The 44474-nt window shown below is 42.6% G+C and carries 39 protein-coding genes and 1 other RNA gene (1 of these 40 only partly in view); 24 read left to right on the forward strand and 16 right to left on the reverse strand.

The annotated features are described in order from the left end of the window. Positions 1 to 524, reverse strand: the 5' portion of a protein-coding gene (locus H5993_RS00705; RefSeq protein ID WP_239457926.1) for a matrixin family metalloprotease. The gene continues 184 nt to the left of window position 1, outside the view; only the first 524 of its 708 coding nucleotides appear in the window; the start codon lies at positions 522 to 524; the stop codon falls past the left edge of the window. Between the two features lie 125 nt (positions 525 to 649). Here H5993_RS00705 and tpiA point away from each other — a divergent pair, with 125 nt between their 5' ends. Further along, entirely contained in the window at positions 650 to 1453 is an 804-nt protein-coding gene (gene tpiA / locus H5993_RS00710) for a triose-phosphate isomerase (RefSeq protein ID WP_204775832.1), read from the forward strand. Positions 1454 to 1481: 28 nt separating this feature from the next. Then, positions 1482 to 2603: a non-hydrolyzing UDP-N-acetylglucosamine 2-epimerase gene (gene wecB, locus H5993_RS00715; RefSeq protein ID WP_204775833.1), complete on the forward strand. Its 1122-nt coding sequence runs from the start codon at positions 1482 to 1484 to the stop codon at positions 2601 to 2603. A gap of 133 nt (positions 2604 to 2736) precedes the next feature. Here wecB and H5993_RS00720 read toward each other — a convergent pair whose 3' ends face one another. Both H5993_RS00720 and H5993_RS00725 read right to left on the reverse strand, forming a co-directional pair. Next, positions 2737 to 3171, reverse strand: a complete 435-nt coding sequence (locus H5993_RS00720) for a GtrA family protein (RefSeq protein ID WP_204775834.1) — start codon at positions 3169 to 3171, stop codon at positions 2737 to 2739. A 12-nt stretch (positions 3172 to 3183) separates the two neighbouring features. Then, a complete protein-coding gene (locus tag H5993_RS00725; RefSeq protein WP_180871589.1) occupies positions 3184 to 3633 on the reverse strand; it encodes a flavodoxin in 450 nt (149 codons plus the stop codon). A gap of 113 nt (positions 3634 to 3746) precedes the next feature. On the opposite strand from H5993_RS00725, the gene map reads away from it, so the two are divergent. The 4 genes from map to pnuC all read left to right on the forward strand — a co-directional run bounded on the left by map (position 3747) and on the right by pnuC (position 6920). Next, the gene (gene map, locus H5993_RS00730) at positions 3747 to 4604 is read left to right on the forward strand and encodes a type I methionyl aminopeptidase (protein WP_204775835.1); all 858 of its coding nucleotides are present in this window, start codon (positions 3747 to 3749) and stop codon (positions 4602 to 4604) included. A gap of 185 nt (positions 4605 to 4789) precedes the next feature. Beyond that, positions 4790 to 5458, forward strand: a complete 669-nt coding sequence (locus H5993_RS00735; protein WP_204775836.1) for a Crp/Fnr family transcriptional regulator — start codon at positions 4790 to 4792, stop codon at positions 5456 to 5458. After that, positions 5458 to 6192, forward strand: a complete 735-nt coding sequence (locus tag H5993_RS00740; protein WP_204775837.1) for a nucleoside phosphorylase — start codon at positions 5458 to 5460, stop codon at positions 6190 to 6192. The genes H5993_RS00735 and H5993_RS00740 overlap by 1 nt, the downstream gene beginning before the upstream one ends. Before the next feature lie 2 nt (positions 6193 to 6194). After that, positions 6195 to 6920, forward strand: a complete 726-nt coding sequence (gene pnuC, locus H5993_RS00745; RefSeq protein WP_204775838.1) for a nicotinamide riboside transporter PnuC — start codon at positions 6195 to 6197, stop codon at positions 6918 to 6920. 192 nt (positions 6921 to 7112) lie between these two features. Here pnuC and H5993_RS00750 read toward each other — a convergent pair whose 3' ends face one another. Both H5993_RS00750 and H5993_RS00755 read right to left on the reverse strand, forming a co-directional pair. Beyond that, a complete protein-coding gene (locus H5993_RS00750; RefSeq protein WP_204775839.1) occupies positions 7113 to 8018 on the reverse strand; it encodes a metal ABC transporter solute-binding protein, Zn/Mn family in 906 nt (301 codons plus the stop codon). A gap of 334 nt (positions 8019 to 8352) precedes the next feature. Continuing rightward, a complete protein-coding gene (locus tag H5993_RS00755) occupies positions 8353 to 9207 on the reverse strand; it encodes a hypothetical protein (protein WP_204775840.1) in 855 nt (284 codons plus the stop codon). A 164-nt stretch (positions 9208 to 9371) separates the two neighbouring features. On the opposite strand from H5993_RS00755, the gene trxB reads away from it, so the two are divergent. From trxB to H5993_RS00820, 13 genes are all read left to right on the forward strand, one after another. Then, entirely contained in the window at positions 9372 to 10304 is a 933-nt protein-coding gene (gene trxB, locus H5993_RS00760) for a thioredoxin-disulfide reductase (RefSeq protein WP_204775841.1), read from the forward strand. A 203-nt stretch (positions 10305 to 10507) separates the two neighbouring features. Further along, positions 10508 to 11278, forward strand: a complete 771-nt coding sequence (locus tag H5993_RS00765; RefSeq protein ID WP_204775842.1) for an HAD family hydrolase — start codon at positions 10508 to 10510, stop codon at positions 11276 to 11278. A gap of 86 nt (positions 11279 to 11364) precedes the next feature. Further along, a complete protein-coding gene (locus H5993_RS00770; RefSeq protein ID WP_204775843.1) occupies positions 11365 to 13077 on the forward strand; it encodes a phospho-sugar mutase in 1713 nt (570 codons plus the stop codon). Positions 13078 to 13163: 86 nt separating this feature from the next. Further along, complete coding sequence (locus H5993_RS00775; RefSeq protein ID WP_204775844.1) at positions 13164 to 13799, forward strand: YfbR-like 5'-deoxynucleotidase; 636 nt, start codon at positions 13164 to 13166, stop codon at positions 13797 to 13799. Positions 13800 to 13807: 8 nt separating this feature from the next. Beyond that, the gene (locus H5993_RS00780; protein WP_204775845.1) at positions 13808 to 14020 is read left to right on the forward strand and encodes a hypothetical protein; all 213 of its coding nucleotides are present in this window, start codon (positions 13808 to 13810) and stop codon (positions 14018 to 14020) included. Positions 14021 to 14498: 478 nt separating this feature from the next. Further along, complete coding sequence (locus H5993_RS00785; protein ID WP_204775846.1) at positions 14499 to 16028, forward strand: gluconokinase; 1530 nt, start codon at positions 14499 to 14501, stop codon at positions 16026 to 16028. A gap of 12 nt (positions 16029 to 16040) precedes the next feature. Then, positions 16041 to 17384, forward strand: a complete 1344-nt coding sequence (locus tag H5993_RS00790; RefSeq protein ID WP_204775847.1) for a gluconate:H+ symporter — start codon at positions 16041 to 16043, stop codon at positions 17382 to 17384. Between the two features lie 397 nt (positions 17385 to 17781). Continuing rightward, entirely contained in the window at positions 17782 to 18789 is a 1008-nt protein-coding gene (locus tag H5993_RS00795) for a LacI family DNA-binding transcriptional regulator (RefSeq protein WP_204775848.1), read from the forward strand. A gap of 306 nt (positions 18790 to 19095) precedes the next feature. Beyond that, entirely contained in the window at positions 19096 to 20589 is a 1494-nt protein-coding gene (locus H5993_RS00800; RefSeq protein WP_428980922.1) for an exopolyphosphatase, read from the forward strand. A gap of 1 nt (position 20590) precedes the next feature. After that, the gene (locus H5993_RS00805) at positions 20591 to 22843 is read left to right on the forward strand and encodes an RNA degradosome polyphosphate kinase (RefSeq protein WP_204775850.1); all 2253 of its coding nucleotides are present in this window, start codon (positions 20591 to 20593) and stop codon (positions 22841 to 22843) included. Next, positions 22836 to 23792, forward strand: coding sequence for a Ppx/GppA family phosphatase (locus H5993_RS00810; protein WP_204775851.1), 957 nt, complete (start codon positions 22836 to 22838; stop codon positions 23790 to 23792). The genes H5993_RS00805 and H5993_RS00810 overlap by 8 nt, the downstream gene beginning before the upstream one ends. A gap of 144 nt (positions 23793 to 23936) precedes the next feature. Beyond that, positions 23937 to 24947, forward strand: a complete 1011-nt coding sequence (gene galE / locus H5993_RS00815; protein WP_180871603.1) for a UDP-glucose 4-epimerase GalE — start codon at positions 23937 to 23939, stop codon at positions 24945 to 24947. Between the two features lie 181 nt (positions 24948 to 25128). After that, positions 25129 to 26082 (forward strand): L-lactate dehydrogenase, encoded by a 954-nt coding sequence (locus H5993_RS00820; RefSeq protein WP_180871604.1) that lies wholly within the window; start codon positions 25129 to 25131, stop codon positions 26080 to 26082. A gap of 503 nt (positions 26083 to 26585) precedes the next feature. Here H5993_RS00820 and tsaD read toward each other — a convergent pair. The 4 genes from tsaD to H5993_RS00840 form a co-directional block, all read right to left on the reverse strand. Next, the gene (gene tsaD, locus H5993_RS00825) at positions 26586 to 27623 is read right to left on the reverse strand and encodes a tRNA (adenosine(37)-N6)-threonylcarbamoyltransferase complex transferase subunit TsaD (RefSeq protein ID WP_204775852.1); all 1038 of its coding nucleotides are present in this window, start codon (positions 27621 to 27623) and stop codon (positions 26586 to 26588) included. 1 nt (position 27624) lies between these two features. Continuing rightward, complete coding sequence (rimI, locus tag H5993_RS00830; protein WP_204775853.1) at positions 27625 to 28185, reverse strand: ribosomal protein S18-alanine N-acetyltransferase; 561 nt, start codon at positions 28183 to 28185, stop codon at positions 27625 to 27627. Next, positions 28169 to 28888 (reverse strand): tRNA (adenosine(37)-N6)-threonylcarbamoyltransferase complex dimerization subunit type 1 TsaB, encoded by a 720-nt coding sequence (gene tsaB, locus H5993_RS00835; protein ID WP_204775854.1) that lies wholly within the window; start codon positions 28886 to 28888, stop codon positions 28169 to 28171. Before tsaB ends, rimI begins: the two co-directional genes overlap by 17 nt. A 446-nt stretch (positions 28889 to 29334) precedes the next feature. Continuing rightward, complete coding sequence (locus tag H5993_RS00840; RefSeq protein WP_204775855.1) at positions 29335 to 30771, reverse strand: amino acid permease; 1437 nt, start codon at positions 30769 to 30771, stop codon at positions 29335 to 29337. 336 nt (positions 30772 to 31107) lie between these two features. Between H5993_RS00840 and H5993_RS00845 the strand changes: the two genes are divergently transcribed. Further along, positions 31108 to 31557: an Rrf2 family transcriptional regulator gene (locus tag H5993_RS00845; RefSeq protein WP_204775856.1), complete on the forward strand. Its 450-nt coding sequence runs from the start codon at positions 31108 to 31110 to the stop codon at positions 31555 to 31557. A gap of 223 nt (positions 31558 to 31780) precedes the next feature. On the opposite strand, the gene H5993_RS00850 is transcribed toward H5993_RS00845, so the two are convergent. Together H5993_RS00850 and H5993_RS00855 are read right to left on the reverse strand one after the other, a co-directional pair. Further along, positions 31781 to 32494 (reverse strand): acyltransferase family protein, encoded by a 714-nt coding sequence (locus H5993_RS00850; RefSeq protein ID WP_338033114.1) that lies wholly within the window; start codon positions 32492 to 32494, stop codon positions 31781 to 31783. Between the two features lie 301 nt (positions 32495 to 32795). Further along, positions 32796 to 34373, reverse strand: a complete 1578-nt coding sequence (locus H5993_RS00855) for an amidohydrolase (RefSeq protein WP_204775858.1) — start codon at positions 34371 to 34373, stop codon at positions 32796 to 32798. 206 nt (positions 34374 to 34579) lie between these two features. On the opposite strand from H5993_RS00855, the gene ppsA reads away from it, so the two are divergent. Then, the gene (gene ppsA, locus H5993_RS00860; RefSeq protein WP_204775859.1) at positions 34580 to 36979 is read left to right on the forward strand and encodes a phosphoenolpyruvate synthase; all 2400 of its coding nucleotides are present in this window, start codon (positions 34580 to 34582) and stop codon (positions 36977 to 36979) included. A gap of 298 nt (positions 36980 to 37277) precedes the next feature. Here the strand turns inward: ppsA and H5993_RS00865 are convergent, their stop codons facing one another. The 5 genes from H5993_RS00865 to H5993_RS00885 all read right to left on the reverse strand — a co-directional run bounded on the left by H5993_RS00865 (position 37278) and on the right by H5993_RS00885 (position 40402). After that, complete coding sequence (locus tag H5993_RS00865) at positions 37278 to 37763, reverse strand: universal stress protein (RefSeq protein ID WP_180871613.1); 486 nt, start codon at positions 37761 to 37763, stop codon at positions 37278 to 37280. Between the two features lie 75 nt (positions 37764 to 37838). After that, complete coding sequence (locus H5993_RS00870) at positions 37839 to 38126, reverse strand: hypothetical protein (protein WP_204775860.1); 288 nt, start codon at positions 38124 to 38126, stop codon at positions 37839 to 37841. Between the two features lie 242 nt (positions 38127 to 38368). Further along, positions 38369 to 38556: non-coding RNA, 6S RNA (ssrS, locus tag H5993_RS00875), on the reverse strand. Positions 38557 to 38661: 105 nt separating this feature from the next. Then, positions 38662 to 39918, reverse strand: a complete 1257-nt coding sequence (locus H5993_RS00880; RefSeq protein WP_239457928.1) for a replication-associated recombination protein A — start codon at positions 39916 to 39918, stop codon at positions 38662 to 38664. 25 nt (positions 39919 to 39943) lie between these two features. Beyond that, entirely contained in the window at positions 39944 to 40402 is a 459-nt protein-coding gene (locus H5993_RS00885; RefSeq protein WP_204775861.1) for a YueI family protein, read from the reverse strand. A 129-nt stretch (positions 40403 to 40531) separates the two neighbouring features. Here H5993_RS00885 and H5993_RS00890 point away from each other — a divergent pair, with 129 nt between their 5' ends. From H5993_RS00890 to H5993_RS00900, 3 genes are all read left to right on the forward strand, one after another. Then, complete coding sequence (locus H5993_RS00890) at positions 40532 to 41542, forward strand: endonuclease/exonuclease/phosphatase family protein (protein ID WP_338033115.1); 1011 nt, start codon at positions 40532 to 40534, stop codon at positions 41540 to 41542. Positions 41543 to 41786: 244 nt separating this feature from the next. Next, entirely contained in the window at positions 41787 to 43283 is a 1497-nt protein-coding gene (locus H5993_RS00895; protein WP_204775862.1) for a glutamate--cysteine ligase, read from the forward strand. Positions 43284 to 43298: 15 nt separating this feature from the next. Beyond that, positions 43299 to 44189: a Rossmann-fold NAD(P)-binding domain-containing protein gene (locus H5993_RS00900; RefSeq protein ID WP_204775863.1), complete on the forward strand. Its 891-nt coding sequence runs from the start codon at positions 43299 to 43301 to the stop codon at positions 44187 to 44189. Positions 44190 to 44474: the final 285 nt, after the last annotated feature.

Genomic DNA, 44474 nt, shown 5'->3' on the forward strand with positions numbered 1-44474 from the left:
ATCCGTTCATGAGTATAACCGTACTCTGGGTTTAAAAGGTAAGCCGTGTTTAAATAAACGTGGCCATCCATGAAATAACCGGTAGCAGTGTTAATTGACATATCAGTTAAACCAGCCGCTTGATCTTGATTGTTTTGCATTGTTGTCGCAATTAGATTAGCAGCTTTTTTATTATTTACAATTTGAAAGGTAAATGCTCCCGTCGCGTTCCAAGCATTAATAGCTTCTCGCATCGCATCATCAAGGGTCTGGTTTTGAAAATCAAGGTAGATCGTTGCTTTAGGACTTGTCCACCGGCCGTTAGTATCGTTATCGGTCTTTATGGTAGCTTTAGTGGTTTGTTTAGTTGTTTTAGTGGTCGAAGGATCATCAAAACTTGCTTGAAAACGATTGATATAATCTTTAACGGCAGCAATTCCGATATTAACTCGAGTTTGAAAATTTAAATTAGTTTGATAAAAATGCATTCCGCCAACAAGTAAGATTAGGTAAAATAAGAGCGAAATTAGTCGTCGAAACCGCATCAAAGCCACTTCCTAACTTAGATATTTTCTGGAAACGATTGCAAAATTGATTCATAGATAGTAGTAATATGATACACTTAAGCTATGAAAATTAAAATCAATTTATCGAAAATGGAGGGTTTGAAATGCGAAAGCCTTTTATCGCAGCAAACTGGAAAATGCATAAGACGGTCGATGATGCACTACAATTTGTTGAGGAAGTTAAACGGCGGCTCCCAAGTGAAGAAATTTTAACTTGTGGGATTGCGGCACACTTCTTGGCCTTATACCCGATGGTCCAACAGACACAAGGGATTAATTTAGGGATTATTGCACAGAATTCTTATGATCAATTTTCTGGACCCTTCACGGGTGAAGTAAGCCCCCGTGCTTTGGCAGCGGCCGGGGTTAAGTATGTAATGTGTGGGCATATTGAGCGGCGAACGATTTTTCACGAAGATAATGACCTGGTGGCCAAAAAAGTTGCCGCTGTTTTGCAAGCGGGCATGACCCCGATTATTTGTACTGATGAAACGATGGTTCAAAAGGAATTTAACGGTGAAGTTCACTATGTTTTTGCCCAATTAATGAACGTTTTACATGGGGTTTCCTTCGACCAAGTTAAAAACGTGATTATTTCCTATGAACCTAGTTGGGCCGTGGGGGTTGGTCAACATGCTAATCCAACGCTTGCGGAAGAAGGCTGTCGGTTAATTCGCCAAAGTATCGCGGATACTTATTCCTATGAGGTGGCTGATAAGATCCGGATTTTATATGGGGGAAGTGTTAACCCTGATAATATCCAAAAGATAATGGACAAGCGGGACATTGATGGGGTTCTGATTGGCCGGGCAAGTTTGGATGCGGATAATTTCTTAACCATGGTAAAGCGAGTGGCTGAGTTATATGCCCCAAAGGCAGTTAAAGTGAGCGAAACCAAGAAGAAGTAGTTTAGTTTACCCTGAAAGGAGGGGGAAGATGGCAAATTTAAAAGTGATGATCCCCCTCAGTACGCGGGCGGGAGTAATTAAATTTGCCCCCGTAATTAAGGCAATGCAAGCTGATCAAGTTAACTTTGAACCGGTTATAGTGGTGGCTTCCCAAAAGTATCAGCAACTTCATGCCGTTTTGAATTACTTTGGGTTGAAACCGGATTTTGAGCTCAACGTTGATCCAGTAAATGAGCGGGGGAAGTTGGACGAATTAAGTCGCTTGTTGCATAATTTACAGACGGTAGTTAACGCGGCTCAACCTGATATTATGTTGACTTTGGGCGATACCATTGTGACTTTAGCAGCTAGTTTGAGTGCCTTTTATTGTCACTTACCAGTTGCCCATATTGAGGCCGGTTTACGAACTTTTGACAAACATGAACCTTTTCCCGACGAAATGCACCGCCAGCTAACAGATGCCTTGACCGATCTTTACTTTGCGCCAACTGAAGCCGCAAAAGAAAATTTATTGTTTGAGCATCAAGAAGAAACACAAATTGTAGTGACGGGGAATCCGATCGTTGACGTTGTTCAAGACGAATACGATCCGAAATACGCCAGTGCCTTATTAGCTGGGCTACCAGATCATTGCCGGATAATTTTGTTAACCATGGGACGGATTGAAAATACTGGTTTACCAATGGAAAGGGTTCTGCGAACGATGCGGGATATTGTCGAAACCAATCCTGATGTGGAGTTAATTTGTCCACTACCGCTTGATTCCCAAAGCTTTTCGCTAGCAGAACAACTATTGGCTAATCATCAGCGAATCCATTTAATGCCACTAATGACACTGGGGGATTTTATTAATACTGCGGCCCGGAGTTATTTGATTCTCACCGATTCAGCTGGAACGGTCGAAGAAGCCACTGTTTTCCACCGCCCAGTCTTATTACTGCGACAAAATACGGAACGACCAGAGGCCTTATTTGCCCAAACTACGAAAATAGTTGGGACCGACCCAACTAGTATTCAACAAGCCATGTTTGATTTGTTAAATGACAAACATTTATATCGGACCATGGTGAGTGAGAGTGCCGATATTTTTGGGGATGGACATGCGGCCGAACGGATTGTTGCGGAATTAAAGAAACGGTTCATTAAGTAGTGGTGGGAGAAATTTGCTCGAAGCAATAGGGCTTGGAATAACATTCGGAGATGACAAAGCGGCTAGGGAGAAACATGAGTTTCTTCCTAGCCGCTGACTTATCTATCAAGGCTGTTTTTGTCGACTTGAAGATTTATTTCTTCATCATTTTCTCATTGGACTTGAAAATCAGCCACTTTGAGAAGACATAGTTGGCAATGACGACGAGAATATTATCAATTATCTTAACGATAAATTGGCCGAGCGGTGATCGGAAACCTAACAAGGAAACCCCAATGTAGACGATCAACATGTCGAGGAGGAGAGTTAATCCCCGGTAGAAGAAAAACTGGATTAATTCAACAACGAAAGCTTTAACCGTCGTGTAATGGGAGCCAAAAACCCAGACCTTATTAGTAAAGTAGGCAACTAAAACTGAAAGGAACCATGCGATGACGGTTGCAACTTCAAAGTTCCAGTGTAAGCCAGTACTTAGCCATTGGTATGAGGCCAAATTAACAATGGTGGTAACCACACCCCAGAATAGATAGGCAAGGATTGATTTATACTTTTGCCACAGTGCTTGCATGAACGCCTCCGTTTAATTTTTAGCTTGCTTAACGAGTTCGGCAGCGAAAGCGTCAATCTTCTTAACATCGTCGGCTTCTGGGGCTAAGTCAATGTGGAGGTTTTCTGACCCTTTCGTGGCATTGGCATCTTCAAAGGCTTTACCAAAGTCGTCAACGGCCCGGCAGTAATCATCAGCATAGAAAGTATCACCGGAGCCAGCAACCCCGTAAATCTTACCCGTTAGGTCGGCTTCTCGCAAGTCATCGTAGAAATCTAAACCTTCTTCTGGTAAGGCCCCTTCGTCATAAGTATATGGACAAACCACACAGATGTCAGCGTCATTAAAATCAGCGACATCGGCCATTGTGATTTCTTTTTCGTCAACTTCGACGCCAAGGTTTTCTAATGCATCAGTTACTAAGTCAGCAACATCTTCGTTATTTCCAGTAATGGTTGCGTAAACTACAACTGCTTTTGTCATTTTTTTCACCTATTTCCTCAATAATAATCAAAATACAGTATATCACACTCTTAAGTTCCAAACTGGTGATATACTGGAGAGTGAGATTTTTTAATGTAAGGAGCATGAACGGAATGATTAGTTTAAAGTCACCTCGAGAAATCCGTGCGATGGAAAAATCCGGGGCCGTTTTAGCAGGGATGCATCTTGGAATTCGCCAAATTATTAAGCCCGGCGTTTCAAGTTGGGTCATTGAAGAATTTGCCCGGAAGTACTTTAAAGCTACTGGTGCTATCGCGGCACAAATTGGCTTTGAAGGCTACAAGTACGCTACTTGCGTAAGTGTGAACGATGAAATTTGTCACGGTTTTCCCCGGAAAAAGTTAATCTTAAAAGAAGGCGATTTGGTTAAGGTGGACACTGTCGTCAACCTTGATGGCGCTTTCTCTGATTCTTGTTGGTCCTATGTGGTTGGCAAGGCAACTCCAGAAGTTGCAAAGCTAATGGACGTTACCAAGAAGTCCCTTTTTATGGGAATTGATCAATGTAAAGTTGGCAACCGGGTTGGTGACATTGGTGCGGTTATCCAACACTATACAGAAGACGAAAATGGCTATGGTGATGTGCGCGAATTTGTTGGCCATGGAATCGGCCCCACGATGCACGAAGATCCAATGATTCCACACTATGGTGAAGCTGGTCACGGGATCCGGTTACGGAAGGGAATGACGATCACGGTTGAACCCATGATTAACACGGGAACTTGGAAGGCTGACACTTCTGATCCAAGTGGTTGGCTAGCTAAGACAGCTGATGGTGGGCTTTCTTGCCAATACGAACATACCTTAGTAATCACGGAAGACGGGCCAAAGATCTTGACTTCTCAAGACCCAGTAGCTGATAAAGATTATCTTTATGACGATGAATATGCTGGCTTCTTAGACCACTATGCTGAGGTTGCCGATGAAGTTGTAAAGGAACACTTTGCTTAATTAAGTAAAATGAGGTTCTCTTGATGGGTAAAACCGTCAGGAGAACTTTTTAAGTTTAAGGGACAATTGTCCGAAAAATACATGAATTTGTTCATCATTTGTATGAAAACGCTGACAATGCTAGGACCAATGACATGGTATTATAAATAATAAATCAGTATTATTTATAATGAAAGGTGATGAGAATGAATTTGAACTCCGTCTTTGAAGTTATTGATTCACAGTCACGGTTACATGATTTATTTCAGTCAGCACCATTGCGAGTTTTAGAACAAGTTGAAGTAGTAAGGTTTGAAGCTGGTAAGTTTGCACTCTATCAAAATGAGTCTTATGACGTTACCTATCTAGTTGTATCTGGTCAAGTTAAAGTTTATTTAGCTGCTCCAAGTGGGAAAAGTGTGGTTCTAGATGTCTATGGGCCAGGGATGTTTATTGGCGAGCAAGAGGCAATCATTCGTCGGCCATATAGTGCTTCAATCGTTAATATTACACCTGTAACCTTGTTAAAGATACCAAATCAGGCTTTTGTCACTTGGATAAGTTGCGATCATCGTTTCGCAGATAAGCTCCTCGTTAATCTTTCTGAACAAATTTACCATTTAACTAAACGAGTAGAACGTTATAGCTTGTATTCAGCCTTACAACAAGTATGTATTTATTGCTTGCAATGTTATGACCAACATAAGTCAATTACTCGTGAGCAAATCGCCTTCCATGTTGATACTTCGTACCGGAACATTAATCGGGTTGTTAAGCGGCTGAATGAGTTTGGAATGATTAAAATTCAACACTCAACAATCCAGATTCTTGATCCGCAGGGACTTAAAGAGTTGGTTCGACAGGAGGAATCATAATGGTAGAAGAAAAACAACCGCATACCCAATTGACTTCAGCAATCAAGACTGATTCAGCGGTAATTGTTGGTGATCCAGCGCGGGTTGATAAAGCTACTAAATTATTGACGAATGTTGAAGAATGGGCATTTAATCGAGAATACAAGTCAGTACTAGGTGATTATCAAGGGAAACGAATTTTGGTAATGTCGACCGGAATTGGCGCACCATCTGCCGCGATTGGGGTCGAAGAACTTAACAACGTTAACGTAAAAAAAGTAATTCGGGTTGGTTCAGCTGGAGCAATGCAAACTGGAATTAACCTTGGAGAGTTAATTATTGGTGAAGGAGTCGTCCGTGATGACGGCTTAACCAAGAAATACGTTCCGGCGATTTACCCAGCAGTTCCTGCCTTTGATCTCTTAGCCTTAGCACATAAGTATGCGCCAGAGGCTATTTACGGGATTATTAGGTCACATGATGGCTTTTATATGGATGATAATGCCGAGTACGAAGCTTTCTGGTCACAAAAAGGGATTGTAGGAGCAGATATGGAATCCGGTGCCATGATGGTTGTTGGCCGTCAACGAGGGATGAAGACCCTATCAATTTTGAATAACGTGGTTCTTTATGAAGGCGATTTAGCCGCCGGTGTCAATGATTTAGTTGATGGGGATGAATTAATGGCTAAAGGTGAAGTTGCATCCTTAGAATTGGCATTTAAGATTTTAAGTGATCAAAGTTTGGAGGGATAATAATGGAAAAGGCAGAACACGGTTGGTGGTATAACCAACTATTTACGAATTGGAAAAAATTTGAAATTATCTATGTCTTAATTCTAGTAGCCTTACAAATTGTGGTTTATCTTATTGCACCCGATAGTTGGATTGGGATGATATCAGGGGTTGCCGGAACTTTATGCTTGGTCTACGGGATGAAAGGACGGAAGATTTCCTTTATCTTTGGGATAATTCAATGTCTAGCGATGACTTATGTTGCTTGGATCAGCCATGCTTATGGATCGTTTGCAATGGATATTTTCTATGTAATTTCACAACCAATCGGCTGGTTCATGTGGGGACATGATGAAGCTACGAAACGCTTCTCAAAACAAACTAGAAATTTAATTTTCGCTGGAGCATTTGTTGCCTGGGCAATTGGGTGGTGGATTTTAGCGATGGTCCACGGACAACTACCATACTTTGATTCGATTAACTTTGTGGTTAGTTTTATTGCGCAAGTTCTTTACATTCTGAAGTACCAAGAAAACTGGTCGCTTTGGATTGTGGTTAACTTAGCAAATATCATCTACTGGGGAATTTTAGCAGTTCAAGTAGCAACTGGGACAACTCATATCGGGACTTTTGGCGCAGCTCTTTCACAAGTTGCCCTACAAGCGGCGTTACTTTTTAATTCCTTCTATGCAACGAAGGTTTGGGCAAGTGGAGAAGCCGATAATGAAGGTGGAGCTGGTCAGGGTTAACTAAATCGGTTGGTGCGACCGTTAGGGAAGCAACTGCTATTCAGCTACTGCTTTGACCTTAGTTACTGAGTAACATTTGGAGATGCAAGAGGGGCTGGGAAGAAACGCACGTTTCTTCCCAGCCCCCCCCTTTTTTGCTTCAAATGTCGGTCGAGACAGTAACTAAGTGGCCCCGATCTCCCTTATAGTTAGCTATTCCTTTTCCTGAATCTTTTCCAAATCTTGATATTGATCTAGCATCCATTGGACGTAAGTTTTACCATTAGGTTTGGTTTCCGTTATGTTGAGAACAGGAATGTTATTTTGCTTTGCAGTTTTAAGAAGGTTTTTAACAACAGGACTACTTTCTTGAGGATTATTAACAAAGAAAGCAATTCGATGGTTTTGCATATCGGCTTTCATTTCTTGGATATCCTTTGGGGAAGGATCGGTCCCATCTTCGACTGCTTTGGCAAAGTGAGAATTGTTGATTTGGTATCCAAGGTTAGCTAAGGCATAGTTGAAAACCGGTTCACTGACATCAACGCGATTGTTAGTTGCTTGCACACGTTGCTTGCTAGCTTGAATAGTTGCGTCCAACTTTTTGAACTTCTTTTGGTATGCTTGAGCATTTTGCTTAAATTCCGTTTTGTGGGTCGGGTCAAGTTGGCCAAAGCGTTGTGCTAGGACATTAGCAAGTTTAGCCATGGTTTGCGGTTGGTACCAGATATGTTCGTTGGCCCCCATTTGCTTGTGAGCTACTGTTGTGCCAACAACAATTTGTTGTTTTTCCTTACCAGCGGATTTAACCAGTTTAGTCAGCCAGCCATCGTAGCCAAGACCGTTGGTAATGATCACGTTCGCTTGACTAACTTCTTTCGCTTCTTTCGTCGTAACCTTGAAATCATGAGGGTCGGTTGCTTCACTTTTGATGATCGAAGTAACCTGCCCGTGTTTTCCAGCAACTGCTGTAGCAACTTCACCATAAAAATTCAGACTCGTAACAACCCGAATTGACGATGGTTTTGAATCATTGTTTGGCTGATGATGAAAGTAAAATACCGCTCCAAGGATAATAACCAAAAGGCTAATTACTCCAAGGATAACTTTTTTAGACATGGATAATTCCTCCTAAATTTTTTCTAAATAGTAATAATTACTATTAATCTAGAAAGAATATACATGGCTGTTTGAAAAAAAGCAAGCTAAAATTTGGAATTTGTTTGATATTCAGTTTAATTCGCGAAATAGTTTTATTAACAATGAGAAGAAGTGAAAAATGCAGTCCCGCTGAGCCGTAGTTAATCGTATTGGTAAATTAGTTTTCTTAGTTGGATACTGGCTGAACCATGTTGTTTACAATTAAGAAATTAAGATGCTGTGTATCAAAGTGCGAATATAGCAAACGAGGCTACGAAGAAGATAATCGCTCTTCTCCGTAGCCTCGCGTTGTTTAGTTTAATTTCATTAATTTATTATGTTGAAAGTTAATTTTGAAAACCCAAGAAATAGTTAGTAAGAGTAAGGCTCCGATGATAACTGGAATTATCTTTGAGTCACGAGCCAAAATATTTATTTGTCCCGGATCTAATTTAAGATGGGTTGCCAGTGATTTGGTTGGCTTGACTTGAACTGTTGGTAGTACCAGTGGATGATGATAAGGAAACACAAGGTGTTGTGTTTTCGTTGAATAGTCAGTTGGCATTGTTTCAGTTGGAGTCGTCTTCATGACTGTCATTTCCTGTTGGGAACCTTGGTTAGGTTGTGGTTGTGAATTAGCTAGTGGTTGACTAAGTTGGGGTTGGGACTCTTGGTTTACCTCTAAAATTGATGGCCTAGTCACAGGTATAGCATAGCCACTTTGCAGTTGGTCTACTGGAGCATGATACCACTGTTGGAAAGATTGTGGTGACGTAAAATGGTAATGATAACGTTTTGGTTTTTCTGGTGAAGCTTGTTCATTTAATGATCCTGAAGGGGAAGGTGAAGGGCTTACAACTTGTGATGATGCAATTTGATCAGTCAATGATGAAGAAGGCTGATCGTTAGGTATTGCTACTAAGCCAACCGTGGGAGAGACAGGATTAGCATCTGGGGAAACATCGGCTGACGCTTCATTTGGTGTAAATTGGGTGGTTGTTGCCGGTTGATAATTGGTCTGATTTGAATTTGTCTCATTGACGGCAGTATTAGTAATCAGTTCATTGGGAGTAATCGGATCCGCTTGCCCCACAAGCGGTAAAGACATTAAGCAACCGCTGATGGTAGCTGTTAAAATTAGTTTGCCAAATTGCCCTGGGGTAACCATCGCATCTTCTCCTTCCAAAATTTTAAATTTCTGTTAATAATTATAACATAGTGGGTCAAGGATAAAGTGATTTAGCTACTAAAAGTAAGCAAGATGATGGACAGAAAGGTAAAAAGCAAGTATCATTACGATAATACTTGGAGAAATTAAAGGAGCGCATCAGAATGAGTGAAGAAAAGAAAACCAACTATGATGTAATTGTGATTGGCGCTGGTCCTGGTGGGATGACGGCAGCTATGTATGCTTCCCGGGCTGATCTTTCCGTTTTAATGCTTGATCGGGGAATCTACGGTGGTAACCTAAATAATACCGCTGAAATTGAAAACTATACTGGCTTTAAATCCGTTCAAGGGCCAGATCTTGCTAAGCAAATGTATGAAGGGGCAACCCAATTTGGGGCTGACTATGCCTACGGTGCCGTTGAAAAGGTTGAATTGATTGGTGATGAAAAGCAAGTTACGACTGACATGGGGGAAACCTTTACGGCAAAGGCCTTAGTCATCGCAACTGGTTCTGACCAACGAAAGCTTGGCGTCCCCGGAGAAAGCGAATTTTCAGGTCGAGGTGTTTCCTACTGTGCGGTTTGTGATGGGGCGTTCTTTAAGGGAAAGAACCTAATTGTTGTCGGTGGGGGCGACTCTGCCGTTGAAGAAGGGGCCTTTTTAACCCAACTGGCTGCTAAAGTGACGGTCTTAGTGCGGAGTGACAAGCTACGGGCGCAACCGATTGTTCAAGATAAAGCCTTTAAGAATCCAAAGATGGAATTTGTTTATAACACGAGTGTTACAGAAATTGTTGGGGATGAAATGGCGGTAACCGGGGTCAAGACCGTGAATAACCAAACGGGTGAAACTGGTGAAATTGCTGCTGATGGGGTCTTCATCTACGTTGGCAATGTTCCAATGACTGAACCATTTAAGGATCTTGGTATTCTTAACGAAAAGGGCTGGGTTGAAACGGACGAAAAGATGGCGACAAAGGTACCAGGAATCTTTGCCGTTGGTGATGTTCGGAATACAGTCCTGCGCCAAGTCGCCACTGCTGTTGGTGATGGGGCTATCGCCGGCCAACAAGTGTATAAGTATTTAGAAGGTTAACAGACTTTGCTAAAAATTTTGCGATGATAAGCACACCGGCGTAGCGGCCGGAAGAAAGCAAGTCTGCGCCGACGCCACCGAAAATTGTGGCTACTTATCGAGATTGATTATTCTAAACATTAGTAACAAGAGAGTGGGATCTAAAGCTAATTGGGTATTGATTTCACTCTTTTCTTGTATTTTCTGCGATTAGGGTGAGAAAAATGCCATATTTGATTAGTGATTTAGACCATACGTTATTAAACGAAAAAGGCGAGATCTCGGAATTTACTAGAAAAGTAATTCGGCAAAGCGATTGGCAAGTTATGCTAGCCTCAGCCCGAATGCCTAGTCAGATGGTTGATTTAATTACGGAATTAAAGTTAACGGGACCGCAGTTAGCCTTAAATGGCGCGGTAATCTTTCAATATCAAAATGAACGGCTAGAAAGATTACAGCATCAGCCGGTCCCGGACAAATTAGCGCAACAATTATTTGAATTAGTCCATCAGCAATTGAAACTACCAATCCAGTGGGTCGCCAACAATAAATTCTGGTCAACCGAATGGACCCCACAAGTTCAAATGGAAATTGATTATACTGGCGTTAAAGTTCAATATGCTTCACAATTACCGACAATTACAATCGATGACTTTTTAATTCAAATTCCGGATCCAATAAAATTTAACCAAGTTCAAAACTTGATCCATGAACAGTTACCAAATTTGACCTTAGCAGATTCAGGCGATGGGTACCTAGTTATTACAGCTCCGGGGGTTAATAAAGCTCAAGCAGTTCATTATTTGCTAAATCAGAATATTCCCAGCCAGCAAATTGTGGCGGTTGGGGATGATTTGAATGATTTACCAATGCTAAAGGCAGCGGGAATACCAATGGCGGTTGCCAATGCTAAACCAGCCCTCAAAGCGGTAGCCAAAAAAATTCTTTTGGATAATGAAAGCGATGGGATTGCGCATTTTCTTCGACAATCTTAATTCCGTGTATTTTCACACAAATTGCCATGCGGTATACTAGGAATTGTGAGAATTGATAAATCGACTTTCAGATAGGAGATGTTTCTTTGAGTTGGAAGGAAACTTACCAAACTTGGGTAAATGAGCCACGTTTGGCTGCTGATTTAAAGCAGAAATTAACAACAATGACGGACGAAGAAAAGGAAGATGCTTTCTATGGTCCTCTTTCTTTCGGAACGGCCGGAATGCGGGGCTTGATGGGGCCCGGGACTAACCGGATGAACATTTATACGGTTCGTCAAGCAACGGCTGGTTTAGCTGCTTTGATGGAATCACTTGGGGATGAAACAAAGCAACGAGGGGTTGCCATCGGTTTTGATTCCCGGCACCATTCTGCCGAATTTGCGCATGATTGTGCGCGGGTTCTTGGGGCCCACCAAATTCCTGTCTTTATCTATGACAATGTGCGGCCAACACCAGAATTGTCCTTCGCCGTTCGTTACAATCACGCTTACGCCGGGATTATGATTACGGCTTCCCACAACCCTAAGGAATACAATGGCTACAAGATTTACGGGGAAGACGGGGGTCAATTACCACCAAAGGAATCTGACCAAATGACGGCTTATATTCGCCAAATTGACGATGTATTTGGCATCGAATTAGCTGACGAACAAGCGATGTTAAACAATGGCCTTGAAACTTTGATGGGGGAAGATATTGACCATGCTTACCTTGAAGAAGCCAAGGCAGTTACGATTAATAATGACCTTGCTAAGGAATACGGCCGGGATATGAAGTTTGTCTTCTCCCCACTTTGCGGGACGGGGCGGATGCTCGGGGAACGCGCTTTGCGGCAAGCTGGGTTTGTTAACTTTGTGATTGAACCAACCGAAGCACAACCAAATGGTGACTTCCCTGGTTTAAAGAATCCAAATCCTGAGTTTGCAGAAGCCTTTACCCGGTCAATTGCCCTTGGTAAGCAAGTAGATGCGGATGTTTTGATTGCGACTGACCCTGATGCTGACCGGTTAGGGTGTGCAGTTCGGCAACCAAACGGTGAATACCAACTTTTGACGGGTAACCAAATTGCTTCTTTGATGCTGGCTTACATCCTGGAAGCGCACAAGCAAGCTGGTACTTTGCCAGCAAACGCTGCGGCAGTTAAGTCGATTGTTTCAACTAACTTTGCCGCTAAGATTGCGGCAAGCTATGGGGTTAAGATGATCAATGTCTTAACTGGATTTAAGTGGATTGCTGATCAAATTCATCAGTACGAAACGAAACACAATCACACCTTTATGTTTGGTTTTGAAGAAAGTTATGGGTACTTGGTTAAGCCATTCGTCCGGGATAAGGATGCCATCCAATCCTTGACGTTGTTAGCCGAAGTGGCTGCTTACTACCGGAGTCGGCAAATGACGCTTTACGATGGGGTACAAGAACTCTTTAAGAAGTACGGCTACTTCAAGGAAAAGACAATCGCTAATGTCTACGCCGGGGTGGATGGCCCGGCAAAAATCAAGGCCTTGATGAAGAAGTTCCGGGAAGAATCACCAAAGGAATTTGCTGGTCATAAGGTGGTGGCCTTAGAAGACCTAGCTAAGGGAACCAAGACTTTAGCCGATGGAACAGTTGAAAAACTTGATATTCCAGCATCAAATGTTTTACGCTACGTTTTGGATGACGAAACTTGGATTGCAATCCGGCCTTCAGGAACGGAACCAAAGTTGAAGTACTATATTGGAACCTCTGCAACTACCGAAGAAGCAGCTAGCCAAAAGTTGGCTGATTTTGAAGCGGCTTTAGCTGAATTCTAAAATAAATTAATTAAGAAAAGCCGTCTGGCTAGGATTCCTAGTTTGAGACGGCTTTCTTATAACCAAAAGTAATGGGGGAAGAATAAATGGGGATGCATGAATATTTAAAAAGTCTCAGTGATTTGGAAATGATTAACCGGGCACCGGGTTACTTTAAGTTTGAACAGCATAATGTTGCTGCACATTCTTTTAAGGTTACTCAAGCGGCCCAAATGTTAGGGGATATTGAAGAAGCAGCGGGGAATGAAATTGATTGGCGTTCGCTTTATGAAAAGGCCCTTAACCATGATTATACGGAGCGGTTTATTGGCGATATCAAAACGCCCGTTAAGTATGCAACGCCGGAATTGCGGTCAATGTTGGCTAAAGTGGATCGTTCATTGACGGAGAACTTTATTCAAACTGAAATACCAGCCGAATACCAAGCTGCTTATGAACGGCGGCTAGGTGAAGGAAAAGACAATTCACTAGAGGGAAAGATTCTATCAGTTGCCGATAAAGTTGACTTGATGTATGAGTCCTTTGGTGAAATCCAAAAGGGGAATCCCGAACCGGTTTACATGGATATCTATAAGTCGAGCCTCGAAGCGATTATGAACTTCAAACAAATGGCCAGTGTCCAATATTTCTTGAAAAAGATTTTGCCAGAATTATTGAAGGATAACGCTACCTCAAACAGTCAACAATTAGCGATTATCACTACCCAAATTATTCAAAAGTAGGTGATTTTGTGAAATATGATGGAGTGATCATCCTGAATGCGATTGGTAATCTGGGAATCTTTGCGGCCGGGGCGGCAATGATGGTCAAGGCCTGGTTGATTTTTATCGTTGGACTCATTATTTTTCTGGGCGCAACGATGGCTCATGCTTGGTACTTGGCAAACTTACGCCAACAAGTGAAAAAAGAAGTCGCAAAAGAACAACAAGTAAATAGTAAATAACCTAGAAAACAAACTACAAAGGCTACTAATTTAAAGGTTCGAATGTAGTCAAGTTGGATTTTGTCGGCCTTACAGTTGGCATGATCTTCCTTGGCCTCACATGGGTTCGCCGACGACAGTAAATCTGGCTAACTTACCATGACTTAACCTTATTAGTAGCTTTTTTGTTATAGCTAAAATTATTAATCGGTTATACCAGCGTAGGAGCTGAATGGATCTTGAGGTTGGGGAAAAAGCTCCTTGACGGCCTGGTTGGGATAAGTTGACCGACGCACTGCAACGTTTCTTGGTGTATGGTTGGAAATTTTTTGATAAAAATTTGATCGCCAGAAAAGACTAGTCTCATGCACTTTTTGTAACCGTTTTAGGAAAACGTTTCCCTTAGAACTTAGATATCGGGTTGACAACAAGGCATTCTTTGTGGATAATACTTGGTGTATCGATAAACGTAAGCGATTACAAAAAAGAGGAGAGAAGCATGGATTACTTAATTGGAGTCGATGTGGGAACAACGTCAACAAAGGCAGTTCTCTATAATCAAGAAGCAAAAGTAATAGCGAGTTTTAAAGCTGGTTATACCCTCTATCGGGATGCAAGCGGGATGGCTGAACAAGATCCAGAAGCCATTGTTACCGCGGTCAAACAAGTAATTAGGCAAGCATCTCAGAAAGCGGATTTGGTAACCGGAAAATTGTTAGCGGTATCATTTTCAAGCGCTAACCAAAGTTTGATTTTATTAGACCAAAATCACCAGCCACTAACTCGGTCAATCACTTGGGCCGATACCAGGGCAAGCAGGGTTGCTGAAAATTTACGCCGTCAATTAGTAGCGAAAACCTTGTTTGCTCATACTGGGACCCCAATTCATCCGATGTCACCGTTGGTTAAACTAATGTGGTTAAAGCAAACCCAGCCAGCTTTAATGGCCAAGGCTAGGTATATTGCGGATATCAAGTCTTATCTTTTCTGGAAATTATTCCAAACTTTTAAGGTTGATATCTCAATTGCTTCATGTACGGGACTGTTTAATTTACAAACTAGTACTTGGGATGAAGAAGCCTTAGCACTAGCTGGGGTTAGCGAAGAACAACTTCCGCAAATTGTAAAGGGGACCAGCCAAGCGCATGACCTGGTACCAGCAGCGGCCCAAGAAATGGGGATTCCAGCCAACACGCCATTTGTTTACGGGGCTTTTGATGGGGCCTTATCAAATCTTGGGGTAGGGGCCTTAAAACCAGACACAGTTGCAATTACGATTGGGACTTCAGCAGCGGTCCGGGTTGCAACGACTAAGCCGGTGATTGACCCGCAAGAGCGATTATTCTGTTATGCCATTGATGAAGGAATGTATGTCGTTGGTGGCCCGATTAACAATGGTGGGGATGTTTTCCAATGGGCAGTTGAACACCTCGTGGATAACTCAGCTGTTAAACAAAATGGCGGTAGTGCTTATGACTTAGCTAATGAAGTTATTGCTAGTGCACCGGCTGGAGCGCATGGATTAGTCTTCCATCCCTTCCTTGGTGGCGAACGAGCACCGCTTTGGGATGCAAATGCACGGGGATCTTTCTTTGGATTAACTCCACTCCACACCCGAGCAGATATGCTCCGCGCGGTGATGGAAGGAATTAACTTCAATATTGCGACCGTCTTTGCAGCGGTTCGTGATTTGATTGGCGAACCAACTAGTGTTACGGCAACCGGTGGATTTGCTCAATCAGCCGTTTGGAAACAAATGATGGCGGATATTTTAAACGTTACCGTTAATATTCCGGAATCGTTTGAGTCTGGCTGTCTAGGAGCAATCACGATGGCGATGAAGAGCCTTGGTCTCATTGATGACTATGCAATCGTAAAGAATTTCATGGGACCAGTTGAAAGTTACATGCCAGATCAAAAAGCAGTTGCAACTTATCAAGAATATTTACCACTTTTTAAACAAGTCGAGGAATTATTGTCGCCAGCTTATTCGGTTGTCGCTCAGCTACAAGCAAAGCAAAAATCATAGGAGGATCAAAAGATGCCATTATTGATTGTTTTAATTGGGGTTGCCCTCTTAATTTTCATGATTATTAAGTTGAAGTTAAATACCTTTGTTTCCTTGGTTGTTACTTCATTCATTATTGCCCTAATGCTTCAAATACCAATTGCTAAAATTCCAACCACGATTGAAACTGGGATTGGGGGCCAGCTAGGTCACTTAGCCGTCATCTTTGGGTTTGGTTCCATGCTGGGTCAACTCGTTTCTGATTCTGGTGGTGGTTACCGGATCGCAACGACTTTGATTGAAAAGTTTGGGCGGCGTTGGATTCAAGTTGCCGTTATTTTAGCTTCTTTCATTATTGGGTTAGCTTTATTCTTTGAAGTTGGGTTGGTTGTTGTCCTTCCAATCATCTTCATTATTGCGCGGGAAATGGATATGCCATTGATGTACTTAGGAATTCCAATGGCGGCAACTTTGAACGTTACTCACGCCTTTTTACCACCACACCCGGCGCCAACGGCAATTACGGATATCTTAGGGGCTAACTTAGGTCACGTTCTCTTGCTCGGGATTATCGCAGCGATTCCGACGATTATTGTTGCTGGTCCGCTTTACAATTACTTTTTACACAAGTTCTACCCAAAGGTTTACCGGAAGAACATGGATATCTCGGTCTTAGGGGAATACAAGGAATTTAAGCTTGAAGAGACACCAGGTTTTGGGATCTCTGTTTTAACAGCGATGTTACCGGTTATTTTGATTGCAGTCGCTACGATTTGTTCCTTCATTTTGCCAAAAGGTAACGTTGTGAACGAAGTAATTCAATTTATTGGGGCGCCTGATGCAGCAATGTTGATCTCCCTCTTATTTGCTGTCTTTACAATGGGCTTGATGCGGAATAAGCAGATGGAAGAAATTTCTAACTCAATGGTTACTTCCGTTAAGCAAATTGCCATGATGCTCCTAATCATCGGTGGTGGGGGTGCCTTCAAACAAGTTTTGGTAGATGGGGGAATCTCCAAATATGTTTCGGCGCTGTTTGCCAACACCAGCTTGTCTCCAATCGTAGCCGCTTGGTTAATCACCGCTATTTTGCGGATTGCTCTGGGTTCATCAACCGTCTCTGCGATGACGGCTGCGGGTTTGATTGCCCCAATGGCTCATCAATTTGGGGCCAATTCTACGATGGCGGCCTTAATGGTTCTCGCTGTCGGGGCTGGTTCAGTCTTCGGTGGTCACGTTAACGACGCTGGTTTCTGGATGATTAAGGAATACTTTGGTTTATCCCTAAAAGAAAACTTCATTGCTTGGACGACTTTAACTTGTGTCCTCGCCCTAGCCGGGTTAGCAACGGTTCTCGTAATGGCAATGTTTGTTTAGCGAGGGTTATCTAACAGCCAAAATTATCAAAGAAGTGAGGTTGGGAAAAAAGCTCCTCGACGGCCTGGTTGGGATAAGAAGAACGAAGGTTGATTCATTAGAATCGGCCTTTCGTTCGTACTTATCCGCTAAGGCCGTGATTTGGAGCAAACCAGCCAACTGGTTTGGCGTTTGTGAGCCCATGCAAGGCTGAATAGGTTGGTGCGACCGTTAGGGAAGCAACAGCCATTCAGCTACTGCTTTGACCTTAGTTACTGAGTAACATTCGGAGATGCAAGAGAGGCTGAGAAGAAACTCGTGTTTCTTCTCAGCCTCTGTTTTTCTTTTTATCTTGTTTTTTGGAATTCTTTGGGGTTATGATAATTGTTACTAGTTTGGAAAGCGAGAGAAGAGGTAAATGCGGCAACATGTAACAATTAAAGATGTGGCGAAAGTAGCGGGAGTATCGGTAACGACCGTTTCTCGGTATTTAAATGGGCGATACGATCGGATGGGGAAGAAAACCAAAGAACGGATCGCTGCTACCATTAAAGAGTTAAATTATGCGCCAACAGCTTCGGCCCGAAGATTACGCCAAAGCCAGAGTCATTTAGTTGGTTTATTAGTTGGTAATATGGCCAATCCCTTTTCTTCACTGTTGGCAAAGGGAATTTATGATGTTTTACAACCAGCGGGCTATGATGTTTTATTAATGAACACCAACGACTCGGTGACAAATGAAGCCCGGGCGTTGGATCGGCTATATACTCAGCAAGTGGACGGAATTATCGTCCAACCCAGTGCAGGAGAATTTAGTCAATTTCAAACGGCAATTGACCAGGAAATTCCGTTAGTGGTTGTTGATCGGGAAATTCCTGATCAACCGGCAACGGTGGGAAAAGTAACCAGTACTAATCAAACTTCCTGCTTTGATTTAGGAAAATATTTGGCTGAGCAGGGCTACCAAAATATTATTTCGGTAAGTGCTAGGTATGCGGAAGCTTCCGGCCAAATCCCCCGGATTGCTGGATTAAAAAAAGCGGCTGAACAAGTTGGGTTTAATTATCTTAATATCGCAACTAAAAAGGGGGATACCGTAACCGACTTAGCGCCAAAGATAAAACAGTGGGTCCAAAGTTTACGGGGGAAAACGGTGATTGTTTCACTGATGGGACCAATTTTGTTTGATCTTTTGGACGTCTTTAAAATCCTAAAGTGGCAATTTCCAGATGATGTTGGTCTCGTTAGTTTTGATGACTGGGCCTGGTCACGTTTTGTCGGGGAGGGGATCTTTTTGGTTCAACAAGATATGGAAACGATGGGTCAATTAGCCGCCAAAAAACTACTCCAACAAATTGAAACGGGGTCGGATCAATCTTGGCCAAGTTTTATTCCGGTTAAGATGGTGCCGGCACCGTCAATTTAATATAAAAAATAATCGCCAACGAGAAAAGAGAGCTTATTTCCCAACCTCATCAGTTCTTGTTGGCGATTTTTGAAAATTAGAATGTTGTTTTTGCCTTTGCTTTGGATAACAAACAAGGGTGATGACAATTAGTTAATCTTTCTCTGAGAAATTCTTTTGTGATTATAAAATCCGTGGTATCCTTAAGTTAGATATGGTAGCGTTCGCAATCATTTTATAAGCTGAAAATTAATTTTGCTTAAAATTTGATTAACGCTCCTTAAATTGCAGATTTGTTAAGCAAAAATTCAGAAGGGATTGAGTGATGTGACCAAAAAAAATGTCGGGATTATCCTATTACGACCGGACCGCCTGACCTTAACCATTCAAGACGAGAATCAAAAGGTGGTCACACAAGTTAGGTCCGGAGCGCTCCGGGTTGGGGATGAGTTGGTGGCCAATTATTTGGAAAATATGGACGCCATTACTACTAACTTGGTTGGGTTTCAACGAGTATTAAAAGAATACGCCGTTAAAGAAGTGGCTTGTTTTGGCGATTTGGACGACTTGGACGATGTTTCTGCCCAATACGTGGCCGATCAAATTGAAGTTCGGGTTGGTTTGAAGTTGCGGTGGCTCAACAAAAACCAGTTGTTAGCGCAAACTCTTGCCCAAACTTGGCCCCGTTTTAAGCATGAATTAGGCGATCAACAATTAACTGGTTATGTACTTTGCGTTGGCCTTTCAAACAGTACTTTATCCTACTTTAATCAAGGACAATTCATGAACTGTTGGGATATTGACCTTGGAAAGGCCCGGATTAACCAATTAGCAGAAAATCTCCGGCAAACGACGGCTACCCCGAGTGATATTATTACCGACTTCATTAGTTCCAAACTGGAATACTTGGTTCCTGAATTGAGTGGGCAATCAGCCCCGGTTCTACTAGTTCAAGGGGTAGAAACCTTAGCTCAACGTTATATCCAAGCCCCAAACGTAATTGCTCAGGTTGATATGGCGTCCTTTAAGCAACGTTTCCGCCGGATTCTTTCTTCATCGGATCAGTACATTATTCACCAATATGATGTCGATGAACAAAGTGTGGATTGGGTCTTACCAAGCTATTTAGTTGTGCGGCAAACGATGCGATTATTGAAGGCCCGGAAGCTTTATGTGACGAGCTTAGACCAACCAGATGGTTTGTTGGCGGACTATGCGAATAAATTACCGGTAAACGACCTTGTCCGGAGCGCTGCAGATAAGATGGCCCAGCGGTACGGCATTGATGTTTACCACAAAGAGTTCGTTACTAAAGTGGCGATGCAACTATTTGATGCCTTAAAGCCAATTCACCGGTTGAATAACCATTATCGGTTACTTTTAGAATTAGCATGTAAAGTTGATGATATCGGTAACTTTATTAATCCGCAAGGTCACTATCGCCACTCAGCTTATATTCTAGAGGCTAACCCACTAATCGGGATTTCTGACGTTGATAATTTGATCATTGCTGAAGTTTCGCGGTACCATTCCTCAGAAGCCCCTGAAATCGATCAGCACCACTTTAAGGAGTTACGGAGTCGGTTGCGGTTACCAATTGCTCAATTGGCTGCTATTTTACGGGTAGCAGATTCGCTGGATGATTCACGGCAACAAAAAATTTCGGAAATTAGTCTGAAGTTGAAGGGGGATCGTTTGCTCATAAAGGCAAAGGCCAATGACGATTTGGTTTTGGAAAAGTGGGCTTTCTTACGGAAAAACAAACTTTTTACCCAGGTTTATGGTTTGCAACCGGAATTGATTGCGAAGGGAGCAAAGTAAAATGAACGAAACTGATTTTTACCAACCAAGTAACTATGTAAATCGGGAACTTTCTTGGATTGACTTTAACGGCCGGGTGCTCGAAGAAGCAGTTGCTCCTGAGAACCCACTCCTTGAACGAGCTAACTTCCTTGGTATCACCCAAAGTAATGTCGATGAATTTTTCATGGTGCGGGTGGCGTCCCTTCACAAGTTATCAGCTTTTAACGTTACCACGACTGATGCTTCGGGGATGACGCCAGCTGAACAATTAGCGGCCGTCAACGAGAAGGAACACCAAATGGTGGAAAAACGCTATCAAGTTTACAATGATTACTTATTGCCAGAATTAGCCAAACAGAAAATTTATATCAAACATGTTAATGATCTTGATGAGCGTGAATATGATTTCATTAGTCGGTACTTTGAAGACGAATTAATGCCGGTTTTAACTCCAATGGCTGATGACTCTTCGCGGCCGTTCCCGTTTATTGCCAACAATTCTTTGAATGTCGCTGTTAAGTTAATCCGCGACCTTTCGCAAGTCGAAGCACGGCCGCGAAAAGTCCTGGAAGGGGACCAAGAAGTAACCGAAAACAGCCAAGCAATGCATGAACACGGCGAAAAGACGAAAGAAAAATTTGCAACGATCCGGGTCCCAGAAATCTATAAACGTCTGCTTAAGTTGCCAACGGGAAATGTCTTTGTCTTAATTGATGAAGTGATAAAGGAATTTATCGCTAAACTTTTCCCAGGTTACAAAGTTTTAACTACTGGAACTTACCGGGTTATGCGGGATATGGACTTGGACGTGGCCGAAGAAGATACATCCGACCTCTTACGGGCGGTGCAACACCAATTACGGGCCCGGGAACATGGGAGTGTGATGCGGCTAGAAATTGAAGAAGACTTTGATAGTTGGCTAGAAAATCACCTGATTGATCGCCTCAAGGTTGATGAAGCCTGGGTTTACCGGGTTAATGGGCCGGTTGACCTGACCTTCTTAAAAAAGTTAAGTGGGATGGTTGATGGCCATGCTGATTTACGTTATCCATCATATCAAGCTTACCAAGATCCAGCTTTGGACATGGATCATAACATCTTCGCGGCTATCCGGGAAAAAGATCACTTATTACAACACCCATACGATAATTTCCAATCAGTGGTTAACTTTATTCATCAGGCCGCTGAGGACCCCAAGACATTGGCAATTAAGATGACCCTTTACCGGGTTTCGGGAAACTCACCAATTATTAAGTACCTTGGCCAAGCGGCTCAACAAGGCAAGCAAGTTACTGTTCTGGTTGAAGTTAAGGCCCGCTTTGATGAACAAAATAACGTTCGCTGGGCCCGGCGACTTGAACAAATGGGATGTCATGTTATTTATGGATTAGTCGGGTTAAAGACCCACTGTAAGATTGCACTAGTAATCCGGCGGGATGATGATGGTATTCGGCGTTACATGCACCTGGGAACCGGGAACTACAATGACGTGACCGCCCACTTCTACACGGATATGGGGCTTTTAACCTGTGATTATGAACTAGGCGAAGATTTAACCAACCTTTTCAATGCTTTGTCTGGGTTTGCCCGGACCAAGTATTTTCATAAGCTCCACGCTTCTCCGGACGGCATTCGGGACTTTATCAATGCCAAAATTGATCAACAAATTGCCATTGCCAAGCGGGGGAACCCAGCTCGGATCAGCATGAAGATGAATTCACTTTCCGATAAGCAAATTATCGCTCACCTTTATGAAGCCGCCGCCGCGGGGGTTAAGATTCGTCTGTTGATTCGGGGAATTACTTGTCTTCGAAATGATTTACCAGTCTTAAATGGAAACATTGAAGTACATTCAATTTTAGGACGCTTTCTTGAGCACTCCCGGATTTACTATTTTGAAGGGGAAGGCCACGAAGAAATTTACCTAGCCAGTGCTGATATGATGACCCGGAACTTAAACCGGCGGGTTGAAGAACTTTACCCGGTAACGGAAGAAGACACAAAAGCTCAAGCAATTGCGATCTTTGAGAATATGTGGCGGGATAATGTTAAAACCCGGGTTCTGAAAGGAACGGTTTACGAAAAGGTTACTCCAGAAGGCAAGCGTTTTGATTCCCAAGCTTATTTCATTAAGCAGGCGCAAAAGCACATTAGTGATTTGAACCGGGAAAAAAAGAACCATAAGCGGCTCTCAAATGTCTTTGAAACCTTAACCCGTCACGTTTCAAACTTACACTTAGATAATACTGGAAAGGATAGTAAGCATGACTAACCTGGCAATTATTGATCTTGGTTCCAACTCCTGCCGTTTACAAATCAGCGAAATTTATTCGAATGGGAAGCACCAACTAATAAAGTATGAAAAAGAATTTGTCCGCCTTTCAGAAAATATGGGACCGGAAAAGATTTTGAAGCCGGAACCGATCGAACGGACAATTACCGCCTTGAAAAAGTTTGCGACCGAATGGCAAGCTTTAAAAGATGTCCGCTTAATTGCGGTCGCAACTGCCGCAGTGCGCCAAGCAACAAATCAAGCTGAATTTTTGGAACGGGTCAAAAAAGAGGTTGGTATTGAGTTTAACGTCATTTCTGGGGAACGGGAAGCATATCTAGATTACGTTGGGGTTTCTCGGACCCTCACGATTCAAAATGGCCTAATTATCGATACTGGAGGGGCCAGTATGGAACTGATTTTAGTGGACGAAGGCCAAGCCGAAGAGGTTATCAGTTTACCAATTGGATCAGTTCTTTTATCCCAACGATACAATTTGGGGGATGTCATTAACCCGGCTGATTTATATGATGCCGTGGTTAAGGTGGATGAAGTGTTAACGAGCCAACGCTGGCTTAATCGGGCGCGACACACGCGGGTGGTTGCCCTTGGCGGTAGTAACCGGGCATTGGCGAAGTTATTCCGCTGGAAGTTGGCCGCTTCGCCAACACATGTTCAGCCGGTTCATGGTCTAAAGATGCAAAGCCAAGATGCCTTTGCCTTAATGCACAGCTTGGTGGCCGCAAATAAAATTGAACGGACCAAGATGCGCGGGATTGCCGCTGCGCGGGCGGATGTCATTGTGGGGGGCTTATTACCGTTAATGGCCTTACTCCGGCAACTTTCAATGCAAGAAGTAATGTTTAGTAATAATGGATTGCGGGAAGGATTGTTATTTGAATATCTCGACCATCAGTTAGATGGAGCTACAATTCAAAAACTAAATTAATTAAAAAATCGTTGGTCGCTATTGATGTAACCAACGATTTTTCAGGATTTACGATATTTTTTGTTTGCAAGCGCTTTATTGTGATATAATTTAGCGTGAAAAGTTTGTTTACTAAAATTTTAGTTAAAAGAAAGGGTGCAAATTATGGCAATTCTTGTTGCGGGGGGTGCCGGTTACATCGGCTCTCATATGGTAAAACGCTTAGTTGAAAAGGGTGAGGACGTGGTTGTCGCTGATAACCTTTCAACGGGGCATCGGAAAGCCATTGCTAAGGAAGCCAAGTTCTACTACGGTGATATCCGGGACCGGCAATTCTTGGATCGGATTTTTACAAATGAAGATATTACGGCGGTTGTTCACTTCGCTGCCTTTTCAATTGTCCCTGAATCAATGGCTAAGCCATTAAAGTATTTTGATAACAACACTGGTGGGATGATTACTTTACTTGAAGCCATGCACGACTTTGGGGTTAAGTACATTGTCTTCTCATCAACAGCGGCAACTTACGGGATTCCTGAACACATGCCAATTAAGGAAACCGATCCACAAAAGCCAATTAATCCATATGGTCTTTCTAAGCTGATGATGGAACACATGATGGCCTGGGCTGATAAGGCATACGGAATTAAGTTTGTTGCCTTACGGTACTTCAATGTTGCTGGGGCTGCTCCCGATGGTACGATTGGGGAAGACCACGGTCCAGAAACCCATTTGGTTCCAATTATCATGCAAGTTGCGCAAGGAAAGCGGGATGAATTGAGTATTTTTGGTGATGACTACAACACGCCAGATGGAACCAACGTCCGGGATTATGTTCACGTTATGGACCTGGCAGACGCCCATATTTTGGCAATTAAGTACTTGCAAGAAGGTAACGAAAGTAACGCCTTCAATCTTGGTTCATCGACTGGTTTCTCCAACAAGCAAATGCTTGAGGCAGCCCGGGAAGTTACTGGGAAGGAAATCCCAGCCAAGATGGCTCCCCGGCGTCCAGGGGATCCTGATTCCTTGGTGGCTGCTAGTGACAAGGCCCGGGAAGTCCTTGGCTGGAAGCCTCAATATGATGATGTTCACGATATCATTGCCACGGCATGGAAGTGGCACTCAACGCACCCAGCCGGTTACAATGACCGGGGGGAAGCAACTTTATATTAGCGGTCGGAAGGAACCTACTCGACGGCTTAATTAGCGACTAAAGAGAACTTTTTGGTTCTTTTTAATCGCTTTTTTGTTTTCCATTGACAAAATTTAGAAGGGTGTTATATTAATGATACACATATTAAAAATTTCTAATTTAATTTTAATTAGAAGGTTTAAACTTGAAAGGATGATACATATGACAAGAAAAGTAGCCGTTGTTGGGATGGGCCATGTTGGAGCTACTGTTGCTCACTATTTAGTTTCTGGTGGTTTTGTTGATGATTTAGTTTTGTTTGATACCAATGAAGCGAAGGTTAATTCTGATGCTTTGGACCTGCGGGATGCGATGGCAAACTTACCAACGCACACTAACCTATTCGTTAATGATTGGTCACAAGTTGCTGACTGTGATGTGGTAGTTTCAGCGCTTGGAAAATCAAAATTAGTTGACACCCCAGACCACGATCGGTTTGCCGAATTTAAATTTACCCGAACCCAGGTCCCATTGGTAGGGAAGAAATTAAGAGAAAATGGCTTCCATGGCAATATGGTCGTAATCACAAATCCTTGTGACGTGATGACTTCAATGTATCAAGAAGCAACTGGCTTACCAAAGAACCAAGTTGTTGGGACCGGGACCTTGCTGGATTCCGCACGGATGCGAGCAACCGTTGGTGAGGCGTTAGGGTTAGACTCGAGGTCAGTAGTTGGGTATAACTTAGGCGAACACGGAAATTCACAGTTTACCGCTTGGTCAACCGTCCGGGTCTTTGGGAAGCCACTTTTAACCTACCTTAAGGAGAATCCAGAGGTTAAAGTTGATCTTGATGAAATGGAAGAAAAAGCTCGTCAAGGTGGGTATACGGTCTACAAGGGGAAAAAGTACACCAACTATGGGGTCGCAACGGCGGCTGTTCGCCTTACCTTAGCGATGTTAAACGATGCAATGACGGAATTGCCGGTTTCAAATTACCGGGAAGAATTAGGTACATATTTATCATATCCGGCAGTTGTTGGGCGCCGAGGAGTGGTTAAGCAACTGCAACTTAACTTAACGCCTGAAGAGCAAAGCAAGCTGGAAACAACCGCAAATTACATCAAAGAACGGTTAGCAAAAGAACGAGAACGGGCCGCTAATGAAGCTGAATAAGGGGTTGGGTAACGACCTAAGTTTTGTGTAATATTTTTCAGATCCACAATGAGGGGCTAGGAAGAAACTCATGTTTCTTCCCAGCCCCTCGTTCATCTCCGTATGTTACTCAGTAACTAAGGTCAAAGCCGTAGCTGAATGGCAGTTGCTTTTCACTGGGCGCACTAGCCCAGTGACCTGAAATTAATGAATCAACCTGCGTTCTGCTTAGCTCAACCAGATCGTCAAGGATCTTTTTTCATCATCTCGTTTTAATTATCAAGTGACGAATTTTATCTACCATTAGTCCTTTAAGTTGAGCTATTAAGGATTTCTTGGGTGGCAATCTTAATAGCGAAAATAGTGATTGCGTTAGAGAATAGTGTGTTTTAAATAGTGGAGGATCAATGGTTTCTACTTACCATCGATCACTTGGATGGTAAATATTGCTTCGCTGTGAATACTTTTTAAGGTGCTGAATCGCTTGTTAAAGTTGGCGATCTATTTTTAGCGTCAGGTAAAAATTATTGGTTCAGATCGGTTGTCCGGTCAAATGACAAGCCAGGAACGGCGTTTAAATCCCAACCAGCCCGGTCACCATGTTGATAATTTACGTATCCAGCCGCTCCAATCATCGCTGCATTATCACCACATAGCTTCAAGGGAGCGAGGAGTAATTTAACTTCTGGATGGAATTTTGCTAAATCCTTTTCCAGTCGAGACCGGACGCCTGAGTTAGCCGCCACTCCCCCGGCAAGAACCAGTTGCTTTACTGGATATTGATCAAGGGCCCGCATCGTTTTTTCACCCAGAATATCAACAACCGCAGCTTGAAAACTTGCCGCTAGGTCGTTTTTATTAAGTGCTTGGCCGCGTTGATGAGCATTATGGACGGTATTGATGAAAGCGGATTTTAAACCACTGAAAGAGAAGTCAAGGTTATCTTCTTGGACCATTGCTCGGGGGAATTTAAAGGTATCCTGGCCTTGATGAGCCCATTCATCAACGGTTTTCCCCGCGGGATAATTAATCCCTAATACTCGTCCAATCTTATCATAGGCTTCCCCAACGGCATCATCACGAGTTTCACCGATGATTTCATATTCGTGCTCGGCTTTCATATAAACGAGTTCGGTATGCCCACCCGAGACTAAAAGGGCCATCATTGGGTAAGTGAATTCACCAACATAGCGCGCGGCATAGATGTGACCGGCCATGTGGTTGACTGGAATCAGCGGTAAGTGATGAGCCCAGGCGATAATCTTGGCAGCGGTAACGCCAATTAGAAGGGAACCAACAAGGCCAGGGCCGTACGTTACGGCGACGCCAGCTAATTGTTCATAGGTCACGCCCGCTTCGGTTAAGGCTTCCCTGGTGCATTTGGTAATTTGTTCAATATGGTGGCGACTAGCAACCTCAGGAACAACGCCGCCAAACCGTTGGTGACTAGCAATTTGCGTGGCCACGATGTTACTTAGGATTTTAGTGCCATTTTCAATCACCGCCACACTTGTCTCATCACAACTACTTTCAAAAGCTAAAATATAGGTTGGTTCTACCATGTTAATTTCCTTTCAATTTTAAGTCGCTTACCATTGTGTAGGCATCTTCCCCGTCCTCAATATAGTAATGGTGACGGGTGCCTTGAATTTTAAAGCCAAAGTGCTCATAAAGATGTTGGGCGGTTAAGTTACTAACCCGAACTTCTAAACTCATGGTTAATAAGCGTTGGCGAATTGCGACTTGCATTAGTGACCGAAGAAGAGCGGAAGCTAAACCGCGTTGTTGAAAAGCGGGGTGGGTCGCAACGTTTGTTAGGTGGGCGTCTTTAGCCGCATAATTAACCGCCATCCCCGCATAAGCTAAGACAGTATCATGGTCTTTAACTGCTAAATATAAACAATTCGGCCGGTGTAAGTCATAATAAAAAGCAGTTTCATCCCATGGTGGGATGCGATAGATGACTCGCTCAATCTCAACGAGTTCAGGAACTTCAACTTCGCTTACTTGGGAAATTAGATATGGTTGCTGATTAATTACAATTGTTTGGGGTGCAAACCGCAAGTGGCTTTCGTACTGCATCCCAAAGTAAACTTTTAACCAGCTGTTAAACTTCTTTAACATATTCAATTGGTCCTTGATTGGGATGATCTTTTTGCCAGTTAGCTTCGGCTTCGGTAATCCGCAAGTAGGTTGGAATAAAGTTATCAATATTGGTAACCGGTTGGGCTTTAGCGCCAAGTTTTGCTAAAGCAAAGGTTGAAACCATGGCTGCTGATTCAATAACTTGAATATTGGCAGGTAAACTTGGAACAGCGGCTTGAAGCTTTTTAGTCAGTTCGCCAAGTAAGTAGACTGGTTCATCGCTCGGTAACTGATCGATTAATTCCGCAAAGGTGAAATGGCCATCGGGTAAAATATTGGTTAATTGACCGTTTTGGTAACGGTAGCTCCCCGCAAAAACGTTACCCCGTCGCGCATCAAAGAAAGGAACTAATAAGGTATCAGTTACTGGTGCGATGCCAGCAGCAATGGTTGCTAAACTCGAGATCCCTACTAAATCGATTCCTAAAGTCATTGCTAAAGTTTTAGCAGTGGTAACGGCGATTCGGACCCCAGTATAAGAACCTGGGCCTTTAGCTACTACTACTCGATCAAGATCAGTTGGCTCCCAGTTTACCCGGCGCATTAATTCATCAATGGTAGGGAGAACGTAAATACTATGGTTTCTAACGGTATTTAGCGTCGTGGTTGCCTTTAACTGATCATCTTCAACTAGGGCGACGCTCATGGGATGATTTGAAGTATCAAGTGCCAAAATCTTCATTATTAATTCCATCCTTTCGTGTTACAACTTCTTATCTTAACACAATGTTAATTCCGGTGAGTGGGATGACAAATTTTTTGAGTAATAATTGGAGATGGAAAGGCTGAAAAGAAACTATCAAGTCCACTAAAGCTCACAGGACTTGCTTATCATAGTACAAAAGGTCGTTCTAAGGTATCTGGAATAGATTTCCCAAAAAGCTAGATTAGCAAAAAGGCTCCGCCAGAAATCTTAGGACGATAAAAGTAAAACCTGTGAAAACTAACTTTAGTTAGGTTCGAGGATGTAACTTTTATCTCGAGGGAGATTTCTTAGCAGAGCGCGGGATTTTCTTCATTGTAATTGGTCCTGTCTTCCTTGACTTCGCATGGGTTCGCGGACGACAGGAAACCTGGCTAGTTCACTGCAACTTAACCTTTATTGGTGGCCCTTTTCCACAAACTAGACTAACGTAATTTAACCGCCTTTAAAGGAATTAAGTGACTCTTATATTTGATTTTATAGTATAGGAAAAGAATCACGAAAAGAGGAACACTCATATAGGTGATTAAGATGCTTTCCCAGTTCCAGTGAATAAAGGCGTCAATATTTTGGCCACCTACAGCAATTAGACACAGGATAAAGGCAAAAATTGGTCCAAACGGGAAGAGCAAAGCTTGGTATTTCAGCTCACTTAATTGGTGACCTTGAGCTAAAAAGGCCCGCCGAAACCGATAATGGGCAATGGCGATCCCAAGCCAGGCAATGAAACCACTTAATCCGGAAGCGGCAATTAAGTAGTTGTAAGCCTCTTTCCCCAAGAACTGAGTTAAGAAAACTAAGAGGGAGATGGTTAAGGTTCCGATCATGGCATAAATTGGAATGCCCCGTTTGTTAACGTAGCCAAAAATCGACCAAGCATAACCTTCCTTGGCTTGGGTATAAAGCATCCGGGTTGAAGCATATAGCCCAGAATTGGCAGCTGAGAGTAGAGCGGTAAAAACTACTGCGTTCATTACACTGGCGGCAGCCGCTAAGCCCGCTCGCTCAAAAACAATCGTAAACGGACTCATTGAAATATCCTGCACGTTTTGACTCAAGAGATTTTTATCGGTATATGGTAAAATACAAGCCATTACAAAAATTGAAAGTAAGTAAAAGACGAGGATCCGCCAGAAGGTTGATTTAATTGATTTAGGAACATCCTTACGGGGATTAGCTGATTCACCAGCGGTAATGCCGACCATTTCAGTTCCTTGAAATGACATCCCCGCGACTAAAAAGACAGCAAACATACTTGGAAAGCCACCAACAAATGGAGCTTGCTTGTAAGTGAAGTTTGAAAGGCCAACGGCAGAATGACCACCCATGATGCCAACAATAATGGCTAAGCCGACAATAATGAAGATGGCAATTGTGACGATTTTGATGAGGGATAGCCAATATTCCATCTCACCATAGGAACGGACCGACAACCAATTAATGATCGTGATGATAATAAAGACTCCGATGGTAAAAATCCAACTGGGGACGTGGGGAAGCCAGAAGTTTAGGACAACCCCACAAGATACGGCATCGACGGTAATCGTGATGGTCCAGTTAAACCAATAATTCCAACCCATTGCAAAGCCAAGGGCAGGATCAACATAGTCACTTGAATATTTAACAAAGGACCCCGTTGTTGGACTGTAAGTTGCCATTTCTCCTAAACTAGTCATCAGAAAGTAAACCATAATTCCCATCAGGGTGTAAACAAGGAGGGCCCCACCAGGACCAGCCGTTGAAATTGCTGATCCAGAAGCAACTAAGAATCCAGTTCCAATGGAACCACCGAGAGCAATCATGGTTAAATGACGTGTTTTGAGGCTACGTTTTATGTGACCTTGGTCATCAGAGCTTAACATGGAGAGCCTTCTTTCTAAAGTTAATAATTAATGACAAAGTTATGAGAAGTTAATCATTAAACTAAGTATACCATAGTAAATTTATAGCAATCGCTTTCAAAGTAAATAATTATTAGTAATCACAAATGACAAAGTTATTATCTTTCTTGTTAAAAGTTAATTTTTTAATAACAATTGATCAGATAGGTGAAAAAACGTACGAATATCAAATGAATATTTGAGGGGGGAAGTAAATAAAATTAAATTAACATTCTTAGTTTTTCAAGGTTTGATTGCTTGCTACTTACAAAAAGTAAATGATATCCTAATATCAGCAATAAAGAACGGAGAATTAAAATGGCAAATACGCGACTCAGTGACTTACTCCAGATCCTCGTTTATTTAAAAGTTCACGAGGGAGAAAAATTACCAAGTACGATTATTGCGGCGAGTTTAAATACAAACCCAAGTTTAGTTCGCCAGATGATTAGCCAACTTAGCAAAGCAGGGATTTTAAAAACGCAACGGGGGAGTACACAAATTGATTTTTGTCGCCCATTAGATGAGATTACGGCACTTGATGTTTATCGGGCAAGTGAACCGACTCATGATCTGTTAGTGGTTGATCGCAATACTTCACAAACCTGTTCCGTTGGGGTGGCGTTTCCAAATGTTCTAGCCGGACACTTTGACCAACTTCAAGAAGCAATTGAGGCGCGGTTAGCTAAAATTACGATTAAACAGTTAGTCAATGAGACACAAGCGGATATTGCGCGGCACGTCGAACGCGATGAAGCGAAGAAATAGCGGCTTTGCGTTGCTTTCTTCTTATTAGAGGCGCTTTGTATTCAGGACCATTCAAGGTTGTGGAACCGCTTGCCGGTAAAGGGGCGTTAGGTAGAGAAAATTGCCGGCTGATAACGTCATCTAGACGAGTAAGCTCGTAAATCATCCCTGGTTATTAATTAGCAATGATTGTTGATTTAACTTTAGTCCAGCCAGAGTGGATTAGATAGGCACTCAAGTATGATCATCCCCAAGTGATTAACCAAGTTAGGACAATCGCTAAAATAAGATGATTAGTTGGAACGCCCCAAAATAGCATTCCGTGCCAAATAAAATATAACCAGAAGCCATGTGATAAAAAGGCCCGGTAGGCATAGGTTGCTAACCAGTGAAAGCTAGCTAGCGAATGATCCTGATGGTGGTAAGTTTGCCATAAATTTAAGTTGGCAACTAAAGCGATAATCAAAAGGGAATGGCAAGTCATTGATAGCTTGTAATAAGGGGCATTAGTAAGGCGAACAGGGAAACCAAATTGGAATAGTTCCCCGTTTGTCCAAATTAAAACTAAACCAGTTGCTAAGATTAACTTTTTTCGCCATTTGACTAGCCACAAATTAACACGCGAAGCAAACTGCCAAGCTAAGCCACCATAGACAGCATAAATCATAAATGAAAGACAAATTCGGTCGAGGAGGTACCAATGAGTTGGGGATCGTTTGGTTGCAATTTGATAAATTTCTAACCAAAGTAAGTAGCCTAAGGCAGTGGTAACTGTGACGAGTTTGGGGTGAGTAATTGCTAATTTAGTTAGCCACCAGAAAAAGGGCATCAAGATGATAAACTGAAGCATCATCGTATTGTACCAAAGGTGCGGGGCAGCGTTTCCGTTGATAAATTGCCAGAGCAAGCTAAGCCCAGAGTGGTAATGATGGTGTTGTTGAAGTTGAGGGATGATCAATAAGTAAATACAAGTCCACCAGATTGTTGGAACATGAAAGCAGGAGCAGTGTACTTAGCTAGGTTGTATAGTAGACCAATGATAATTTGGTGGGGATGGTTAGGTTGCGTTTTAAGGGCAAAGGCTAGGACTGATTGAAGGACAACCGCAAAGAAAGCAAAAACTTTTAAGTAGTCTCCAATGTCAGCGAAGCGAATCGTAATTTTTTCTTGAGGACGATTTCATAATTAGAAAAAACCGACAATTAAGATAGTGGTAGGGACTAAATCCTACGGTTACTTAATTGCCGGTTTCATTATTATTACGATCGTTGATAAACTTTCTTCCCTCGTAGCCAGGTCTCTTTGGCTCGGATGTTTTGAAGTTCTTCATGAGGAACAGTAAATGGATCGGCCGTTAGAATCACAAAGTCAGCGGCTTTACCAACTTCGAGGGTTCCATTATGGGTGAATTGTCCTAATTGAGCAGCCCATTTCGTATAACCAAGGATCGCTTGTGGAACGGTGATCGCTTCTTCAGGATTAACGAGATCCCCGTTTGCGGTCTTCCGTGTGACCGCAGCGTAAATGCTATAAAACGGGCTATCAGGTTCGTACCATGGAGTACATGGGGCATCTGAACTTAAGGCGGTTAAAGCATTTGTAGTTAACATTGATTTTAGCCGATAAGCTAATTTAAATTGTTGCGGTGAGAGATAATTTCGGTAGGATTCATCTTCAGCAAAGAAGAAAATCGGCTGAGTGGCTAAGCCGTATTCCATGGAAGCATCATTCATTTGTTTTAAAATTTGATCACTTAACAATGAAGCGTGCTCAATCCGAACGGAGGGAGTACCAGTTAACCACGGCTGAAGATCTTTAGTGACGTCTATAACTAATTGGATAGCAGCATCTCCCATGGCATGAATAGCAATTTGGAGATGATGTTTTTGCGCATATTCAACAGCACGTTCAAGTTTTTGGCGGTTAGTTAATAAGACTCCCCGTCTGCCAGAAGGATAAGGGGATTTATTGTCAGTAGTCTCCCCAGAAATTGAACCGTCCATAAAGACTTTGATACCAGCAATTCGGAGCTGATCGTCATCACCAGGAGCTAAAATTTCATCCCCTAGTTCGTCAAAAACATAGTAAATTGATGCCCGAGGTTTGAAGCCAGCCTTGACGGCATCTTGGTATAAGTTCAGCGAGTCGTATGGGTGAAGCCGGCCCATCATTTCGCCAATGGCAATGATCCCATTTTCAAGATAATGCTGGGAAGAATTTACAAGGTTATTAACATCGGTTTGATAATTTTGGGCGGACTTAGCCCGGATTAATAATTGACTGGCTGCGACTTCCCGCATAAAGCCATTTGGCCGGCCATCCTCGAAATGACCGATTTTTCCTCCAACGGGATCAGGCGTGTTTGCGTCAATTCCAGCTAATTCAAGGGCCTTTGAATTACCGACAGAAGAGTGGCAGTCAGAACGGTAAAGAAAGATCGGTTGGGTCGTTGAAACTTGATCTAAGTCATCAACTGTTGGAGCGCGGTGTTCAGCTAACTTTGTTTCGTCAAAGCCCCAACCTTCAATCCAAACCCCTTCACCTTGGCCATACGTAGGGGCACTTTTTAAGGCCGTAATTAACTCGGCGATACTATTAACCTTTGGGGGAGTACAAGCAATCCCGTGTAAAGCATCAGCGATATATTTGGGGTGAGTGTGGCAGTCGATTAATCCAGGTAAGACAGTTTGACCATGAAGATCAATCGCTGTTCGATCGGTAACTTCATCCTGATTACCAACCCAAGTAATTTGGCCATGATCAATTGTCATTGCGGTAGCGAAACTAGTTTCGTCAGTCCCAAGAAAGATTTTTGCGTTTGTAATTGTTGTTGTCATAATTATTCTCCTTTGATGGTCTTATTATAAACTCAATTGCGTTGTTAACGCTACCATCCTGGTTGTTAACCGGTGAAAATAAAGCTGTGAAATTAATAATTTGTAGGCCTAATATACATAAATATAGAAAATGTTAATTGCATTTATGATGGATAGTAATTAAAATAATAATGTAAACGCTGTCATTGATTAAGGAGGTTTATCTCATGGTTGAACGTGAAAATGCCAATGTTTTATGGTTTGATGAACTTCGCCGCAAGGACGTTGACCTTGTTGGGGGAAAATCATCATCACTTGGTGAAATGACGTCTGCAATGGATGTTCCGGTACCATACGGGTTTGCAACGACGGCCACGGCGTATCGGCGCTTCATGAAGGAAACCGGGATTAATGATCAAGTGAATGCATTACTAGCGGGGATCAAGGATTACGAAGATGCTGATGAACTGCACGCAACTTGTTCAAAGATTCGGCAAATTATTGTCGACGCCAAGATGCCGGACTACCTGGCGGAGGAAATTGAAGATGCCTATAAAGAATTAAGCCAAAAAGTTGGTGAAAAGGATCCATTTGTTGCTATTCGGTCAAGTGCGACTGCTGAAGACTTGCCAGATGCCTCCTTTGCTGGGCAACAAGAATCATACCTGAATATTAAAGGGGCTAAGGATGTTGTTAAGAAAGTCCAAGAATGTTACGCTTCCTTATTCACTGATCGAGCAACTTACTATCGGCAAAAGCAAGGGTATCCGCATGAAAAGGTTGCACTTTCGGCAGCGGTTCAAATGATGGTTTTCTCCAAAGCAGCTGGGATTATGTTCTCAGTCGATGTTACTAATGGGGATGATTCAAAGATCGTGATCGATGGGATTTACGGTTTAGGTGAATACATCGTTCTCGGGAAGGTTACGCCCGACCACTTTATTGTTGATAAGAAGACGCTGAAGATAGTTGATCGGGAAATTACCACGAAACCGGTTCGTTTGATCCGGAAGCCAGGTAGTGGGGTCGAACAAGAAGATGTTCCAGCTGACATTAAGGACAAGCCAGTCTTGACGGATGACCAAGTTGAAGAATTAGCGGGTTACGTTAAGAAGGTTGAAGACCACTATGGCTGCTACATGGATATGGAATACGCCCTTGACGAACGGACAAATAAGCTTTGGATTGTCCAGGCGCGGCCAGAAACCGTTTGGTCTCGCCGGAACAAGGAAAAGAAGAATGCTGAGGAGGCGCCAAAGATGTCAGTAGCGGATGCCGAAGTTGTTGTAAAAGGGTTACCGGCTAGCCCCGGTTTAGCTGCTGGGAAGGCTCACGTAATTGAGAGTCCTGATGATATCGATAACTTCAAGGAAGGTGAAGTATTAGTTACCTTAATGACCTCACCTGATTGGGTTCCGGCCATGAAGAAGGCCAAGGCCATTGTTACCAACAATGGGGGAATGACCTGTCATGCGGCGATTGTTTCCCGGGAAATGCAAATTCCATGTATCGTTGGGACCAAAAGTCGGGGAACTGCGGTTATGGACGTTGTTAAGACTGGTGATGTGATCACGGTTGATGCGAAGAATGGGATCGTTTATAAGGGTGACATCGTTGCTAGCCTGCAACCAAAGGAAACCAAGCCTACTACTGTTGGAACTACGGTAGCGGCGGCGGAATACTTTGCTCCAACCGCAACGCAAGTTATGATGAACCTGGGAGACCCGGAATTAATTGATAAGTATGCAGATTTGCCAGCTGATGGGATTGGTTTGATGCGGGAAGAATTCCTCTGGACTTCTTATATTCATGAACACCCACTTTACTTAATTGAAAAGGGTGAACCCGAGAAAGTCGTTAATATGCTAGCCGAAGGGATCGCTAAGGTCGCCCGGACAATTGCGCCACGGCCAATGGTCCTTCGTTTATCCGATTTTAAGTCCAGCGAATACCGGAACTTAAAGGGTGGTGAAAAGTACGAACCAGTGGAACCTGCTGACTTACTCGGTTGGCGAGGGGCTTCTCGTTACTACGACCCGAAGTATGTTGAAGCTTTTAAGCTCGAACTTGGCGCCGTTAAGAAAGTTCGGAACGAATTTGGCTTGAAGAATCTGAATGTCATGATTCCATTCGTACGGACGGTTGAAGAAGCTAAGAAGGTTACTGATATCATGGCGACCGAAGGATTACATCGGAGTGCTGACTTTAAGATCTTTATGATGGCTGAAATTCCATCGAACATTATCTTAGCTGATCAATTTAATCAATATGTCGATGGATACTCCATTGGTTCAAATGATCTTGCAATGTTAATTCTTGGGTGTGACCGGAATAACGATACGGTTTCGCGGCTCTTTGATGAACGGAACTTAGCTGTTAAGCGGGCAATCCGTCACTTAATTAAGGTTGCTCATAAGGATGGCAAGACGGTTTCAATTTGTGGTCAGGCCCCATCAGAATACCCTGAATTCACTGAATTCTTGGTTCAAAGTGGAATTGATTATGTATCGGTTAACCCAGACATGGTAAAGCAAACTAAGCGTAATGTTGCCCATTTTGAACAGCGGATCGTGCTTGACAAAGCTACCGGTCGCGGTCGCCAAGACACAACGGATTATGAGTGGTAATGAAGAAAAGCTCCTCGATTAGTTGGTTAGGATAAGCAGAATGCAGGTTGCTTTAGCATCGGCCTTTCGTTCGTCCTGATCCGCTAAGGTCGTGCTTTGGAGCGAGCCAGCCAACTGGGTTTGGCGTTTGTGAGCCCATGCAAGGCTGAAGCGGTTGGTGCGACTGTCAGGGAAGCAATTACCATTCAGCTACGGCTTTGACCTTAGTTGCTGAGTAACCTTCGGAGATGCAAAGGAGGCCAGGAAGAAACGTGCGTTTCTTCCTGGCCTCTCTCTTTTTTTAATAGATTGTTTTAATTTACTTTTTCTTTCCAACTTTAATTGGCTTGTTATCAAGGTCTGTCCGAACAACGAGGACGTCACAAATAGCTGTCCGAGTAACGAATTCCGTAACGGAACCGATTAAGATCCGTTCAACTGCATTTAATCCAGTTGCCCCAATCATAATCAAATCAGCATGTGATTGTTGTGGTACTTCCTTGGCAATTAAGGTCTTTGGTGCACCATATTCAATGGTGTAGGAAACATTTTCAACCCCTTGTTGCTTTGCGTAATCAATGTATTGTTCCAAGGTCTTTTTGGCTGTCTTGGTAACTTGTTCAACCATTGAACTATCAAAACTGGAAATGTTTTGGAAAGCTCGGGTGTCGACAACGTGAAGTAATTGTAATTCAGTGTCGGCCCCATTCCGTTTAGCAACGGCAACCGCCTTCTTAAAAGCTAATTCAGCTTCCTTTGAACCATCAACGGGAACTAAAATATGATGATATTGTTGAATAGCCATAAGAACTACCCCCTTATTTATGAGTTACTTATTTACTTATATTTTATAACGGATTAGGCAATTCGTAAAGGAAGGTTATGGTTTTAGTAAAATTGAACTAACCGAAATTGCCATTAATAATTCTAAGATACAGCCTAGAATCAAAGTCGTAAAAATAATAACAAGATTCATTGTAAAAGCAGCAACTAAGGCTAAAATGGTCATTAGCGCCAAAATAATCATCCAAATTTTACTAGTTGTTTTAACGGTTTCCGGATGTTTCATCGGCATTCCAAAATACATTTTTTCTTGATGGGTGCGAAAGTAGTTAGTTTCAATTAAGAAAATCATGGCGCAGATAAAAACTAAAATTCGAATTATCAAAGTATTTCCTCCTAAATTGTAGTAAATGCATTTTAATAGAGAATAATCAATAAAAAGAGCTTGGAGGAAAAGCAAATTTCTTCCAAGCTCTTTTCCATATCTCTACCTGTTACACAGAAACTCAAGTCGAAAACCACGGCTTTCAAAGATAAGGCCGAGTAAAAGATTTTACGACTCAACCTGCGTTCAAACTTATTCTCCCTAAATTGTTGGTTAGGCTTATTCCTACTGAATGACTATGTACAAGCTCCGTTCGTGCCGTTGGTTGTCCGACAGTGTTGACCTGCGTGTAAGACAGGTGGGGTACGGTTGCCAAATGTTCAGCTACCAAGTGAAAAGGCATGCCGGCAAAATGGTTAACACTAACCCCAAGGTAATAAGACTGTAAGGCAAACCTGCGAGATGGACAATGCGTACACAACAGAACTTCTGCCATTATCATAGCACACGAACATTAATCGGGCAATACTTGAAACGGTTACATGAGATGGGATTAAGAAAATGAGTTAATTTTTTGATTCTGTGGATTACCAAACTAGGATTTACCACGTTGGGCTTTAAGAAGTTGTAAGTATTGACGCCCATAGGCAACTTCAAATTTACCATTAGTTTTAGGATGATAATATTGGTCTTGCTTGATTGGATCCGGTAAGTATTGTTGCCGAATCCAATCCTCGGGATAATCATGAGGATATCGGTATTCAGTCCCATGACCGAGTTTGGTAGCTCCCTTATAATGGGCATCTTTAAGGTAATTTGGAATTGTCCCATAATTTCCCTTAGCAAGCCGTGCCGAAGCAGCGTCAATTGCAGAAATTGCTGAATTTGACTTTGGCGAGAGGCAAAGTTCAATTACGGCATTAGCAAGCGGGATCCGTGCTTCTGGGAAACCAAGTTGTTGAGCTGCTTGAACTGCTAAAACCGTGCGTTCGCAAGCAGGGGGATTAGCTAGGCCAACATCTTCATAGGCGATTACCATGAGCCGGCGGGCAATGATTGGTAGATCGCCCATTTCAATTAATCGAGCCAGGTAATGAAGGGCGGCATCAGTGTCACTTCCCCGAATTGATTTTTGAAAAGCTGAGATAACGTCATAATGAGCATCGCCATTTTTATCACCAGTAATTTGCCGTTTTTGGAGACTATCAGTGATTACCTCAGTAGTAAGATGAATTACGCCGTCATCGCTTGGAGCAGTTGAACGAGCTGCCAATTCAAGACCATTTAAAGCTGAGCGTAAATCACCGTTGGCAGTTAGGATTAATTGTTGCTTGGCTTCCGCAGTCAAGGCCAAGTTCATCTTTCCTAGGCCACGTTCTCGATCAGTAACAGCCCGGTCAATGGCCTGGATCATGTCATTGGTCGTCAAAGGCTTAACTTCAAAAATTTGGGTTCGTGATCGAATTGCTGGATTAATTGTAATATAGGGATTTTCGGTGGTGGCCCCAATTAGGATAATGCGGCCATTTTCGAGATGGGGTAAAAGAAAATCTTGCTTTGTCTTATCGAGACGGTGGATTTCATCTAATAAGAGAATCACCGTACCGGATAGTTTGGCTTCTTCAGCGACGACTTGTAGGTCTTTTTTGGTATCAGTGGCAGCATTTAAGGTTCGCAAAGCATATTTTGTTGATCCAGCAATTGCACTGGCAATGCTGGTTTTACCGGTTCCCGGAGGGCCATAAAGAATCATTGAAGAAAGCATATGAGCCTGGACCATACGCCAAATAATTTTTCCAGGACCAATAAGATGTTGCTGGCCAACAACTTCAGTTAATGAGCGTGGTCGCATACGAAAAGCAAGTGGTTGCAAGAGATTACTCCTTTCGATGGTGTAGTCGATCCCAAAGCGAATTTTTATGCGGATGATCAGCTTGAGAAACATTGTTAGGGTATAGTTTGGCAATATCAACCTCGGCTAGGTTAACGGCCGTTGAAGCAGTAATTACGATTGCCAAGCTTTCAGGCGTTATTTGGTACTCTGATCCCGTTTTTAGGGTGAAATTAACCTGATGCTGGGCGGCAACCCGCAAATATGGGCGAATTAGCCGATCATCAAGGTTACCATTGATGAGAACGAGCCGGTCAGCGCTCTTAACAATCTCTTTTTCGAAAACTGGAAGCCAATCAGTTGAGAGTTGCGTGACCTTGATCGTTAAATAAACTCGTTCTCGGAAAGTTCCTAAGTATTTTCGTTTTTCAACCGCTTTGAGTTCTGGGACCCCATACAAACTTGCGTTAAGATGTTGTTCTAATTTAGATTCACCTTGTGGCATTTTAAGATCCTTTCATTTTGAAAAAGTTTGCTCTTATTGTATCATTTTCGGGAATTTCAGCCAAAAGAAGCTCTTATTTTATTAGCTAGAGATGTGGTAAAGTATGAAATAATATGAGGGGGAGTTGAAATGAAAAAATTTTGGAAAATAATGGGCATCATTATTTTATGTTTGGCCGGAATGGTTGCCGGATATGTGGTTTATTTACAAGCAACTTACTACCAGATTCCTGACCATCAAATTTTGGAGGTAAAAAATCCCCAAAAGAGTGAGTTAAAGGTTGGTAAATCATATACAGCTACGACATATAATATTGGCTTTGGGGCTTATAACCGGCACTACTCTTTCTTTATGGACGCTGGCGAAACAAAAAATGGACATCATACGCGTGGAAAATATGGGACGGCCGTAAGTAAGCACGCAGAAATCCGATCGACAAATTATGCGTTAAAGGTAGTTGAAAGCCAACATCCAGATTTCGCCTTATTTCAAGAAATTGATACGAATTCAACCCGATCATTTCATGTAAATCAAGTTCAACGAGCCCAACAGGAATTTCCAAATTTAGCAAGCGTCTTTGCTTTAAATTTCCATTCTGGTTATTTAGCGGTTCCCCTGAATAATCCGCACGGAAAAGTTCGGTCGGGATTATTAACGCTTGCCGGTTACCAAATACAAAAAGCAGAGCGCCGTCAATATCCAGTTTCAAGCCACTTTATCGAAAAATTTGTTGACCTCGACCGGGCCTTTGCGGTTTTGACGTTCCCGGTTGAGAATGGTCACAAGTTAATTTTAATTAACTCCCATATGTCGGCATATGATAAAGGTGGAAAGATGCGGGCTGCCCAATTAAAGCTGTTAACTCATGTCATGAAGCAAGCTCGTGCAAAGGGTGATTATGTAATTGTCGGCGGTGATTTTAACCATGCTTTAGGGAATAAGATCATGACTCACTTTAAAACTAATCAAAAGATTCCAGCATGGGTTTCAAAACTAGATAATCGAGACCTTCCAGCTGGATTTAAGATTGTTCGGGCTGATAATTATTGGACAACACCTACGGTTCGGGGGGACCGATACACCATATCACCCGGGAAAAACGTATACGACAGTCGTCGATGGTTTTATTGTCTCAGATAATGTACAAGCTAAAGCTCATAATATCCAAACCAACTTTAAAGAAACAGACCACAATCCAGTAAAATTAACTTTTCAATTAATTCCTTAAGAAAATCTATGAAAATCGGTATTTATCGGATATCAGTCGATAGAATGGTTGTAAATACAATTGAAAATTAAACAAAAAATGGTAAGTTAGAAGATGAATCTCAAGAGAAAGTCGACAAAAATTATTAAATAATCCTCCCAAAGGGGTGACAACAAAATGGATAAAGAAAAATTACAAGCTGCCTGTCATGAGCCAGCAATGCAAAAATTACTATACGAAGGGCGATTTGGACTCCGGATGGAAGCTCACCGGGTATTGACAAATGGTCGGGCAAGTCAGTTTCCTTACCCTAAAACGTTAGACCGCCGTGGAATTAATCCATATTTAACTAGTGGGGTAAACGATAACCTAATGGAATTTAATGCCGTTATTATGAAAGAATCCAAGGCGGCAGTTCGTCAACTTGAGATTCTTCAACAAATTATTGACCACCAACTGCATGAAACTGAACGTTTGTGGCCTCTTTCAATGGCACCGGCGCCAGTTTATCTTCATGATTTAGAATTTTTGAGTGACCATACGACGAAACCAGGAGCAGTTGACTTTAATCACTACTTGGTTAAAAAATACGGGGCAAGCCGGCTCTTAACCGCTGGGGTTCATGTCGGATATTCACTGCAAGAAGAGTTGATTGAAGAATTGTATAACCGGTTTGGTAAGACTGAACACGCAAGTTTACCAGCTTTTAAAAACTACATTTACTTTAAGCTGGCCCAAGGATACATCATGTGGGAATGGTTGTTTACTTATTTGTTTGGGGCAAGCCCAGTTCCTGATGATGCAAAAGCAATTATCCTTCCAGAAGTAGACCATCAGGTTCGGAGCTTTCGGAATAGTGACTATGGGTATGCTAACTTACCCGATGAACGGCTAAATTATAGTTCGTTAGCTACTTATGTCGAAAGTTTAAAGGGTTACTTAGCTAACGGAACTTATAGAAATCCGCATGAAGTTTTCGCTCCGGTTAGTTTGCGCGGCGAAACTGACGATATTGATCAAACGCTTGCCGATGGGGTTCAATTCATTTCCTTACGGATGTTTGACCTTGATCCGTTTGCAGCAGCTGGAATTAGTGAAGATACCCTTAACTTCTTAGAATTAGTGATGGTCTATTTGCTATTAACGCCACAGCCGGATTATACCGCAGAACAAATTATGGCAGCTCAGCGACGGAACAACGAGGTGGCACTCCAAGAACCATTAACGCAAACTGATTGGATGCGCCAAGAAGCAGAGGGTTTCACCCAAGCACTTGAACAATTCTGTGAAGATTATGATGCCCCAAGAAATTACCGTCTGGCATTGAAGTTCGTGGAACGGCGGATTGAAGACCCAAGCCTTACCCTTGCTGGTCAGCTTCAAGAAAAGAAAGAACAAGGGGCCTTTTTATCATTTGGGCTGAAAGTAGCTAACGATCGCTTCTCAAATTTAATTCAGTCTGGTCAAACGTTGAGTGTAATTGCTAAGGGTTATTCGCCAACGGTTCAACGATTGATTCGGGCAGCAATCCTCTTAGGAATCCAAGTGTGGATTAATGATGATGTTGAATTTGAGTTTGGTGGCAATAGTGTTCATGTTGCCCCAGGCGAAGATTTCGATCTTCCTGACGGAGCTGATGGTTATCTTAAGCAGGTTTTTCCAGATTTAAATTAAGGCGAAGGTGAAAGAATGCGGACAGTTGCAATTTATGGTCTAACAACGGTTGGAGCAACAGTTGCCGCTAACCTAGTTAGCCAACACCAAGTCGACGAATTAATAATTCTTGATCCAGATGAGCACAGGGCAGTAGCGGTAGCAAACGATTTAAAACTTGCCTACCCCTTTTTTAAACAAGTTCGCGTCCAAGAGTGGAGTAGTCTTGCTCAAACGAAGGTGTTGGTTGTTGCTTGTGGTGAGCTAAACTCAGTCCAACCGCAACTCAAAAACCAGGTGGAGTTAATTAATCAGGTTCAAGATCAAATCACCGAGAGTAATTTTAGGGGAATTGTAATTAATTTAATGCAACCGAATGAAGCAATGACAGCTTTTATTCAGCGACAATGGCAGTTACCGCCCCAACGAGTTATTGGAACCGGGACAATGAGTGATACCCAAGCATTGAAACTGGCGATTGGGGAAACGCTTCAGCTAGCGCCAAGTAATGTAACTGGTTATGTATATGGCCAACACGATGGGCGTTTAGTCCCAGCTTGGTCAACATTTCGAATCAATGGTCGTTTTAACGACCAGGTAATTAGCGGGCACAAGCTTGATCAAAATAAGGTAACTGTTAATGCACGTTTAACCAATTATTACATTAAGCGTGGTCAAGCTGGGGTACTGACTGCAACTAGACTAACGTTAGTGCTAATCCAAGCGATTTTTGAAGATCAACAGACCGTTTTTACCTTAGCAGTAAATCAACCTCAATTTGGAGGGTATGTGAGTTTTCCAGTTATGATAGGCCAAAATGGTGTCCAAAATTATTTGCTGTTGAAACTATACCCTCTTGAAGAAGCACAGCTCAAGGTAGCCCGGCAGGCAATTGCTGATCAAGAGATGCAGTTAACTCAAAAGTAAAAAAGAATGAGCAAGCTGCTTACCGCTTGCTTCTTTTTCATCGTAAGCCTTCTGGTGGAGCTTTTTGACTGTAGTTGCTAAGTAATATTCGGAAATGCAAACAACCTAAGATTAGTTCAGGATGAATTTTACCATCCTGGACTTTTTTATTACCCTAAAGATAGAGCTAAGGTCGTCCATAGCCTCAGGGACTGCGAGTCCGTATCACAAAATGACCTCCGCTATCTTTGCTTTGATATTTTGATTTTCAGGTTGTGGGACTACGAGTTCGAGTATAGGAAATGA

The organism is Limosilactobacillus alvi (assembly GCF_016900115.1).
In the GTDB taxonomy this organism is placed as follows: domain Bacteria; phylum Bacillota; class Bacilli; order Lactobacillales; family Lactobacillaceae; genus Limosilactobacillus; species Limosilactobacillus alvi.

What these genes read in the sequence shown, in the direction of transcription:
- tpiA (WP_204775832.1), top strand. Translation starts at nt 650, where the DNA reads ATGCGAAAGCCTTTTATCGCAGCAAACTGGAAAATGCATAAGACGGTC.
- wecB (WP_204775833.1), top strand. Translation starts at nt 1,482, where the DNA reads ATGGCAAATTTAAAAGTGATGATCCCCCTCAGTACGCGGGCGGGAGTA.
- H5993_RS00720 (WP_204775834.1), bottom strand. Translation starts at nt 3,171, where the DNA reads ATGCAAGCACTGTGGCAAAAGTATAAATCAATCCTTGCCTATCTATTC.
- H5993_RS00725 (WP_180871589.1), bottom strand. Translation starts at nt 3,633, where the DNA reads ATGACAAAAGCAGTTGTAGTTTACGCAACCATTACTGGAAATAACGAA.
- map (WP_204775835.1), top strand. Translation starts at nt 3,747, where the DNA reads ATGATTAGTTTAAAGTCACCTCGAGAAATCCGTGCGATGGAAAAATCC.
- H5993_RS00735 (WP_204775836.1), top strand. Translation starts at nt 4,790, where the DNA reads ATGAATTTGAACTCCGTCTTTGAAGTTATTGATTCACAGTCACGGTTA.
- H5993_RS00740 (WP_204775837.1), top strand. Translation starts at nt 5,458, where the DNA reads ATGGTAGAAGAAAAACAACCGCATACCCAATTGACTTCAGCAATCAAG.
- pnuC (WP_204775838.1), top strand. Translation starts at nt 6,195, where the DNA reads ATGGAAAAGGCAGAACACGGTTGGTGGTATAACCAACTATTTACGAAT.
- H5993_RS00750 (WP_204775839.1), bottom strand. Translation starts at nt 8,018, where the DNA reads ATGTCTAAAAAAGTTATCCTTGGAGTAATTAGCCTTTTGGTTATTATC.
- H5993_RS00755 (WP_204775840.1), bottom strand. Translation starts at nt 9,207, where the DNA reads ATGGTTACCCCAGGGCAATTTGGCAAACTAATTTTAACAGCTACCATC.
- trxB (WP_204775841.1), top strand. Translation starts at nt 9,372, where the DNA reads ATGAGTGAAGAAAAGAAAACCAACTATGATGTAATTGTGATTGGCGCT.
- H5993_RS00765 (WP_204775842.1), top strand. Translation starts at nt 10,508, where the DNA reads ATGCCATATTTGATTAGTGATTTAGACCATACGTTATTAAACGAAAAA.
- H5993_RS00775 (WP_204775844.1), top strand. Translation starts at nt 13,164, where the DNA reads ATGGGGATGCATGAATATTTAAAAAGTCTCAGTGATTTGGAAATGATT.
- H5993_RS00785 (WP_204775846.1), top strand. Translation starts at nt 14,499, where the DNA reads ATGGATTACTTAATTGGAGTCGATGTGGGAACAACGTCAACAAAGGCA.
- H5993_RS00790 (WP_204775847.1), top strand. Translation starts at nt 16,041, where the DNA reads ATGCCATTATTGATTGTTTTAATTGGGGTTGCCCTCTTAATTTTCATG.
- H5993_RS00795 (WP_204775848.1), top strand. Translation starts at nt 17,782, where the DNA reads ATGCGGCAACATGTAACAATTAAAGATGTGGCGAAAGTAGCGGGAGTA.
- H5993_RS00805 (WP_204775850.1), top strand. Translation starts at nt 20,591, where the DNA reads ATGAACGAAACTGATTTTTACCAACCAAGTAACTATGTAAATCGGGAA.
- H5993_RS00810 (WP_204775851.1), top strand. Translation starts at nt 22,836, where the DNA reads ATGACTAACCTGGCAATTATTGATCTTGGTTCCAACTCCTGCCGTTTA.
- galE (WP_180871603.1), top strand. Translation starts at nt 23,937, where the DNA reads ATGGCAATTCTTGTTGCGGGGGGTGCCGGTTACATCGGCTCTCATATG.
- H5993_RS00820 (WP_180871604.1), top strand. Translation starts at nt 25,129, where the DNA reads ATGACAAGAAAAGTAGCCGTTGTTGGGATGGGCCATGTTGGAGCTACT.
- tsaD (WP_204775852.1), bottom strand. Translation starts at nt 27,623, where the DNA reads ATGGTAGAACCAACCTATATTTTAGCTTTTGAAAGTAGTTGTGATGAG.
- rimI (WP_204775853.1), bottom strand. Translation starts at nt 28,185, where the DNA reads ATGTTAAAGAAGTTTAACAGCTGGTTAAAAGTTTACTTTGGGATGCAG.
- tsaB (WP_204775854.1), bottom strand. Translation starts at nt 28,888, where the DNA reads ATGAAGATTTTGGCACTTGATACTTCAAATCATCCCATGAGCGTCGCC.
- H5993_RS00840 (WP_204775855.1), bottom strand. Translation starts at nt 30,771, where the DNA reads ATGTTAAGCTCTGATGACCAAGGTCACATAAAACGTAGCCTCAAAACA.
- H5993_RS00845 (WP_204775856.1), top strand. Translation starts at nt 31,108, where the DNA reads ATGGCAAATACGCGACTCAGTGACTTACTCCAGATCCTCGTTTATTTA.
- H5993_RS00855 (WP_204775858.1), bottom strand. Translation starts at nt 34,373, where the DNA reads ATGACAACAACAATTACAAACGCAAAAATCTTTCTTGGGACTGACGAA.
- ppsA (WP_204775859.1), top strand. Translation starts at nt 34,580, where the DNA reads ATGGTTGAACGTGAAAATGCCAATGTTTTATGGTTTGATGAACTTCGC.
- H5993_RS00865 (WP_180871613.1), bottom strand. Translation starts at nt 37,763, where the DNA reads ATGGCTATTCAACAATATCATCATATTTTAGTTCCCGTTGATGGTTCA.
- H5993_RS00880 (WP_239457928.1), bottom strand. Translation starts at nt 39,918, where the DNA reads ATGCGACCACGCTCATTAACTGAAGTTGTTGGCCAGCAACATCTTATT.
- H5993_RS00885 (WP_204775861.1), bottom strand. Translation starts at nt 40,402, where the DNA reads ATGCCACAAGGTGAATCTAAATTAGAACAACATCTTAACGCAAGTTTG.
- H5993_RS00890 (WP_338033115.1), top strand. Translation starts at nt 40,532, where the DNA reads ATGAAAAAATTTTGGAAAATAATGGGCATCATTATTTTATGTTTGGCC.
- H5993_RS00895 (WP_204775862.1), top strand. Translation starts at nt 41,787, where the DNA reads ATGGATAAAGAAAAATTACAAGCTGCCTGTCATGAGCCAGCAATGCAA.
- H5993_RS00900 (WP_204775863.1), top strand. Translation starts at nt 43,299, where the DNA reads ATGCGGACAGTTGCAATTTATGGTCTAACAACGGTTGGAGCAACAGTT.